This window comes from Rathayibacter sp. AY1C1 (assembly GCF_002932105.1).
Lineage (GTDB): Bacteria > Actinomycetota > Actinomycetes > Actinomycetales > Microbacteriaceae > Rathayibacter.
Genome location: NZ_PSWH01000014.1, coordinates 1 through 55836, shown reverse-complemented (window position 1 = coordinate 55836; position 55836 = coordinate 1). Strand labels below are relative to the sequence as shown.

The following is a 55836-nucleotide window of genomic DNA, read 5'->3' as shown; positions in this document are numbered from 1 at the left end:
GACATGTTGCCGTTGGTCCGCAGCACCTCGCGCGACGGGGCCAGCTGCTCGTCGCTGAGGGCGAGCGAGGCCTGCACCTTGTCGAGGATGCTGCGGCCGCCGGGGTGGATCGCCCAGCGCTGCACGTCGCTCCGCTCGACCTCGGCGCCGGCCAGCAGCGGGGCGACGGCCGCCTCGATGTTCGCTCCGATGATCGAGGGCACGTAGGTGCTCAGCCGCATCGAGAAGCCGTGGTCGCCGATCGTCCACGCCATCTCGGTCTCGCCCTCGTCGGTGAGCGTCGTGGCGAGCGCGTCGAGCTCGAGCACCGGGGTGCCGGGCGCGGCCTCGCGGGCGGTGACGACGGCCGCCGCACCGCCGTCGGCGAAGACGGAGGTCGCGACGATCTGCTCCGGGTCGTTGGAGCTGGTGAGGTGGATGGTGCACAGCTCGACCGCGACGACGAGGACGACCGCCTCCGGGTCGGCCTCGCAGAACTGGCGGGCGGCGCGCAGGCCGGGGAAGGCGCCGTAGCAGCCCATGAAGCCGAGGTGGAAGCGCTGCGTCGAGGGTGCGAGGCCGAGGCGGCGGACCAGCTGGTAGTCGGGCCCCGGGGCGTAGAAGCCGGTGCAGGAGACCGTCACCACGTGGGTGACGTCCTCGGGGGTCATCGACGCGGACGAGAGGGCGCGGCGGGCCGCCTCCGTGAAGAGCTCGGGAGCGCGCTCGGTGTAGACGGCGTTGCGCGCGGCCGTCCCCGGGTCGAGCACCAGGCCGCTCCCCGCGTCGTAGAAGACGCTCGCACCCTCCCGCTCGACCCGGTCGAGCTCGTCGACCACCGTGCTGCGGGTGTCGATCCCGGACGCGTCGAAGGCCGCGCCGATCAGGCGGGACCCGAGCCGGGTCATCGCGGGCTGGGACGCGAAGAGGTCGCGCACCTCGGACTGGCGCAGGACCGTGGTCGGCACCGCCGTCTCGATGCTGCGGATGTGCACACTCACCCGCAGGAACCTATCGCGGAATCCTGCGGGTGAGCGGTGCCCTGGAGCGTGATCAGAGGATCGGCTTCCCGCCGGTGACGGCGATCGTCGACCCGCTGATGTAGCTCGCCTCGTCGGAGGCGAGGAGGACGTAGGCGGGGGCCACCTCGGCCGGCTGCCCGGGGCGGCCCAGCGGGACCTGCTCGCCGAACTCGGCGACGGCCTCCTCCGGCATGGTCGAGGGGATCAGCGGCGTCCAGATCGGGCCGGGCGCGACCGAGTTGGCGCGGATGCCCTTCTCGCCGAGCGCCTGCGCGAACGAGGCGGTGAGGCTGAGGATCGCCGACTTCGTGGCGGCGTAGGGGAGCAGCTGGTACGACGGCTGGTCGGACTGCACCGAGCTCGTCGCGATGATCGATGCGCCCTCCTTCAGGTGGGGCAGCGCCGACTTCACGAGGTGGAAGTAGGCGCTGATGTTCGTCGCGATCGTGCGGTCCCACTCCTCGTCCGGGATGTCGGTGACGCTCTCGCGGCTCATCTGGAAGGCGGCGTTGCTGACGAGCACCTCGAGGTGGCCGAAGCGCTCGACGGTCTCGGTGACGACGGCGCGGCAGTGCGCCGGGTCCTGCAGGTCGCCGGGGAGGAGCAGCGCCTCGCGGCCGGCCTCCCGGACCCACTTGGCGGTGTCCTCGGCGTCGTCGTGCTCGTCGAGGTACGAGATCGCGACGTCGGCGCCCTCGCGCGCGAACGCGATCGCGACGGCCTTGCCGATGCCGCTGTCGCCGCCCGTGATGAGGGCGACCTTGCCGCTGAGGCGGCCGGTGCCGCGGTAGCTGGTCTCGCCGTGGTCGGCCTTCGGCGTCAGCTCGGCCTCGGTGCCGGGCGGTGTCTGCTCGGGGGATTCCGGAGTCATGACTCTCCCTCTCGTGTCGTCGGTCGGTGCCTCCATGCAAGCGGCTGGGAGGGAGGGGGCGCAGGGGGTTGACGACCGGACCGCTCCGTCCTGTCGTCAAGCCCGCGACACCGAGGGCTCCCTGGGTCTTGACTGAGCGTGTCGCCCTTCTTCGGGGCGCTCGGCCAGGAGGTTCGACATGAGCACGACAGACAGGGATCCGGCTGACGGCGGACTGCCGCGACGCGCAGAGGGCTCGGCGGCGGGCGGCACGGCGCGCATCGACTCGGCGGGGGACACGGGAGCGGCTGCGGCGACGGACCGCTCCGCGACTCCGGACCGCTCCGCCTCCTCGGACCGTTCCGCCTCGACGGACCGCTCCGCTTCGACGGACCGCTCCGCTTCGACGGACCGATCCGACTCGGCCCACTCGGCTCCCGAGCACCGCGCGCCCGTCGACCCCGACTCCGCCGAGGCGAAGCAGGCCCGTGCGGCCGCGCGCAAGGACATCCACCAGCGCGAGCGCGACCGCTTCGGCGGCTTCAAGATCGGCTGCGCCTTCTTCGGCTGGCTCGCCGCCACCGGACTCGCCGTCCTCCTGACCGCCCTCGTCACCGCGATCGGGGCCGCCGTCATCGGCACCCAGGACGTCACCGGCGACCTCGCGGCCGACCCCGCCGCGTTCGGCTGGGCGGGCGCGATCGCACTGCTGGTCATCCTCCTCGTCGCCTACTACTGCGGCGGCTACGTGGCCGGCCGCATGGCCCGCTTCAGCGGAGCGAAGCAGGGCGTCGGAGTGTGGGCCTGGGCGGTCGTCGTCGCGATCGTCGTGGGCATCGTCTCGGCGATCACCGGCGGCAGCCAGGCGCTCTCCGCGGTGAGCGGCTTCCCGACGATCCCCCTGGACGCCGGCGACGCCACGGCCGCGGCGGTCGTGACGGCGCTCGCCGCCCTGGTCGTCGCGCTGGTCGGCGCCGTGCTCGGCGGTCTCGCCGGCATGCGCTTCCACCGCCGCGTCGACCGCGAGGGCCTCTCCGGCCTCTCCGTCTGACGCTCCCGTCCCTCCTCCCTCCCCGGAAGCTGCCGCTCCGGTACGCCACGCACGCCGTGTCGCGCACCGGAGGGGCAGCTCACGGAGGGGAGGTAGGGTCCATCGCGTGACGGGGGAGCGAGGGACGCGGCTGGCGGACGAGCTGCGGGAGTGGGACGCGGGCGCGCTCGCGGACCTGCGGGACGAGTACCTGGCGTTCCTCGAGCAGCGCGGCGAGTCGGCGCTCGAGCGCGACGGCGGCCCCGAGCACGTCACGGCGAGCTGCTTCGTGCTCTCGCCGAATCTGGCGCAGGTGCTGCTCTGCTTCCACCGCAAGGGCCGGTTCTGGGTGCAGCTCGGCGGTCATGTCGAGCCCGGTGACGACTCCACGGCCGACGCGGCCCTCCGCGAGGCGCAGGAGGAGAGCGGAGCGGCACGACTGCAGCCGCTCGGCGTCCTGCCCCTCGACCTCGACCGGCACGCGCTCGGCGACGGCTTCGGCCGCTGCTCCCGCCACTGGGACGTGGGCTACGGTGCGATCGCCGATCCGGACGCTCCCGTGACCGTCAGCGACGAGAGCGACGACGTGGCCTGGTGGCCGGTCGACGCGCTGCCCGCCGAGGTGCCGCCGGGGTTCGCCGAGCGGCTGGCCGGGGCGCTCGCCGCGGCGCGTCTCCTCCGCGATGCGGGGTCGCTCGGCGGCTGATCGAGGCCCGCCTCCACCCACTCCGCGTCCCGGCAGCGCGCCTGCGACGAGTCCTCCCCGTGACTCCGGCGCCGTGCGGCACGATGGGGCGATGAGCAGCACCGCTGACCCCGTCGTCGTCCTCGCCGGTGCGAGCGGATTCCTCGGGACGGACCTCGCCCGCCGCTTCACCGCCGACGGCTGGACGGTGCGGAGGATCGGCCGCTCCGGGCCGGACGCGCGCTGGGGCGACACCGTCGGCATCACCCGCGTGCTCGACGGTGCGCGCCTCCTGGTGAACCTGGCCGGCAAGAGCGTCGACTGCCGGTACACCGCGGCGAACCGCGCCGAGATCCTCCGCTCGCGCGTGGCGACCACCGCGGAGCTGCACCGGGCGGTCGCGGCGGCCGCGACTCCTCCGCCGGTCTGGATGAACGCGAGCACGGCCACGATCTACCGGCACGAGGAGGAGCGGGCGAACACCGAGGACGAGGGCGTGCTCGGCGAGGGCTTCTCGGTCGACGTGGCGCGGGCGTGGGAGTCGGAGTTCTTCGCCGGGGAGACGCCCGGCGTGCGGCGCGTGGCGCTGCGGATGTCCATCGTGCTCGGAGACGGTCCGGCGACGGCGATCCTGCTGCGGCTGGCGCGGCTCGGCCTCGGCGGTCCGCAGTTCGACGGGCCGTGGCCCTCGACGCGCGCGCGACGCGAGGCCGGCGTGCACCACGAGCACCGGCGCACCCGCGGCCGTCAGCACTTCAGCTGGATCCACGTGGAGGACGTCCACCGGTCGATCCGCTTCCTCGAGGAGTCGACCCTCGGCGGGCCGGTGAATCTCGCGTCGCCGAATCCGAGCGACAACACCGAGCTCTCCCGGCTGCTCCGCGCCGCCGTGGGCCGCCGGATCGGCGTCCCGGCTCCGCGCTTCGTCCTCGAGCCCGCGACGCTCCTGCTCCGCACCGAATCCGAGCTCCTGCTCAAGTCCCGCTGGGTCGTGCCCGCCCGCCTCGAGGACGCCGGCTTCGCCTTCGCGCACCCCCACCTCGCCGAGGCCCTCCGCACCCTGGCCTGACCCGCCCCCCCGCGAGGCGACCGACCTCCGCCGCGAGCCCGTGTCGCGGAGGTCCGAGTCCGAGCGCGGGTCCACTCCACCCCCGGCCACCCTCGAGGCGTCGACCGGAACGCGTGCCGAGCGTGTCGTACGCGCCGATCGCTCCCCGAGACCCGGCCACTCTCCCAGCTGACTGCGCCACGCCGCGCGGGGAGCGGCGTGGCCGACATCACGCTGAGGTCGCGCTACTGCGCGACCTTCGCCGCGATGTCGCTCCGATACAGCCCGCCGTCGAGGTGGATCAGGTCGAGCGCACGGTACGCCCGCTCCCGCGCCTCGGCGAAGTCGGCGCCGCGCGCGACGACGTTGAGCACGCGGCCGCCGGTGGCGACGAAGCTCCCGTCGACCAGCTGGGTCGCCGCGTGGGCGATGGTGACGCCGGGGACGTCCGCCGCCGCGTCGAGTCCGGTGATGGTCCGTCCGGTGACGGCGTTCTCGGGGTAGCCCTCGCTCGCGAGGACGACGGTGACGGCGACCTCGTCCGTGAACGCGGGCCACGGGACGGAGGCGAGCGCGCCGGTGGCCGCCGCGTGCAGCAGCGCGGACAGCGGGGAGGCGAGGCGGGGGAGGACGACCTGGGTCTCGGGGTCTCCGAAGCGGGCGTTGAACTCGATCACGCGCAGGCCCGCGTCGGTCACGATGAGGCCGCAGTAGAGGAGTCCGACGAAGGGGGTGCGCTCGCGCTCGAGCTGGCGGATGGTCGGGATGGCGACCGTGTCGATCACCTCGTCGACGAAGGCGCGCTCGCTCTCCCAGCGGTCGGCGAGCCAGGGGAGCGGGGAGTAGGCGCCCATGCCGCCGGTGTTCGGCCCCTCGTCGCCGTCGCTCAGGCGCTTGAAGTCCTGCGCGGGGGAGAGGGGGACGACGTCGTGGCCGTCGGAGAGGAGGAAGAGGGAGACCTCCTGGCCGGCGAGGAACTCCTCGATGAGGACGTCGCCGGACTGCAGCCAGAACTCGGCGTGCGCGATCGCGGCGCTGCGCGACTCCGTCACCAGGACGCCCTTGCCCGCGGCGAGGCCGTCGGCCTTGACGACCGAGGGGAGTCCGTACTCGTCGATGGCGCGGGTGGCGTCGACCAGGGTGGAGACGCGGGTCGCGCGGCCGGTGGGCACGCGGGCCATGTCCATCACGCGCTTCGCGAAGGTCTTCGAGCCCTCGAGTGCGGCGGCGGCCCGGTCGGGGCCGAAGGTGGGGATGCGGCGCTTGCGGAGCGCGTCGGCGACTCCGGCGACCAGGGGCGCCTCGGGGCCGATGACGACGAGCTCGATGCCCTGCTCCACCGCGAAGTCGCTGACCAGCCGGGGGCTGTTCGTGTCGAAGTGGATGACCTCGACGTCGCGCGCGATGCCGGCGTTGCCGGGCGCCGCGATGATCTCGTGGTGCTCCTCCTCCGCGAGGAGAGCCGTGATGATGGCGTGCTCACGGGCACCCGAACCGAGGACGAGGATCTTCACCCTGACAGGATAGGGCGCCCCGCGCCGGGGCTGGTCCCTGTGACGTCCTCCTCCGCAGGGCGGCGCTGCGGACGCCGACACGCCGGGCGGAGCCCCGCGGAGGCCTCCGGGAGCGAGCGGCGGCGGCAGGATGGGTGGATGGCCAAGGGCAGGATCGACGAGGCGAGCGGGCAGTCCGCGGTGCGGGCGGCGCTCGCCGGAGGAGCGGACCGGAACACGACGGCGACGGCGGTGCGGTTCCTCCTGCAGATCATCGAGACGAACGTCCCCGGGCGCAGCGTCGAGGTGCGCGTTCCGCCGTTCGGCGCGGCCCAGTGCGTCGAGGGCCCGGGCCACACCCGCGGGACTCCGCCGAACGTGATCGAGATGGACGCGGCGACCTGGCTGCCGCTCGCGACCGGCTCGCTGCCGTGGAGCGAGGGTCTCGCGAGCGGGCGGATTCACGCCTCCGGAGTGCGCGCGGACCTCACGCCGTTCCTTCCCATCCTGCGCGTCGGCTGAGCGTCGGCGAGTTAACTTCTCGTAAACGCGGCGGCGAGCCGTCTCCAGAACGTTTGACCTGGGCTCCGCCGTCGGGTTGTCTGGGAATAACCCCCTCACGCGGCACGAATCCTCTCCGGATCCACCGCTCGATGCTTGGAGTCCCCTTCACGATGCGCAGTACTTCCCCGGGCCGACGCGGCCTCACCCGACTCCTCTCCGCGACCGCCGTCGGCGCCGTCGCCGGAGCGGCCCTCCTCGGCGCCACGCCCGCCGCGGCGGCCGAGGGCGATGTCGCCATCGACATCCTCTCGATCAACGACTTCCACGGGCGGCTCGCCGCCGACCGCGCCGTCGCCGGAGCCGCCGTGCTCGCCGGTGCCGTCGACTCCTACCGCGCCGCCAACCCGAACACGCTGTTCGTCTCGGCCGGCGACAACATCGGCGCCTCGACCTTCGTGTCGAAGGTGCAGGGCGACATCCCCACGCTCGACTCGCTGAACGCGATGGGCCTCGACGTCAGCACCCTGGGCAACCACGAGTTCGACCAGGGCCGCGCCGACGTCGACGGCCGCGTCGTGGACGCCTCGGCGTTCCCCTACGTGAACGCGAACCTCTACGACACCGCGACCGGCGAGCGCGCCTACTCCCCGTACGTGATCACCGAGCAGGACGGCGTCTCCGTCGCCTTCATCGGCGCGATCACCGAGGACCTCGGCAAGCTCGTCAGCCCCGCCACGATCTCGACGCTCTCCATCGAGCCGATCGCCGAGAACGTCAACGAGGTCGCCGCGCAGCTCCAGGACGGCGACGCCGCCAACGACGAGGCAGACGTGGTCGTCCTGCTCCTGCACGAGGGAGCCGACGCCGACGCGGCCGAGCTGAACACTCCGGAGGCGGACCCCAAGTTCGGCGCGATCGTCAACGCGGTCGCCCCGAACGTCGACGCGATCGTCTCGGGCCACAGCCACCAGGAGTACGACGCGGGCATCGACGCGGGCCGGGCCTTCCCGACCGTCGTGTCGCAGACCGGCAGCTACGCCGAGAACATCGGCCGCATGTCCCTGACCGTCGACCCGGCGACCAAGCAGCTCACCTCGCTCACCAGCGAGGTCGTGCCGCTGACGAAGGTCGTCGACGACCCGACCTCCGACGACCCGGCCAAGACGATCGTCGTCGGTGCCTTCGAGCCCGACCCCGAGGTCGAGACCATCGTCGCCGACGCCCAGGCCGTCGCCGTCCGCGAGGGCAGCGTGAAGGTCGGCACCATCACCGAGGACATCTCGCGCGCCTACCGCCCGGACGGCACCACGACCAACCGCGGCTCGGAGTCGACCCTCGGCAACCTCGTCTCGGACGCCCAGCTCTGGGCCACCCGTGAGCTCGGCACGCAGATCGCCTTCTCGAACGCGGGCGGCCTGCGCGACGACCTGTCCTACACCGCGACTCCGGACCAGCCCGGCGACGCGGACGGCGTGGTCACCTACGCCGAGGCCTCCGACGCCCAGCCCTTCGCGAACACCCTGGTGACCCTGCAGCTGACCGGCGAGCAGATCTCCGACCTGCTCGAGGAGCAGTGGGTGGGCAGCTCCAGCCACCCGCAGCTGAACCTCTCCACCTCGAAGGACCTCACCTACGTCTTCGACGCGACGGCGCCCGAGGGCTCGCGCATCTCGCAGGTGTTCTTCCAGAACGAGCCGATCGACCCGGCCGCGACCTTCACCGTCGTGACCAGCAGCTTCCTCGCGAGCGGCGGCGACGGCTTCAGCACCTTCACCGAGGGCACCGGCACGGCCGACTCCGGCCGCATCGACCTGGACGCCTTCGTCGGCTACATCCAGGACCTCGGCACCGTCAGCCCCGACCCCGTGCAGCGCACGATCGGCCTGACCGACAACGTCCCGGACTCGGGCGAGTACGCGGTCGGCGACACCATGACCGTCGACCTCTCCTCGCTCCTGTTCAGCACCGGAGCCGCGGCTGACACCACCGTGACCGCGAGCGTCGACGGCACCGTCGTCGGCACCGCGACGATCGACCCGACCCGGGCCGTCACCGACGACTCGACCGGTCGCGCCTCGTTCTCGGTCCCGATCGACGAGAGCCTGGCGGGCGGCGCGCACACCGCGACGTTCGTGCTCGACACCACCGGCACCGAGATCAGCGTCGGCTTCGCCGTCGCGGCCGGCGCCGAAGCGGGCACCCCGACTCCCGGACCGACCACGGAGCCGACGCCCGCGCCGACCACGCCGCCCACCACGGGCCCCGCGCCGACGCCGACCACTGCTCCGGTCGCCGGCTCGCACCACCTCGCCGAGACCGGAGTGGACGCGACCCCCGCGTTCGCCGCCGGGATCGCCGCTCTGCTGCTCGGTCTGGGCATGACGGTCGCGCGCCTGCGCCGCCGCACCGCCGCGAAGTAGTCGCACCACGCGCACGACGGGCCCTCGACTCCGGTCGGGGGCCCGTCGTCGTGTGCGGGGCGAGCCGATGGTCGACCCCCGGGAGCCGCGGCGGGGAGGCGCTCCCCGAGGAGCGGCACCAGCCCCCGGAGACGCGAGAACGCCGCCTCCCGATCGGGAGACGGCGTCGGAACGCGATGAGGTGCTGTCGCGGAGCGGCGGGGCTCAGTGCTGCGCGGGGACCTGACGGTAGCCGTCGCGGCTGGCGACGAGCACCGTCGACACCGTGCCCCATGCGGCGAGGCCACTGAGGACGACGAGGATTGCGATGCTCATGAGTGTTCTGCCTTTCGTTGCGGCGGCTTCTGATCCATCCGCCGGGATGCTGTGTACAACGTCCAGTGTCCGGCCCCGTGTTCCGTAGGACAATCGAACTGTTCTTGACCTGACGTGTAGTTTCTCTACATGGACGTGCGACGGCTGGAACTGCTCCGCGAGCTCTCGATGCGCCGCTCGATCACGGCCGTGGCGGAGGCGACGCACCGCACGCCCTCCGCGGTCTCGCAGCAGCTTAAGGTGCTCGAGCGCGAGGCCGGCGTGCCGCTGATCGAGCGCTCCGGCCGCGGTGTGGTGCTCACGGCGGCGGGACGCGAGCTCGCCCGGAGCGCCACCGAGATCGCGATCGCGCTCGAGCGGGCCGACGCCGTCTGGCAGACGTTCAAGAACAACCCGATCGGCGAGGTCACCATCGCGACCTTCCCCACTGCGGGCCAGATGCTCCTCCCGAACGCGCTGGTCGCGCTCCGCAGCGTCGAGGGACTCGTCGTGCAGTGCGAGGACGCGGACCCCGGCACCGACGAGTTCGCCGACCTGACCGCCGACTTCGACATCGTGCTCGCCCACTCGCCCACCGGCAGAAGCGCCTGGGCCGGCCGCGGCCTCGCGATGGCGGAGCTGATGATCGAGCCCCTCGACATCGGCCTGCCGGCCGGGCACCGCCTCGCGGACCGGGCGACGGTCTCGGCGGCGGATCTGGTCGGCGAGACCTGGATCGGCGTCCCGGACGGGTTCCCGTTCGAGCGCGTGATGCAGGACATCGAGACCGCGTCCGGCGAGGCGGTGCGGGTGGAGCAGCGCTTCGCGTCGACCCGCGTGACGGAGGCGTTCGTCGCGGCGGGCCTGGGCATCGCGGTGCTCCCGCGCTACACGGCGGGCGGCGCGGGAGTGGTGGTGAAGCCGCTCCGCGGGGTGAACTCCGTGCGGCACATCGTCGCGCTGATGCGGCCCGACCGGGCGGAGCGGCTCTCGGTCCGCACCGTCGTCCGCGAGCTGCGCGCGCAGGCGGGCCGGCTGGTGCACGCGCTCTGAGCGATCACGGTGCAGTGCCCTCGCCCGCACGGGGGAGAATGGAGGCATGAGCGATCCCGCCCGCCCCGAGGTCACCCGCGAAGAGGTCGACGTCCGCCGCTCCCCGCGCGTCTGGCGCATCCTGACCCTCGGCGTCGGGCTCGGAGCGATCGCGGCCTTCGTGCTGACCTTCGCGCTGCCCGAGACGCAGGGCTTCTCCCGCGGGCAGGTCTTCGGCTTCAGCCTGCTGCTCTTCGTGACGCTGTTCGGCGCTCTCGCGGGGCTCGTCGTGGTGCTGCTCGACCGGGTCGTCGGCCGGAAGGTCGTCCGGACCACCGCCGAGCGGATCGTCGAGCGCGAGGACGCGGCCGAGGAGCCCGTGGCCGAGGAGGCCCTGCCCGACGTGCGCACGACGTCCGACGAGGACGACCCGCGGACGGGGTCCGACCGGGTCTAGCCGGCGGAGGCGGGCCGCATTGCGGCCGCGGCACTCCGCCCTGCGCTGAGTGTCCCGCCCGCGGCTCGCGCTCGCGGACGGGACCGCGGCGTCAGCGTCCCCGGCGCGACGAGGAGCGGCGGCTGCTGCTCGGGGTGGACGTCGGGCGCTTGGCGGCGGCGCGCTTGGCCTTCTGCGACTTCGAGATCTTCTTGGCCACGAAGGTGAGCAGGAACGGCAGGATTCGGTAGATCACGGGGGACTCCTCGGGTGCATGCGCGCGGGGCCGCGCACCCTCCGATCATGGAGCGGCGCACGGATCCGCGGCACCCGTTGCGCCGCGCCCGGCGCTGTGCAGAGCTCAGCTCAGCTGAGTGCGCTCCACCCAGTCGAGGTACTCCGGGGTGACGGTGCCCGTGACGTACTCGCCGGTGAAGCAGCTGGTCTCGAGGTCGGTGACGTCCGAGCCCTCGAGGATCGCCGCCTTCATGTCGGCGACCTCCTGGTAGATCAGCTGGTCGGCGCCGATCGCCTCCGAGATCTCGGGGATGCGGCGGTTGTGGGCCACGAGCTCCTGGCGCGAGGGCATGTTGATCCCGTACACGTGCGGGTAGCGCACGGGAGGCGCGGCGGATGCGAAGGTGACCGTGTTCGCGCCGGCCGCGCGGGCCATGTCGACGATCTCCTTGGAGGTGGTGCCGCGGACGATCGAGTCGTCGACGATCAGGACGTTCTTGCCCTTGAACTCGCTCGACATCGCGTTGAGCTTCTGCCGCACCGACTTCTTGCGGACCGCCTGCCCGGGCATGATGAACGTCCGGCCGACGTAGCGGTTCTTGTAGAAGCCCTCGCGGTACTCGATCCCGAGCTTCTGCGCGACCTGCATCGCGGCGGGGCGGGAGGAGTCGGGGATCGGCATGACGACGTCGATCGCTCCGCCCGGGGTGTACTGCGCGATGGTGTCGGCGAGGCGGTCGCCCAGGCGCAGGCGCGCCTCGTAGACCGAGATGCCCGACATCACGGAGTCGGGGCGGGCGAGGTAGACGTACTCGAACGAGCACGGGATGAGTCGCGGATCCTTCGCGCACTGGCGGCTGGCCATCCGGCCGTCGGGGGTGATGAAGACCGCCTCGCCGGGAGCGACGTCGCGGACGATCTCGAAGCCCTGCGCCTCGAGCACGAGCGACTCGGAGGCGACGACCCAGTCGTCCGGCGCCCCGGTGTTGCTGCGGCGGCCGACGATGAGCGGGCGGATCCCGAAGGGGTCGCGGAACGCCAGCAGCCCGACGCCGGCGATCAGCGCGATGGTGGCGTAGGAGCCCTCGACGCGCTCGTGCACGCGGGCGACGGCGTCGAACACCTCGTCGGCGTCGAGGTCGCGGCCCGACATCGAGGCCTGCAGCTCGTTCGCCAGCACGTTGACCAGCAGCTCCGTGTCGGAGGTGGTGTTGAGGTGGCGGCGGTCGATGCGGAAGAGCTCCTCGGTGAGCTCGCGCGTGTTCGTGAGGTTGCCGTTGTGGACGAGGATGATGCCGTACGGCGCGTTCACGTAGAACGGCTGGGCCTCCTCCTCGCGCTCGGCGTTGCCCTTCGTCGCGTAGCGCACGTGGCCGAGGCCCATGGATCCGAGCAGCGAGCGCATGTCGCGGGTGCGGAACGCCTCGCGGACCTGTCCCGCGGCCTTCTTGATGTGCAGGGTGCTGCCGTCGGCGGTCGCGATGCCGGTCGAGTCCTGGCCGCGGTGCTGCAGGAGGGAGAGGCTGTCGTAGATGGACTGGTTGACCGGTCCGGAGGACACGATCCCAACGATTCCGCACATGCCGGAGGGGCTCCCAAGGGGATAGCAGGGGGGGTTTGACGGTCCATCCTGGCACGCGGGGGACTCATCCCCTAATGGTTCGCCGTGGGCGGATCCGTGGTCGTGGGGGTACTCAGGGCGGCGTCGACCGGCGGATCGGCCGGGCGGTCGGTCGGGGAGCCGCGCGGCCGCTCAGCTGCTCGGAGCCGTCCAGGCGCCGGCGAGGCTGCGGTCCAGGACGCGGCGCCAGCCCTGCGGAGCCGCGGACTCGCGGCTGGTCGTGCCCGCCATCCAGAGCAGGGCCATCAGGTCGTCGTGGGTGAAGTCGGGGGAGAGGGATCCGTCGCGGTGGGCGGCCTCGACGAGATCCCGGCCGAGCTCGATCGAGCGGTCGCAGGCGTCGATGCGGGCGACTGCGTCGGGGGCCTGCGGAACTGGGTCCTCAACCTCCACTCCGCGCTCGAGCCCCGGGGCGTCTACGCCGCCCACGTGGCGATCACCGCGCTCATCGACGGCGGCCACCCGGACGCGGCGGCCGAGGTCATCGCCCGGTCCTACCTCGACCTCCACCGCGGCCGCGACCGCGCCGAGCTGCACTACGTGGCCTGGGACGCGTGACCGCGGGCGCGGAGCGGGAGCCGCCGGTGCGGCGGACCCGGATCCGCGCCGCGGCGGGAGAGGGCAGTCGGTAGGGTCGTCGCGTGAGTGATGAGACGAGCAGCTACGCCCGCGCAGGAGTCGACACGGCGGCGGGGGACCTCGCCGTCGAGCTGATGAAGTCGGCGGTGTCGGCGACGCACGACAGCCGGGTCCTCGGCGGGGTCGGCGGCTTCGCGGGCCTGTACGACGTCTCCTTCCTCCGCGACTTCCGCGCCCCCCTCCTCGCGACCTCGACCGACGGCGTCGGCACCAAGGTCGCGCTCGCCCAGGCGATCGACAAGCACGACACCATCGGGCAGGACCTCGTCGGCATGGTCGTCGACGACATCGTCGTGGTCGGCGCCCGCCCCTTCTTCATGACCGACTACATCGCGTGCGGCAAGGTCGTCCCGGCCCGCATCGCCGACATCGTCGCCGGCATCGCGCGCGCCTGCTCCGAGACGGGCACCGCGCTCGTCGGCGGCGAGACGGCCGAGCACCCGGGCCTGCTCGGACCCGACGACTACGACGTGGCGGGCGCGGCGGTCGGCGCGATCGAGGCCGACCAGGTGCGCGGCGCCGACCGCGTGCGCGACGGCGACGTCGTGGTGGCGATGGCCTCCTCCGGACTGCACTCGAACGGCTACTCGCTCGTGCGCCACATCCTCGCCGAGCGCGGCATCGGCTTCACCGACCGCTCCGAGGAGCTGGGCGGCGTGGTCGGCGAGGTGCTGCTGGAGCCGACCCGCCTCTACACCCGGCCCCTCCTCGACCTGCTCGACGACGCCGAGCTCGGCCCGGCCGTCCACTCCATCAGCCACGTCACCGGCGGCGGGATCGCGGCGAACCTCGCCCGGGTGCTGCCGCGCGGCTCCTGGGTCGAGGTCGAGCGGGCGAGCTGGAGCCCGTCCGACGTGTTCCGCGCGCTCGCCGGGATGTCCGGCGCGACGCTCGAGAGCACCGAGGGCACCTGGAACCTCGGCATCGGCATGTTCGCCGTCGTCGCGGCGGAGGCGGCCGACGGCGTGATCGCGCGCCTCGAGCGCTCGGGCGTCCCGTCGTGGGTCGCGGGCCGCGTCTCGACGGCCGCGCGCGGTTTCGAGGGCTTCGAGCAGGGCGCGAAGGGCGTCGACGGCGGAGCGGTCCGCCTGGTCGGGTCCTACGCGGGCTGACCTCCGGAGGCGCCGCGGATCAGCGCGGTGCGGCGTGCGCGCGCTCCCAGGAGTGCTCGTGCCGGGTCAGCAGCCACGAGCCCGCAGCGCAGAGCGCGCAGGCGGCCGCGGTGGCGAGCAGGGCGGTCGCCCAGGTCGGGGCGTCGCGGCTGACGAGCAGGTTCGCACAGGCGACCAGCACGCCGAGGCCGGCGCCCGCGCTGGTGCCGAGCACGAACGGGCCGTCGCGGCGGCTCGCGACGCGCACCGCGACCATGCCGGCGACCGCTCCCGCGCCTCCGACGACTCCGATGCCCGCGCCGGAGGCCGCTCCCATGAGCAGGCCGAAGCTCACCAGCCCGGGCGGGCCGTCGGCGGCGAGGACGCCGGGCAGGTAGAGGACCAGGGCGACGGCGGCGCCGACCGCGCCGCCCACCAGGATCGCGCCGACCAGCAGGGCGGCGGTGACGTAGCCGACCCGCGCGACAGGCCGCGCGGATCCTCCGGGTTCGAACATTCGCGGCTCCATCGACGCGGCCCGCGGGGCAGCGGGCGGTCCTCGGACAGTACGCCCGAACGCCCCTCGGCGGAACCGCCGTCGGGGATCGGCGGGACTAGCGCCGGAGGGTCTCGCTCGGGAGCTCGCCGAACCGCGTCGCGTAGTGCTGGGCGAAGCGGCCGCCGCTGATGAACCCCCAGCGTGCGGCGACGTCGCCGACCACCAGCGAGCCGATCGATCCGGCCGAGAGCTCCTCGTGCGCGCGCTCGAGGCGGACGTCGCGCAGGTAGTGCCGCGGGGTCTCGCCGAAGGCGCGCTGGAACGCCAGCTGCACGCCGCGGACCGTGAGCCCGGCCGCGTCGGCGATGTCGGCCACTCCGAGGGGCAGGTCGGCGTTGGCCTGCACGAACTCCACGGCCCGTCGGAGGCGCCGAGCGCTGACCGAGGGCGGCACGGCCGGCAGCGGGGCGATGCGGTGGGCGAAGGTCTGCAGGGCGGCGAGCGCGGCGATGCGGGCGACGCCGTCGCGCTGCAGCGCGGTCGGCGTGTGCGCGGAGGCGAGGGTGTCGCGCAGGAGCCGGATCGCCGCCCACCAGGCGGTCGTGTCGCGCGCCACGGGGGCGAACCGCAGCGGGCCGGGCTCGGTGCCGTGCAGCTCGGCGGCGATCGCCTCGAGGTGGGCGGCCTCGAAGTGCACGAGCGCGTCGCGGTACTCGAGGGCCTCGAAGCCGAAGGGCCGGCCGCTCGGGAACATGGCCGGGCGCCCGACGACGAGGCGGTGCTCGTCGCGCCCCAGGTCGAGGGAGGCGCGCCCCGCGGTCAGCCAGAGGGCGACGTAGACGTCGCTCGGGGCCACCGTGCCGCGCACCCGGCCCAGGAAGGAGGCGGAGTGGAGGCTCACGGGCCCGGGCCCGGTCGTCGTGTAGCGGAACGCGAACGGCACGACCGAGCGCTCGGCCCGGAAGCCGGAGCCGTTGTACGAGCCGGCGTAGAAGTCGCGCGCCTCGTCGAGGTCGTTCCCGCGACGCTCCGACTGCCACACGGGCAGCCGTGCGGGCGGGGAAGTGCTCATCCGGTCAGTGTCCCAGGGGGCACCGACATTCTGAACTCAGTGGCGGAAAGCGGGAGAACGTGCTCAGCCGAGCGACCCGCGCTCCAGGTCGGGTCCCTCACCCGCCGGATCGCCGTCCGCACGCGAAACGGGGCCGCCCCGAGGGAGCGGCCCCGATTCACGGGAGGAGTCACGCACGCTTCTGGTGCGGCTCCTCGACGAGGTCCGTGTCGTCGCCGTCGTCCTCGGCGTCGATCCACTTCGAGTAGTCCGGCTCGTCCGGGTGGCTGAGCTCGCGCTCGAGCGCGCTGTAATCGACCGCCGGGCTGAACGACTTCAGCTCACGGGCGATCTTGGTGTTCTTCGCCTTCTGACGGCCGCGCCCCATGGGTGACCCCCTCACGATGACAGGCCAGACGGGCAGTGAGCCGGCTGGGGAAAAGAGCAGACAGGGAAAGTTGAAATCTACGCGGTAGTTTAGCAGACGGGGGACACGCCACCCCGGGCCTCGATCTGCCGGACGGCCGCCCATCCTCGACCGCGTCAGGAGCACCGTGGACAGCGTCGCCCCACCGCGTCCCGTCGTGGTGATCGGCGCGGGCCAGGCGGGTCTGTCCGTGGCCTACTACCTGCGCCGTCTCGGCCTCGTCCCCGGGCGCGACCTGATCGTCGTCGACCGCGGTCCGGAGCCCGGCGGGGCCTGGCAGTTCCGCTGGGAGGCCCTGCGGCTCGGCTCCGCGCACCGCGTGCACGATCTCCCGGGCATGGAGCGGATGGGGCTCTCGTTCCGCACGGCCGATCACCGGCGACCGGCACGGGACGTGGTCCGCGAGTACTACGGGCGCTACGAGGAGGAGCTCGGTCTCGAGATCCGCCGTCCGGAGTCGGTGCGGCGCGTCACGAGTGCGACGCCGCACGACACGGGGTCGCCGCTCGTCGTCGAGTCCGACCGCGCGGTCGAGCGCGCGAGCCTGCTCGTCAACGCGACCGGCACCTGGGGATCGCCCTTCGTACCGCACTACCCCGGGCGCGACCGCTTCCGCGGCGTGCAGATCGACCCGACCGAGTACGTCCGCGCCGAGGACTTCGCCGGGAAGCAGGTGCTCGTGGTCGGCGGCGGCACCTCGGCGATCGGCTTCCTGCTGGAGCTCGAGCGGGTGGCGCGCTCACTGACGTGGGCGACGCGGCGACCGGTGGTCTACCACGACGGCGAGCAGCTGGCGATGGAGTCGGCGGTGGAGGCGGTGGCCGAGCAGGACCGCGCCGCCCGCGCCGGGCTGCCCCTCCCGAGCATCGTCGGCGGCACGGGCGTGCAGCGCACCCGCCGGGTGGTCGCCGGGATCGAGCGCGGGCTCCTGCACGAGCGGGGGATGTTCTCGTCGATCGAGGAGGAGGGCGTGCGCTGGCCGGACGGCTCCTTCACGCGCGCCGACGCGATCATCTGGGCGACGGGCTTCCGGCCGGAGCTGCGCCACCTCGCTCCGCTCGGGCTGCGCGAGCGCGAGGGCGGCATCGCGGTCGCCGACGGAGCCTCGCTGACGGATCAGCGCGTCTTCTTCGCCGGCTACGGCCCGACGGCCTCGACCATCGGGGCGAACCGCTCGGGCCGGCGCATCGCGCGCGCGGTCGTGGCGCGCCTGCCCTGAGCGCGCCTGCCCTGAGCCGGCCTGATCTGAGCCGGTCCGCCCTGAGCGGCGCGGCGCCTCAGATCCTGCCGTCCCAGTCCACCGGCACCACGGAGCCGCGGTAGCGGATCCCGTCCACGCGGATCGGCCCGGCGAGCGCGGGTGAGAGCGGCGCGACGACCAGGGTGTCGCCTCCGGGAGCGAGCCCCAGCGCCGCCGACAGCACGGCGACGGAGGCGGCCGCCGACCAGGCCTGCGGTCGGCAGGCCGCCGGGTACGGCACCGGCGCGTGCACCTCGGCGGCGGGGTCGCCCGAGTGCAGCTCGGGCATCCGGTAGCCGAAGCCCTCGGCCGCGGCGATCAGTCCGCGCGAGAGGGTCGTCGCCGCCGCCCCGAAGCCCTCCCGGGCGAGCCCGGTGACGGCGATCGCGGTGTCGTGGGCCCAGACGGAGCCGCCGTGGTACGACAGCGGCCAGTAGCCGCCCGAGCCGGTGTCCAGGGTGCGCAGGCCGAAGCCCGAGTCGAGCCCGGGGGAGACCAGCAGCTCGGCGACCCGGGCGGCGTGCTCGGGGGAGAGGATGCCGGTGCCGAGGAGGTGGCCGAGGTTGCTGGTGATCGTGTCGACCGGGCGCCCGGCCGCGTCGAGCGCGATCGCCGGGTAGCCGCCGTCGGCGTCGTCGATCCAGAACGCCTCCGCGAAGCGCGCCTTCAGCGTCGACGCCGCCTCGCGCCACTCCGAGCCGTCACGGCCGAGGTGCTCGAGCAGCGCCGCTCCGCCTGCCATGGCCTCGTGGGCGTAGGCCTGCACCTCGCAGAGCGCGATCGGACCCTCGGCGAGCGTGCCGTCGCGCCACTGGATCGAGTCGCCCGAGTCCTTCCAGCCCTGGTTGGCGAGCCCGTGCCCCGTGGTGTCGACGTACTCGAGGAACCCGTCGCCGTCGGAGTCGCCGTCGTCGCGGAGCCAGCGCAGCGCCGCCTCCAGAGCGGGCAGCAGCTCCTCGACCTCGTCGTCCGGGAGCCCCCAGCGCCAGGCGTCGTGGAGGAGGCAGACCCAGAGCGCGGTGGCGTCGACCGTGCCGAAGTAGAGCGGGGGCAGCGAGACGCCCTCGCCGGGGATCTCGAGGGTCGTGGCGCGCAGCTCGTGCATGATCCTGCCCGGCTGCTCGGCGGTGTCCGCGACGTGGCGGGTGCCCTGCAGGCCGGCCAGGACGCGGAGGGTGGAGGCGGCGATCCCGGTCCCGAGGGGGAGGAGCATCCGCGCCGCCCAGATCGAGTCGCGCCCGAAGAGGGTGAAGAACCACGGCGCTCCCGCGGCGAGGAAGGGCTCGCCGGGGCGCTCCACGGTGACCATGCGCAGGGCGTCGAGGTCGTCGAGCGCGGCGCGGCACCAGGAGGCGAGGCGGGAGTCGCCGGTCTCGAGCGCGGTCCCCGCCCATTCGGCCGGTCCGGACGCGGCGGCGACCACGGCGGAGGCGTCCTCCGCGGCGACGCTCCACACGACCTCGACGCTCCCGCGGGCCGGGACCACGACGCTCCAGGTGAGCACCGTGCCCGAGATCGAGGCGCCGGGCGCGCGCAGCTCGGCGCGGACCGGGCCGTGGGTCCAGTCGAGGCCGCCGTCCACCAGAGCGGTCGCGAAGGAGGGCTCGTCGCGGAGCCCCGCCTTCACCACGTGCACGAGCGAGAAGTCGGGGTCGAGGGTCAGCTCGACGGTGGTCGCGACCTCGTCGGGCAGCGCCGACTCGAGGCGGATGCTCTCGCGGACGCCGCCGGCGGAGACCTCCCGCGAGCGGACCACGCGGATCCGCGGGTCCGCGGCGGCGTCGTCGAGATGGCGGGCGAGCGCGGTGAAGCGGGCGGAGGAGGCGCCGTCGCGGCCGGTCGCGATCGCCTCGAGCGCCGCGCCGCCCACCCGGAGGGAGGCGCCCGCGAGCACGCGCACGTCGCCGAGGTAGAGCCCGTGCACGGGGCGGGAGCCGACCTCGCCCGCCTCGTCCGACCACAGCTGCACGGGTGCGCGGAGCAGGACGAGGGAGTCGTGGAGGAGGGGCTGGCGGGGCGGGGTCTGTCGGTCGTCGCGCTCGGTCGTCACGGTCGACTCCTCACTGGATCGTCGGTGCTGGGGGCGTGCCGCCGATCGTCCTCCGCCGGCCCCGGAGGTGCCGGAGCGTGGCGGACGGTTGACAGCGGCGTCGTCGGAGGTAACCTTACCGAAGGATTTGATCGATCAAACCGGTGGATCCCGCCGGATTGGAACGATCAAGAGCACGTCGAGGAGGACGCATGGCACTGCCGACCGTCGAGGACGTCGCCCGTGCCGCCGGCGTCTCGCGCCAGACCGTGTCGAACGTGCTCAACAGCCCGCACATCGTCCGCGACAGCACCCGCGAGCGCGTCGAGAAGGCGATCGGCGACCTCAACTACCGGCCGCACGCCTCGGCCCGCCGCCTCCGCACCCGCAAGTCCGGCACCATCGGCGTCCGGATGGACCGCGTGCTCGACGGCATCTCCGGCAGCCTGCTCGACCGCTTCCTCCACGCCGTCACCGAGCAGGCCGACGCGCGCGGCATGCGCATCCTCCTCTACACGGCGAAGAGCCCGGAGGAGGAGATCGAGCGGATCGGGCGCCTCCGCGACGGCGCCGACGTCGACGCCTTCGTGCTCACCTCCACCTTCTACGGCGACCCCCGGACCGCCTGGCTGATCGAGCAGGCCGTGCCCTTCGTCACCTTCGGCCGTCCCTGGGGCGTCGACGACCGCAACGACCCGCAGCACCTCTGGGTCGACGTCGACGGCGCCGCCGGGCTCGCCCAGGCCACGGCGCACCTCGCCGACAGCGGCTGCTCCCGCATCGGCTTCCTCGGCTGGCCGAGCGGATCCGCGACCGGCGACGACCGCCGCAGCGGCTGGGAGCGGGTGCACCGCGAGCGGTTCCGCGACGCGCCACTGCTCGCCGCCTCCTCCGAGGACGACGTCCAGCAGGCCCGGATCGCGGCCATCGAGTTCCTCCGCTCGACCCCGGAGCTCGACGGGCTGGTCTGCGTCTCCGACTCGCTCGCGCTCGGCGCCTCGATGGCAGCCGTGGCCGTCGGCCGGCCCTCCCTCCCGATCGTCGGCTTCGACAACACCCCCGTCGCCGCGGCCGTCGGCCTGCCGAGCATCGAGCAGGACCTCGACGCGGTGGCCGCGGGCGCGCTCGAGCTCCTGCTGGGCGAGCGCGGCGACGACGTCGTCCACCGCTCGCTCGCGCCGGGCGAGGCCCACCGCCTGATCGAGCCCCACCTCGTGCTCCGAACACCCCTCCACCACCCCGCCGACTGAGGCGCCGTCACTCCGACCGGCGCCCCTCCCCACGAAAGGCCAGACCATGACCCCCACCCACCGCGCGGCACGCTGGGGTGCCGCGATCCTCGCCGGAGGCCTGCTGCTCCCGCTCGCCGCCTGCTCGAGCGGCTCCGACTCCGGTGACGCGGGCGGCGACTCCGCCCTCACCGTGATGATCGGCTCGTCCGGCGACGCCGAGACGACCGCCGTCACCGACGCCGTGAACGCCTGGGGCGAGCAGAACAGCACGACGGTCGACGTGGTCGCCGCCAGCGACCTGACGCAGCAGCTCGGCCAGGGCTTCTCCGGCGGCAACCCGCCCGACCTCTTCTACATGAGCTGGGACCAGTTCCAGACCTACGCGAGCAACCGCTACCTGGAGCCGTACGCCCAGGACGCCGGGGACGCCGACGCCTTCTACCCGGCGCTGCGCGACGCGTTCAGCTACGACGACCGGTTCTACTGCGAGCCCAAGGACTTCTCCACGCTCGGCCTCGTGATCAACACGGACCTCTGGGCGGCGGCCGGCCTCACCGACGCGGACGTTCCCACCGACTGGGCCTCGCTCGAGTCGGCGGCGACGAAGCTGACCGCGAACGGAGTGACCGGGCTCTCCTTCGGCGCCGAGTACGCGCGCATCGGCACCTTCATGAACCAGGCCGGCGGATCGCTCCTCTCGGAGGACGGCACCACCGTCACCGCGGACACCCCCGAGAACGTCGCGGGCCTGACCGAGGTGAAGACGCTGCTCACCGACGGCGTGCTGAAGTTCCCGGCCGCGCTCGACTCCGGCTGGTCCGGCGAGGCGTTCGGCAAGGGCGCGGCGGCGATGGTCATCGAGGGCCCGTGGATCAACGGAGCGCTCGCGGCCGACTACCCCGACGTGAACTACCGCGTCGCCGAGCTCCCCGCCGGCCCCGGCGGGAAGTCGACCTTCACCTTCAGCAACTGCTGGGGCATCCCCGTCGGCAGCGCCACGGCCGAGAAGACGGAGTCGCTCGTGTCGGCCCTGACCTCGGACGAGCAGCAGCTCGCCTTCTCGGACGCCTTCGGAGTCATCCCCTCCACCGAGACCGGAGCCGCCGAGTACGCGACGAAGTACCCCGAGAACGCCGCCTTCGTCTCCGGCAACGACTACGCGGTGAGCCCCGTGGCCTTCGCCGGCGCGGCGACCGTCATCACCGACTTCAACTCGGCGCTCGAGGGCCTCGCGACCGGCGACCCGGAGTCGATCCTCGGCGACCTGCAGACCAACCTGCAGGACGCGCTCGACACCGCGAACGCGAAGTAGCCCGGCCGGGAGGCGGCGGACCCGACCGCCGCCTCCCCGTGCCCGACCGGCACGCCCCACCCCGCGCACGTGAGTCGAAGGAGACGCATCGATGAGCACCACCGCCGCCCCCCGGAGCCGCCGCTCCGGCATCCGCGGGCACGAGGCCCGCTACGGCTGGCTCTTCACCCTCCCGGCGATCGTCGTGATCGGCGTGTTCCTCGTCGTCCCGATCGGCCTCGCCCTCTGGGTCAGCGTCAGCAACTGGAACGGGCTCGGCTCGCCCCTCGGGCCGACCGCGCAGTTCGTCGGAGCCGACAACTACCGCGCGGTGCTCACCGACTCCGGCCTGGCGCAGAAGGACTTCGGCACCGCGATCCGCAACAACGTCTACTACGTGCTGCTCGTGGTGCCGCTGCAGACCGCGCTGGCGCTCTTCCTCGCCGTGCAGGTGAACCGGCGGATCCTGCGGGGCCGGGGCTTCTTCCGCACCGCCTTCTACTTCCCCTCCGTCACCTCCTCGATCGCGATCACCGTGATCTTCCTGTTCCTCTTCTCCGCCTCGGGCGTCGTCAACGCGGTGCTCGGCTGGTTCGGCGCCGACGGGCCGACCTGGATGGCCGACCCGACCGGTGTCCTGCACTCGCTCCTGGGCGCCGTCGGCGTCGACGGCTCCGGGCCGCTGGCCGCGGGCGCCCCGCTCGGCCTCACCTGGTGGGACTGGCTGTCCGGCCCGTCCGTCGCGATGTGCGTGCTGATCACGATGGCGATCTTCACCACCTCGGGCACGTTCATGCTGCTGTTCCTCGCGGCGCTGCAGAACATCGGCGCCGAGATCGACGAGGCGGCGCTCATGGACGGCGCCGGCCCGCTCCGGAAGTTCTTCTCGGTCACTCTGCCGATGCTCAAGCCCACGCTCTTCACCGTGCTGACCCTCGGACTGATCGGCACCTGGCAGGTGTTCGACCAGATCTACCTCACCGGAGGAGGGGCGCCGGGCAAGACGCTGCTCACCCCGGCGTACCTCGCCTACGAGTCCTCGTTCACGGATCTCCGCTGGGGTCAGGGCGCCGCGATCGCCTTCATCCTCTTCTTCATCATCGTCGTGCTGACGCTCCTGCAGCGGGCGCTCCTCCGCGAGAAGGGGGAGCCGCGCCGGCGCCCCCGCCGCGCCGCCCGCGCCGACGCCGCGACGACCCTCACCACGGGAGGCATCCGATGAGCACGCTGACCGAGCCCGGCACCCGCGCCCCCGAGAGCCCCGAGCCCGCCGCACCGGTGCCGCACCGCCGCATCCGCCTCGGCGCCCGCGGCCGCGCGTCGCTGATCGGCGGCTACCTGCTGCTGATCGCGCTGGCGCTGGTGTACATCTACCCTTTCCTGATCTCGGTCGCGTCGTCGTTCAAGTCGGACGCCGACGCCACCGCGAACCCGCTGTCGCTGCTGCCCGCGACCTGGTCGTTCGCCTCCTACGAGCGGCTGTTCACCGACGTCCCGCTGCCGCTGTGGACGCTCAACTCGGTGATCGTCACCGTGTTCGTCACCGTCGGCCGGGTCTTCTTCGACTCGCTGGCCGGCTACGCGCTGTCGCGGCTGCGCTTCCGCGGACGGGGCCTGCTGTTCGCGCTGTTCATCGGAGTGATGAGCGTGCCCGCGGTGGTGCTGCTGATCCCGCGGTTCCTGATCCTCAAACAGCTCGGCCTCTACGACAGCTACGCGGGGATGATCGTCCCGCTGATCGTGGACGCGGCGGGGATCTTCATCATGAAGCAGTTCTTCGACTCGATCCCGCTCTCCATCGAGGAGGCCGCGCGGATCGACGGGGCCGGAGTGTTCCGGACCTTCCGCTCGATCGTGGTGCCGATGGCGCGTCCGGCGATCGTGACGCTGTTCATCCTGTCGTTCCAGGGCTCGTGGAACGAGTTCTCGCACTTCGTGGTGTCTCGGCAGTCGCCGGAGCTCAACACGCTGACGACCGGAGTCGCGTCGCTCGTGTCGGGGCAGCTGGGCACCGGCAACCAGTACCCGCTGCAGCTCGCGGCCGCGGTGCTGATGTCGATCCCGGTGGCCGTCCTGTTCTTCGTCTTCCAGCGGCGGATCATGAACACGACCGAGGGCGCGGAGAAGGGCTGACGCGGGGGCTCCGGCTCCTGCTGAGCGAGCATCACGCGTGGGTGACCGGTTCCTGCTGATCGAGCAGCGCACAGGGCGCGTATCGAGATCCGTGTCCGTGCGACGGGTCTCGATACGCCCCTGCGGGGCTGCTCGACCAGCATGCGGGAGTGCCGCCGCTACTCCGCGAGGAACTCCAGGACGACGCGGTTCCACTCCTCCGGGTGGCTCACGGTCACTCCGTGCGGGGCGCCGTGGACGACGTGCAGCTCGGAGCCGGGGATCGCCGCGTGGGTGCGGGCGCCGGAGCCCTCGAACGGAACCGTGCCGTCGCCGTCGCCGTGGATGACGAGCGCGGGCACCGACACGTTGGGCAGGTCCTCGCGGAAGTCGGTGGTCGCGAACGCCGTCATGCAGGCGAGGGCGGCGTGCTTGGCCGACTGCTTCGCCAGAGCGATCGCCTCCTGGCGCTGCTCCTCCGTCACCTTCAGCACGCCGTCGACCGAGAAGAAGTCGGTGGTGAACCGGTCGTAGAAGTCGTCTTCGCTCTTCGTGAGGCCCGCGGTCATCTGCGCGGCCTGCGCCTTCTCGAGCGGGCCGTCCGGGTTGTCGTCCGTCTTCATCAGGTACGGCGGGACGGCCGAGGCGAAGACGACGCTGTGCAGGCGATCGGCGCCGTACTTCGTGAAGTAGCGGGCGACCTCGCCGCCGCCCATCGAGAAGCCGACCAGGGTGACGTCCTGCAGGTCGAGCTCGGTGAGGAGGGTGTGCAGGTCCTCGGTGAGCGTGTCGTAGCTGTAGCCGGTGAGCGGCTTGTCGCTGCGCCCGAAGCCGCGGCGGTCGTAGGTGACGACGCGGTAGCCGGCCTCGGCGAACGCGGGGACCTGCTCCTTCCACGACTCGCCCGAGAGGGGCCAGCCGTGGATGAGGACCACGGGGCGGCCCGATCCGCCGGTGTCGTCGACGTGCAGGTCCGTGTCCTTGAAGAGTCCGTGGTGGGCGGTGATCTCGGCCATGGCGAGTGCTCCTTCCGGCGCCGACGATCGGCGTCACTCGATGTTCGAGGACGTCCCTGCGAGCGGATGGCCGGGGCGGGGAGGGTTGACAGCTCCCGTCACTCCGCGACGACGGCCGCGGCGAGGCCCCGCAGCGCGGTGTGCAGCCCGGGGCTCATGGGCAGCCCGGCGTCGAGCACGGCGTTCGCGGCGGCGACCAGCACCGGTGCCGCGGGGGAGGAGACCACGGTGAGGCCGGCGGGCGGATCCGCGTCGCCCGAGGGCCGCACGACCAGGACGAGCCGGGAGCTGGGAGCGCTCGTGCTGATCGTCGCTCCCGATCGGGCGGGCAGCACCGCGAGGGTGCCGCGGCCGACGAACTCGCGCTCCTCCCGGCTGGCGACGGTGAACGCGCCCTCGAGCGGGAGCAGGAGCACCACCGACCCCGGGTCGGCGCGGGGGCTCGGGCGGAAGTCGATCGTGCCGGCCGTGTGCCAGATCCGGCGAAGGAGCACGCCCTCGGCGGCCGCTTCCTGCCCAGTGACGGCGAGGGCGGGGTCGGGCCCGGCCTCGGCGTGGCGGGCCCGCAGCCAGTGCCGGGCGGAGTCGCCGCGGAGGGGCATCGGGTGGATCAGCGGATCGGACACGGCGGCTCCCGAGGAACGCGGACCTGAATCGGCCGAGACAGTGAGGAACCATCATCCTAGGAGCGGCGGGAGGCGTCGTCCCCGGAGTGGCGCGTCCTCACATGCGGATGCCGCCCCGGCCGCGCTGAGCGCGACGCCGGAGCGGCATCCGAAGAGTGGTGCGGACTACTGGAATCCGCCGCCGCGGTCCTCCGGGTCCTCGATCGGGTCGGAGTCGGGAGCGTCGATCGAGTAGGTCACGTGGACCGCCTCGCCGACCTCCTTGGCGGAGACGGCGTTGTAGACGAGGTGCGTCTCCTGGCCGTCGACGGCGGCGTAGACGTCGACCTCCTTCTCGTAGCCCCCCTCGGTGCTGACGCGGTTCTCGGTCTGGCCGTCGAACGGCCCACCCTGGAAGAAGGCGAGGTAGCTCTCGCCCTCGGCGAGTGCGCGGATGTCGTTGCTCATGCCCCCAGGTCTACCACTCGGCGCCTCCCCGCCGCTCGGCCTTGCGCTCGGCGGGCGGAGGAGGGCCGGGGCGGCGGCGGCCTTGCCTCGAGGCGGCGGCACTGCTCGACGGGATCTCTCCGCACGCGCCGTCAGGGCACGAGCCGCTGCGTGATCGAGGCCGTCGGCCCGCTCAGCGCGATCTCGGCGAGCGCGCCGTTGACCAGGGGCATCTGCGGCGGCTGGTGCCCGGTGTCGACGTCGAGGATCACCGGCACGCCGAGATCGCCGAGAGCGCGCCGCACCGCGTCCTCCTGGCTCAGCTCCGGCAGGGACGCGCCCGCGGTCCGGCCGATCAGGACGCCGGTCGCCTGCTCGAACCAGCCCGCGAGGCGGAGGGAGGTGAGCATCCGGAGCACCGAGACGGAGTCGGACCCGGCCGCCTCCAGATAGACGACGGTGCCCTCCGGCGCGTGCCGGCGAGCGAAGCCCGGAATGTCGCCGTAGGGCGTGCCCGCGAGCAGGGACACCGTCTCGAGGCATCCGCCGATCAAGCGGCCGGACATCGCCGCGTCCGCTGCCCCGTCGAGCGAGCGCCAGCGGGTCGGCTCCTCGTAGGCCCGATCGCGGTCGAGCGGCTCGTCCGCCCACGCACCCCACGGACGGCTCCGGCGTCGCGGCGCGGCGTGCTGCGTGAACGCGGCCCCGGGCTCGAGGCCGGCGACCTCCGTCCAGCGGTGGAACCCGACCGGCAGCTCCCACGGCTCGTCCATCAGATTGGCGCCGTGGATCGTCGCGAGCCCGGTCGTCGTCGTCAGGGGCAGGAGCAGCGTCGAGACGTCCGACCAGCCGACGAACCAGGGCCGGGCCTCCGCGAGGGCGTGCCAGTCGAGCCTCTCCAGCAGCTCGACGGCGAGCTCGCCGCCCCATGGAGGAAGGACCGCGTCCCCGCTCCGGAAGGCGTCGTGCAGGTCGGCGGCCCGATCCGCGGCGGACGCCGGAACGAGTCCGCCGAGGAGGGCGTGCGGCCGGACCCGGACGTCGTATCCCGCCGAGCCGAGTCGGCGCGCGGCGTCCTGCAGCCGGTCGTGCAGGTACGCGGGGACTCCCATCGAGGGCGCGGGCACCTCCACCCGGCCTCCGACGCGGAGGGGTGCGGGGTACGTGATGCTCGCCATCCGACGACGCTAATGCCCCTCGCGGCGACCGGCTTCGGATGCCCGGTCCGGCGAGTACCTCCGCGCCCTTCCTGCCCCGACTCGCGGGCGGCCGCTGAGCGCGATCGCGAGAGGGGTCGGCGCGAGTGCCGCGCCGCCCACCAACCCACTCGTGCGCAGCGCCGCCCGCCGGGAAGAAAGATGGGGCCAGGAGGCGCACCGGAACGTGACGTCCCGGTCTCGCGCAGGCGTCTCGGCTCCGCTGCTGCCTGCGGCGATCAGCGCCACGCGGCGCCTTCAGCTCGTGAGGCGGCCGATCTCATCGTCGGAGAGGAGGCGGTCGGAGAAGAGCACGATGCGAGCCGCGGGGTCGGGGCTGTGCGCGTCGGGGCCCTCCCACCTCCGGTCGAGACCGAGTCGAGCGACCGTGCGGTGCGATCGCTCGTTGTGTTCCGCGACGACCGCGGTCACGGGGAGCTCGGGTCGGAGCCGCCGCGCCCGCGCGATGCCTGCGGAGGCGACCTCCTGGGCGTACCCCCTGCCCCAGTGGTCCGGATGGACGGTGAACGCGACGTTCCAGGCCGTGTCGGCGAGGAGGGTGCAGCCGCCGATCCCGATCGCACCGTCCGCGCCGCCCTCGGGACTCCGCAGCCGGACGACCCAGCTGCTGAGGTCGTCCCGTTCCCACTGCGCCGTCCGGTGGGCGAGCACCGCCCGGGTCTGCTCGACGGAGCCGTGTCGGAGGAGGGGGTCGCCCGCCGCGATCCGCTCGTCGGAGTACAGCCGCCACAGCTCGTCCAGATCGCTCTCGGCGGGACGGAACAGCCGGAGCCGCTCGGTCGTCTCGTCGGGGCGATCACCGGCGCCGATGCTGCTGCCGCTCGTTCGAGGCGGGACTCGGGGCCATCGGGGCGGTCGCCGAGGAGTGAGGCGAGCGCGGTGACCGCGCCTGGACGTCCACCCGCTCAGCCCGTGATCAGGCCGGTGAGGCGGTCGGCGGCGGCTCCGACGGTCGAGACCGCATTGACCGTGACGAGGCAGGCGATTCCCCAGAACCAGGTGCGACCGGGTGCCCCGGCGCTGCGCCGCTCGAAGGCGAGCCACCAGGCGCCGATCACCGAGACGCACGCCGCGACCACCGAGCCGAGCGCCATGCGGACGTACTCCTCGGGACCGGGGGAGGACCAGGCCGTGGTCGCGAGGACGATGAGCAGCGGGACCACGATCATGCCCAGCGCGCCGAGCAGCACCGCGTGGAGGTGACTGCGGGGAGGGGCCCCGGCCGTCGTCGTCGCGGTCCGCGTCCGTGTCGTGTCCATGCCGCGTCCCCCGTCGCCGCGGTCCGGTCCGCGCTGCCCCGACGCTATCCGCTCGCCGTCCCGCCGTCACCCAGCACCTCGAAGTGGGCCGCGTGCCCGGGTGGGGTCAGCACCGCGCCGCCCCGGCCGAACGCCGAGAACGTAGGATGTCCGGGATGACGATCGGACGCCGCCTCTTCCTCTCGGGAGCCGCCACGGGAGTCGGGCTCCTGGCCCTCGCGGGCTGCACGCCGTCGCGTCCGACGCCGACCCGCTCGGTCACGAAGGCCCCCGTGCCCACGCCGAGCACCACCGCCGTCCCCGCGCCGGCCGCCTTCGTGCGCTCCGCCTGGGCCGAGGATCCGTACGCGCTCGGCTCCGTCTCGTACCTGCCCGTCGGCGCGACACCGCAGCACCGCACCGACCTGGGCACCGCGGTCCTCGACCGCGTCTTCCTCGCGGGCGAGGCCACCGACACGGAGGCACCCGGCACGCTCCAGGGCGCCTGGAGCTCCGGGGTCCGCGCGGCCGCCGAGATCAGCGCCGTCGCCGACGAGGGCGAGCGGATCGCGATCGTCGGGGCCGGTCTCGCCGGAGCGGTCGCCGCGCGGCGCCTGTCCGACGCGGGCTTCGACGTCACCGTGGTCGAGGCGCGCGAGCGCACCGGCGGCCGCATCGCCACCGCGACTCCGGACGGCTGGCCGATCGGCGTCGAGACCGGAGCCTGGGCGCTCACCGGCGCGGGAGCCGCCCTGCGCGAGAGCATCGCGGACGCGGGCGTCGTCACGACCGCGGTCGACCTCGCCGACGTCCGCTCGAGCGACGCCGACGGCGCGGCCCTCGACACCGGCACCACGGGCGCTGACGCCCTGACCCGTGCTCTCGAGTGGGGAGCGGAGCAGCCGGAGGACCTGGCGCTCGCCGAGTCGTTCGCCGGCTCCGGAGCGCCCGACCCCGCCGAGGCCGAGCCGGGCTCCGGCGACGGCGACGCCGCCCGCGTGGCGGCGCACCTCGCCGGGACGACCGCACTGCGCACCGGCGCCGCTCCCGAGGAGCTCTCCTCCTGGTTCGGACTGGGCGACGCCTCCGCCGCCACGACCGCGGAGGAGCTGAGCGACGACTCCGGCGACGCGCTGCTGACCGACGGGCTCGCGCCCCTGGTCGACACCTTGCTCGCTGACGTCGAGGTCTCGCTGCGCGCCGTGGTGAGCGGCATCGGCTACACGGAGACCGGCGTCAGCATCCGCCTGGGCACCGGCGAGTCGTTCACAGCCGACCGGGTGCTGGTCACCGTGCCGATCGGGGTGCTCCAGACGGACGCTATCGCCTTCGACCCGCCGCTCCCGTTCGCGCAGCGCGCGGCCGTCGCGGCCCTCGGCTCCGGTGTCGTCGAGACGCTGTGGCTGCGCTTCGACGAGGCGTTCTGGGAGGCCGACGCCCCCGCGCGCTGGTCGCTCGTCGGCTCCGAGGCGGGCATCACCGAGTGGCTCAATCTTCAGCCGTCGACCGGCGAGGCGGTGCTCGTCGGGCTGGTCGGAGCGGATCAGGCCCTCTCGCTGCAGGACCTCAGCGACGACGAGCTGGTCACCCTCGCGCAGACGGCGCTCGAGCCGTTCGCCGTCGTCCCCGGCTGACGAGCTCGCGGAGCCGCGCCAGCGGCCCCCGCCACTCCGACGCGTGCGCCGCCCCGAGCGGCCGCACCCGGCTGAGCGCGAGGACGAACGCCGCGATGCCGGAGATCAGGCTCAGCACGATCACGTCGTAGAGCACGAACATCACGGGGCCGTCGACCTGGCCGGGGTCGAGGAAGAAGTACGGGTACCAGCCGATGAGGGCCCCGCGGACCAGGGTGATGACGCCCCAGACGATCGGGAAGCCGAGCGCGGTCAGCGCCCCGCGCCAGGCGACCGGGCGGCGGCCGGGTCCGAGGATCCAGTCGAGGATCGCGAGCGTCGGGATCACGAAGTGCAGGAGCGCGCTCGACCAGGGCACGTCGACCCGCACGCCGCGGTTGTTGGCCTCGACCGCGATCAGCCCGAAGACGATCCCCGACACGACCATGTAGGTGAGCACGAGCGCCCGCACCGTGCTGAGCCAGCGCGGCTCCCGCTCGCGCGCGAGGGCGACCAGGCCGGACAGGCCCAGCACCACGACCCCGGCCATGTTCGACTGCGTCGTGAAGTAGGCGAAGAAGTTGTCGATCTGGAACGCGCGGAAGCCCAGGGTGTAGAAGAAGTCGCCGACGAGTCCGACCGCGCCCAGCCCGGCGAGGGCCAGGCGGAGGATCGCGAACGCCTTCCGCACACCCGCTCCGATCCGTCGCCGCTGGGCCCGGAGGGCCGGACTTCCGGACGATTCTACGGTCGCCGCGCTCGGAGCTCCCCGAGCGCGCGGCTCCGCCGGACGGGGGAGGCGGGCCCCGCGGAGGCGATCTAGCGTGAGGGATGGCGCGCGCACAGCACGGGAAGGGTTCGGGTCGGATGTCGTCGGAGGAGGCGTCCCGGCGCTGGAACGCGGTCACGGGTCCGCTGTTCCTCGCGGCGGGAGCGGTCTTCGCGGTCCTCGGGAATCCGGTCTGGCCGGTGTTCCTGGTCCTGGGGATCACGTTCCTCGGGCTGACCGCCGGCCCCGGGAGGCCGACGAGCCGGAGCGGAGCGCAGGAGCCGGACCGCGATCGGTGACGCGCGCTTCGCGACGCGGACACTCGCCGGTCGCGTCGCCGGGATAGCGTGCGTGTCATGCCCTTCACGCCGAGCCACGCCGTCGTCGCGCTCGCGTTCTCGAACGGCCGGATCCCCGCCGCGGCCGTGGCCATCGGCGCGATGGTCCCGGACATCGGCATGTACCTCCCGATCGCCGTCGCCCGCGAGTCCACCCACTCCCTCCTCGGCGTCGTCACCGTCGACCTGCTGCTCGGGATGCTCGGCCTCGCGCTGTGGAGCGCGGTCGTCGCTCCGGCCTGGCGCGACCTCGCGCCCGCGCTGGTCCGCTCGCGCCTGCGTCCCCGGCGCTCGCCGCCCCGCGGGGCCGCCGCATGGATCCGCGTGCTCGTCTTCGCGGCCGCCGGCATCGCGATCGGAGCCGCCAGCCACGTGATGTGGGACGGCTTCACCCACCGGGGCGGCCTCTTCGTCTCGGCGATCCCGCTGCTGCAGAAGGAGCTCGGGCCCTTCCCCGGCTTCCGGTGGGCGCAGTACGCGAGCGGTGTGCTCGGGCTGCTCGGGCTCGGGATCGGCGCGGTGGTCTGGTACGTCGGTCGCCGTCCCCGGAAGCTCCGCTCCGACGGCCGGCAGCCGGTGCGCATCGCGGCCGCGGCCGTGGTGCTCGCGGCCGCGGTGGTTCCCGCCGGGATCGTGCTGGCGGGGGCGGGCATCGATCCGCTCGACGCCGCCTACCGGGCGCACGTGGTGCGGGCGGCGATCCTGCTCGTGGGAGGCGGTGCGGCGGCCGCGGTCGCCGTCGCGGCGGTCTGGTGGCTCACCGGCCGAGGGGTGCGCGGGGCCGTCGTCTGAGACGACGGAGGGCGAGCCTGTCGTCTGAAGGGAGCACGGGCATCCGTCGCGAGGAGGATGCGCCGGTGCATAGCCCACCGATAGCGTCGGACACGGCCCGTTGGGGCGGGCCGCCTTCGGGGGAAGGCACTAAGGGGAAATCGGGGGCTCGCGGCACACGCCGCGGGCCCTCTACCCGTTTCCGGGCCGCCGCCGGCCGGGAGCTCCCGCCGCCTCAGCGCCGCTTCGAGCGCGGCCGGTTCTGCGCGGCCGGGCGCTGCGGGATGCGCGGAGCGCCCTCGCCGGCGGCTCCCTGGGGGAGCGAGGACGCGGGCGGGATCGGGCGGCGGGTCACCGGGCGCACCGGCTCGCCGCGGCGCGTCTGGCCGGGGATCGGCCGGGAGCGGCGCCCGTAGATGAGCTCGGACGAGTCGAGCAGCCACGGCACCAGCGCCACCGTCACTCCGTGCACCAGCAGGAGCTTCTGGCGGATCCGCCGCGACTTGTGGTTGTGGAGGAACGCCTCCCACCAGTGCCCGACGATGTACTGCGGCATGTAGACCGTCGTGATCTCGGAGCCGTGCTCGAGGCGGTGGGCCTTGATGTACTTGATCAGCGGGTACGAGATGTCGCGATAGGGAGAGGCCACGCAGCGCAGCGGCACCTCGATGTCCATCTGCGCCCAGTCGGCCTTCAGCTGCGCGGTCTGCGCGTCGTCGATGGAGGAATGCACCGCCTCCAGCGTCTCGTGCCGCGCCGCGATGGCGTAGTCGAGCGCCTTCAGCGTGGGCTTGTTCATCCGGCCCACCAGCACGATCGCGTGGTCGCCGTTGGCGCCGAAGGTCGTGGTCGGGTCGACCTCGATCTCCTTCTCGACGTCGCGGTAATAGCGGTAGACGCCGGCCATCAGGACGCCGAGGATCGGCATCACCAGGTAGACGAGCCAGGCGCCGTGGGTGAACTTCGTGATCGTGACGACGACGAGCACCGCGAACGTCAGCGTCGCGCCGAACAGGTTGATGGCCAGGCTCGTGTAGACGGTGCGCGAGCCCTCGCCGTTGCGGATCATCCGCACCCAGTGCTTGACCATGCCCGACTGCCCGAGCGTGAACGAGACGAAGACGCCGATGATGTACAGCTGCACGAGGCTCGTGAGCGAGGCCTGGTAGACGAGCAGGATGATCGCGGCGACGAGCGCCAGGATGATCACTCCGTTGGAGTAGATGAGGCGGTCGCCGCGGGTGTTCAGCGACTTGGGCGCGTAGCCGTCGCGGGCCAGCACGGAGCCCAGCAGCGGGAAGCCGTTGAACGCGGTGTTCGCCGCGAGGAGCAGGACGGCGGCCGTCGCGGCCTGGATGATGAAGAACAGGATCGTGTTGTTGCCGAACGTGGCGGCGGCGACCTGCGCGATCACGGAGCGCTGCGGGGTGGAGGCGCAGTCGGCGAAGCCCACCAGGTGGCAGGCGTTCTCGGCGTAGTGGACGTTCGAGAGCAGGGCGAGGGCGGTCAGGCCGACGAAGAGCACGATCGCGATCGTGCCCATCGCGACGAGGGTGCGCTGGGCGTTCTTGACCTTCGGGGCGCGGAACGCGGGCACGCCGTTCGAGATGGCCTCGACACCCGTGAGCGCCGCGCAGCCGCTCGCGAAGGAGCGCAGCAGCAGGAGCACGACGGCCGCCTGCGTGAGCTGCTCGCCCTGCACGGTGAAGCCCGCCGACTCCGCGACCGGGGTGTCGCCGAAGGCGGTGCGGACCAGGCCGACGACGACCATGACGAAGACGCTCGCGACGAAGAGGTACGTCGGGACGGCGAAGGCGCGGCTCGACTCCGAGACGCCGCGGAGGTTCACGGCCGCCAGCAGCACCACGAAGAGGATGGCCAGCTCGACCCGCAGCGGCGCCAGCTCGGGTACTGCGGAGATGATGTTGTCGACTCCGGAGGCGACCGACACGGCCACGGTGAGCACGTAGTCCACGAGGAGGGCGGCGGCGACCGTGAGGCCCGCGGTCTCGCCCAGGTTGGTGCGGGCGACCTCGTAGTCGCCGCCGCCGGACGGGTAGGCCCGGATCAGCTGGCGGTAGCTCAGCACCACCACGACGAGGAGGACGACCACGCACGCGGCCACCCAGGGGGCGAAGGTGAGGAAGGAGAGTCCGCCGAGCAGCAGGATCATCAGCAGCTCCTGCGGCGCGTAGGCCACGGAGGAGAGCGGGTCGCTGGCGAAGATGGGGAGCGCGAGCCGCTTCTGCAGCAGCTGTCCCTCGAGCTTGTCGCTGGGGAGCGGCTCGCCGATGAAGAAGTGCTTGGCGGTGCGCAGCTCGGTCGCGTCGGCCGATGATCCGTCCGCGGCGGACGGGGGGCCCTCGTGTGTCACGAGCGATGACACTACTCCGTACGAGGGGGCAGTCAAGACGGCCGGGAGCGGGCCGAGCGGAGGCTGATCCCGCGCTGTGACCGGGAGTTTCCCGGTGCGGCGGGGAGCGGCGGCCGGCGTGCTCGCGGCCGACGCCCCGAGCGGGGGGTCAGCGGCCGTCGCGGGTCGCGGCTCCGATCAGGCCGGTGAGGCTGTCGCGGAGCGCGATGAGCTCCTCGAGGGGGACGTCGAGCCGCTCCACGATCTGAGGAGGAACCTGCAGGGCCTGCTCGCGGAGGGCCGCTCCGGAGGGGGTCAGGGCGACGTCGAGGCGGCGCTCGTCGTCGCTGCTCCGGGCCCGCGTGACGTGGCCGCTCGCCTCCAGGCGCTTCACGAGCGGGCTGAGCGTGGCCGGCTCGAGGCGGAGGGCGGAGCCGAGGTCGGCGAGCGAGCGGGGGCTCCGCTCCCAGAGCGCGAGCATCACGAGGTACTGCGGGTGCGTGAGTCCGAGCGGCTCGAGCACGGGGCGGTACAGCCCGATGACGGTGCGTGCCGCGACGGCGAGGGAGAAGCAGACCTGGTTCTGGAGGGCGAGCGGGTCGGATTCCACGACGTCATCCTCTCATCGTGCCCTGATGGTTAGTACACTAAGGATATGACGCGGAAGAAGACCGGCTCCCTCTACCAGCGCTTCAACGCGCGGCTGTTCCCCTGGATCGGCCCGCCGCCGCTCGGCCCGTACGACCAGCCCGAGCAGGAGGCGCCCGCGGGGCAGGCGTGCCCGCTCTGCGGCCGGCCGATGTCCGAGCACGTCATCGACCGCTCCGGTCCGCGCACCCAGCTGTACTGCCCGAGCGACCCCTCCTGAGTCGCACGCCCCCGTTCGGGGGTCAGGGGCTTCGGGCGGCGGGGGCGGATGATGAGCGCATGTCCCGTCTGAGCCCCACCGCCGCCCGCGTCGTCCAGTACAGCCGTTTCGGCGACGCGGACGTCCTCGAGATCGCCGAGGTCGAGCGGCCGAAGCCCGGGGCGGGCGAGGTGCTGGTCGAGGTGCTCTCCGCCGGGGTGAACCACATGGAGGCGTTCATCCGGCAGGGCCAGTTCGACTCCGACCACTCCGCGGCCTTCCCGATGCGCCAGGGCACCGACTTCTCGGGCGTCGTCGTCGCCCTCGGCGAGGGCGTCACCGACATCAAGCTCCGCAGCGACGTGGTCGGCCACGCGCTCGTCGGCTCCCACGCGACCCACGTCGTGGTGCCGCGCCGCAACCTCGTCGCCAAGCCCGCCTCCGTGAGCTGGGAGGTCGGCGGCGCGCTGTTCCTCGCCGGAGTGACCGCGTGGCGCGCGCTGGAGGCCACGCATGTGGGACCCGACGACACCGTCCTCGTCTCCGCGGCGGCGGGAGGAGTCGGCAGTCTCGAGATCCAGCTGGCGAAGCTCCGCGGCGCGACGGTGATCGGCACCTGCGGCGAGCGCAACTTCGACTACCTCCGCCAGATCGGCGTGAAGCCGGTGGTCTACGGCGACGGGATCGCCGACCGCATCCGGGCCGCGGCGCCCGGCGGGGTCACGGTGTTCCTCGACAACTTCGGCGGGGAGAACGACGCCCTCGCCGACGAGCTCGGCATCGCGGCGGGCCGCTTCCACTCCAGCGACGACCGCAAGGAGATCGAGCTGCGCGCCGTCTGGCCCGACGCCGAGACCGCCCAGCGCGACACCGAGATCCTCGGCGAGCTGGTCGGCCTCGTCGGCGAGCAGAAGCTGCGGGTGCTCGTCTCGGGCTTCTACCCCTTCGACCAGGTGCAGGACGCCTTCGACGACCTCGAGAAGCGGCACTCGCGCGGCAAGATCGTCCTCGGCATGAACCCGGTGGACCCGGCGAAGGTCACCAAGGCGCGCGACATCCACGAGGCCGGCCGCTAGCCGCATCCTCCCGGCGGCTGTCCGGGCTGCTCTCCGGGCGGCCACAATGGGGCCGTGGCGCGCGGACGCCCGGGAGGAGTGACGCGATGGAGGAGCCCGTCGTCGCGATCGTCTGGATCGTCTCGTTCGTGGTGGTGACCGTCCTGGTCACCGGGCTGTCGGGGCGGGTGAACTGGTCCGCTCCCGTGGCGCTCGTCGCCGTCGGGGCTCTCGCCTCCTTCGTCCCCGGGATCCCGGAGGTGGTGGTCGAGCCGGACGTGGTGCTGTTCGGGATCCTGCCGCCGCTGCTCTACGCGGCGGCGATCCGCACCTCCGTCCTCGACGTCCGCGCTCGCGGCGACAGCATCCTCCTGCTGTCGGTCGGGCTCGTCGTCTTCACGGTCGCGGTGGTCGGCGCGGTGGCCTGGATGGTCGTCCCGGCGATCACGGTCGCCGCGGCCCTCGCGTTCGGCGCGATCGTGGCGCCCACGGACGCGGTGGCGGTCACGGCGATCGCGGGGCGGCTCCGCCTGCCGCGGCGCATGCTCACGGTGCTCGAGGGCGAGAGCCTCCTCAACGACGCGACCGCGCTGGTGGCGCTGAACGCCTCCCTCCTGGCGATTGTCAGCACGGTCACTCCCGGGCGCATCGCGCTCGACTTCGTGCTGGCCGTGGCGGTGGGCGGCGGGGTCGGGATCGGCATCGCCGTGCTGCTCGGGTTCGTGCGCAAGCAGGTGCAGTCGTCCGTCCTGGACACGAGCCTCTCGCTGGTGACGCCCTACGTCGCGTTCATCCCGGCGCAGCTGCTGCACGGCTCCGGGGTGCTGGCGGTCGTGGTCGCGGGGCTCTACCTGGGCTACCGGGCGCCGGTCATCCAGTCCGCGCAGGCGCGGATCGCGGAGTCGCTCAACTGGCGGACGATCCAGTTCCTGCTCGAGAACGCGGTGTTCCTCTTCATCGGGCTGAGCCTGTCGTCGGTGGTGGAGGCGACGGCTGACTCGGGCATCGGGGTCTGGCAGACGGTCGGCATCGGCGCGGCCGTGCTCGCGGCGCTGGTCGGGAGCCGCGTGGCCTGGATGTGCATGACGACGCTGCTGTTCCGGCACGGTCCGCGCCGGCTGCAGCAGCGCGGATGGACCTGGCCGACCGCGATCGGGGTGTCGTTCGCGGGCATCCGCGGCGTGGTCACCCTCGCCGCCGCGTTCCTCCTGCCCGCGGAGACGCCGCAGCGCGCGTTCCTGCAGTTCCTCGCCTTCATCGTGGTGGCGGGGACGCTCGTCGAGGGGCTCGCGCTCCCGCGGCTCGTCCGCGCCCTGAAGCTCCCGGCCCCGAACGAGATGCAGGAACACGTCGAGAAGCAGATGCTGCTCGCCGAGGCGCAGGCCGCCGGGCTCGCCCGGCTCGACGCGGAGCCGCAGGACGGAGTGGAGGACCGCGTGCTCGATCGGCTGCGGCGGAACGCGACGTTCCTCGCCGACGCCCTGGAGAACCCTCCGGAGGGCGAGGGCGTGGAGCCGCTCCCGCAGGCCTACAACCGGCTCCGGCGCGTGATGATCGCGGCCGAGCGGGAGGCGGTGCTCCGCGCGCGCTCCGAGGGGCGGTACCAGGAGCCGGCGGTGGTGAGCGCTCTGGCGTTCCTCGACGTGGAGGAGGAGGCGCTGGCGGTCGGGCGGCAGTAGCGCCGGGAGGGCGGGGACCCCGGGCGGGATCCCCGCCCTCTTGGCGGTACGGTGTCCGGGCTCAGTCCAGGGTGGAGCGGACCGAGGCGCGGGCCTCGTCGAGCGCGGCGCGCAGGGCGTCGACGCTCGCGGTCGTCACGGATCCCGAGGAGGCGGCGGTGCGCAGCTCCGCGCGCAGCTCGTCGCGGAACTCGGTGAGCAGCACCTCGGCGTCGCGCAGGGCGATCCGCGAGGCGGTGCGCGCGTCGGGCGAGGCCGGCGCGGCCTGCTCCGGCGCGGGCTGCTCGGAGGGGGTGCCGGACGTGTCCTGCGGGCGCGGCTCCTCGGCGGAGTGCTCTGGTCGGCGTCCGGGCTCCCGCGAGTCGCGGGCAGCGCTGGCCAGGTCGGCGCGGAGGCTCTTCATCGCCTCCGCGACGCCGAGGCGGACCTCGTCGGCGAGCCGGCGGACGGAGTCGGTGAGCTCCTCCTCGATGTCGCCCAGGTCGGTCGCGCGGTTCGCGAGCTCGGCGCGGCCGGCGTCGGTGATGGAGTAGACGGTCTTGCGGCCGTCGGCCTCCTTCGTGACGAGTCCCTCCTCCTCGAGCTTCGCGAGGCGCGGGTAGACCGTGCCGGCGCTGGGCGCGTAGGTGCCGCCGAAGCGCTCGCTGAGCGCCTGGATCAGCTCGTAGCCGTGGCGCGGCGACTCGGCGAGGAGGTTGAGCAGGTAGAGGCGCAGGCGGCCGTGCGCGAAGACGGGGCTCACAGCGAGCTCCCGTCCATCGGGCGGCGATCGTCGGCGGGGCCGGTGCCGGGAGAGCCCCAGCCCTCGCCCACCGAGGCGGAGGACGCGGCGACGGACCGGCGGACGACGACCACGTCTCCCGAGACGGAGTTGGCGGCGACGTCGACCCACTTCGAGTCGAGCGAGCCCGTGGTCGAGGTGAAGCCCCGGCCGAAGGTGCCCTTGACGACGGAGCCGTCGAGCTGGAGCGTGCCCGAGACGGTGTTGATGCGGTAGCGGGCGCCGAGGCCCTCGTCGACGCGGATCGTGAGGTCGCCGCTGACGGTGTTGGCCTGGATCCGGTCGGGGGTGCCCTCGGCGTCGACGAACACGCTGCCCGAGACGCCGTCGACGGTGAAGCGGGTGAGCTCGCCGGTCGCGGTGACGTCGCCGGAGACGGTGCGCGCGGTGACGCGGCCGGTGTGGCTGCGGACCGAGAGCTCGCCGTGGACGGTGTTCACCTCGATGTCGCCGTGCAGGCCGTCGACGACGATGTCGCCGCCGACTGTCGAGACGCGGGCGTCGCTGTGGAGGCCCGAGACCAGGCCGTCGGCCGAGACGGTGTCGAACTTGAGGTCGACGCCGCGGGGGACGAGGAGGCTGATGTCGGCGCGGTCGCCGCGGCGGCCGAGGCCCTTCACGACGTCGACGATGGTGTCCCAGCGGAGCTGGACGTGGTCGATCTCGAGGCGGTCGCCGTCCATCGAGACCTTGAGCGGGCGGCCGTCGACGCTGTGGACCTCCACGCGAGCGGTCGGCTCGTCGTGGGCGATGACGTCGATCTGGCCGCCGACGAGGGCGACCTTGACCGAGCGGACGACGTCGAGGTCGATGACCTTCGTCTCGCCGGCCTGTACGAGCCATTTCTCGAGGGACATGAGCTCCTCCTCCTGCACCGGAGTGCCTTTCTGAAACGCGATACATCGCGAGTGGACGAGAGTCACGATATATCTCGATCGCTGCGCTCGGCAACGGGGCTCGGCCGGTTCCCAGCGTCGAGGGGCCGGGACCGGGGCGGGGCCGAGGCGGGATGAGGCCGGGGGCCGGAGCCGAGGCCGCCGTCGAGGGGGTGAGGCCGCGGCGGGCGCCGTGGTAGACCGGGCGCATGGACCCGATCGCGGCACTCGAGGAGATCGCAGCACTGCTCGAGCGGGAGCGGGCCTCCCGCTACCGGGCGAAGGCGTTCCGCCGGGCGGCCGCGGTGCTGGAGGGGATGGCGTCCGCCGAGCGGGACGACCTCGCCCTCGTGCGGCGGGCCTCCGGGATCGGCGACACGACCTTCACGGTGATCGAGCAGGCGCGGTCGGGCCGGGTGCCCGACTACCTCGCGGAGCTGCGCGGCTCGGCTCCTCCGCCCGCGAGCGCGATGCGGGGACGGCTGCGCGGCGACCTCCACAGCCACAGCGAGTGGTCCGACGGGGCGACGCCCGTCCTCGCGATGGTGGACGCGGCCCGCGCGCTCGGCCACGAGTACCTGGCGCTCACCGACCACTCGCCGCGGCTCCGTGTCGCCCACGGTCTCAGCGCGGAGCGGCTGGAGGAGCAGCTCGCCCATCTCGCGGGCCTCGACACCGGGCCCCTGCGCCTGCTCAGCGGGATCGAGGTGGACGTCCTCGAGGACGGCGCGCTCGACCAGACGGACGAGCTGCTGGACCGCCTCGACGTGGTCGTCGCGAGCGCCCACTCGAAGCTGCGGCTGCCCTCCCGCGAGATGACCGCCCGGCTGGTCGCGGCGGCCTCGGATCCGCGGACCGACGTCCTCGGCCACGTCACAGGGCGGCTGGTGTCGGGCGAGGGCGGCACCCGCCCGCCGTCGACCTTCGACGCCCGGGCCGTGTTCCGGGCGTGCGCCGACCACTCCACCGCGGTCGAGATCAACGCCCGCCCCGAGCGCGAGGACCCGCCGGACGAGCTGATCGCGCTCGCGCTCGAGGAGGGCTGCCTGTTCTCGATCGACAGCGACGCGCATGCTCCGGGTCAGCTGGGCCTGCTCGACTACGGGGCGGAGCGGGCGGAGCGGCTCGGCGTCCCGGAGGAGCGGATCGTGACCACCTGGCCGGTCGAGCGGCTCCTGGAGTGGACCCGCGGCTGAGGATCCTCGCGCGTTGCGCAAACGAACTGCGGCCATCACCCCCTTGACAGGAGGCCGTACCGCGGGAGGAGATCCGACGCAAGTGGCGAAATCCCAGCCGCCCACGCGGCATGCTCGGTACCGGTCCGCTCCTCCTGGGCCGCTCCAGCGGTCGGGAGTCGCGCTCCGTCGCACTCTCCGCTCCGACAGACCAGGTGAACCATGGCCACGCAGACCGCTCTCGACGCCGTGCGCGCCGCTCCCACTCTGCTCGAGGCCGTCCGGATGGCCGACGAGCTGACGGTCGCCGCGGTGAGCGACGGCGGCGGCCGCGCGGTGCGCCTGCTCACCCGCGCAGCCCTGGACCCCTCCGACCAGCTCACTGCGATCGCGGCCGTGCACTCGCTCGCGCAGGTCTTCGACGAGGAGGCCGACCTCGCGCTGCTGATGCTGCTCGAGGACGAGCGCCCGTACCTCCGCGAGCACGCCGCCTGGGCCTTCGGCGGGCGCCTGCCCCGCCCCGCCGCGCTCGGACCGCTGCTGCGCCTGGTTCGCGACGGCGGCTTCTCCGGCATGCTCGCGCAGCGCACCGTCCTGCTCTGGGCCTCCTCGACCCCCGACCTCGTCGCCGTCGCGCTCGAGGGCGCGCTGCTCGGCGAGCGCGAAGCGGCGGCCCGGGCACGGCTCGTCGAGACCCTGGGCCTCGTGCCCGGCACGATCGCCGAGCGCACCCTCCTGCACGTGGCCGCCGATCGCGCGGAGGGGCTGGAGGCGCGGGCCGCCGCGACGGACGCGCTCGGCGAGCGCGGCTCCGACGACGCCGACCTCCTGCTCACCGGCCTGGCCGAGGAGGCGGCGCCGATCGGGCCCCTCGCCCGGCTCGCCCTCGGCGACCTCGCCCCCGCACCGGCCGTGGAGGCCGGGCCGACGGTCGCGCAGCTCTTCGTCCATGCCGACATCGACGGCACCCTGACGCGGGTGGGCGCCGGCGACAACGGCGGCATCGCGACCCTGCTGGTGCGCCTGGGCGACTCGCTCGTCGAGCAGGAGGGCATCGACCGGGTGCTCACGCTCTCGCGCGGGACTCCGGCCGAGGCCGAGCGCGCGCTCGGCGAGCTGCCCGACTCCGGCCACGGCTTCGCTCCGGTCCCGTTCGTGGGGCCGCCCGTGGCCATGCCCCAGGCGTGGAGCCGCCGCATCGCCGCCGAGCGCGGCATCCGCCGGATCCTGCGCGCGGCCGGCGGGGTCGACGTGCTGCACCTGCGGATGGCGGACGTCGGATCCCTCGCGGCGGCCGCGGTCGCCCGGGATCTCGAGATCCCCGTCGTGTTCACCCTCGCTCCGGACCCGCACGCCCTGATCGCGGGCCTGGACGCGTCCGGCGCCCTCACCCGCGCGGACTTCGGTGAGCGCGACGCGGCCGAGCACTTCTGGTTCCGCGTGCGCCTGGTGCAGCGCCTGGCCGCCGACGCCGCGCACACCGTCCTCTTCCCGCGGGAGGAGCTGGCCGCGACCATCCGCGAGCTGATCGGCGTCGACATCACCGCGCACCCGGAGCGGCACACGATCGTCCCGGAGGGGATCGACGTCGGCCTGGTCGAGCGCGGCGAGTCGGCCGCACGGGCCTCCGCCGCCGGTGAGCCGGTCGCGCTGGACGAGGGCGGCGACCTGGCCTCGCTCGACCTCCTGCTGGAGGAGCTGCCCGAGCACCGCCGCGGCCTCCCGCTGCTGCTCAGCGTGGGCCGCCTGCACCGGGTGAAGGGGATGGCGGCGCTCGCCGAGGCCTGGGCGTCCGACCCCTCGCTCCGGGAGCGCGCCAACCTGCTCCTGGTCGGCGGCGACCTCGCCGACCCCAGCCCCGACGAGCGCGAGCAGCTCGACCGCATCCGCGCCGTCGCGTCCGACGGGCTGCTCCTGGCCGGCCACCGCCCGAACGGGACCGTGGCCCGCTGGCTCGGCGCGATCCGGCACGGCCGACCGGGGCTCTCTGCTCCGGGAGGCGCGTACGTCTGCGCGAGCGTCAAGGAGGAGTTCGGCATCGCCCTCCTCGAGGCGCTCTCCGCAGGACTGGTCGTCGTCGCTCCGGCGACAGGCGGGCCCGCGACCTACGTCGAGGAGGGTGAGACCGGCTTCCTGGTCGACACCGCCGACCCCGCGGCGCTCGCCGCCGGTGCCGCCGCCGCACTGGATCTCGCAGGCGGGCCTCTCGGCGAGCACGCCGCGGCCCGCGGGCGCGCGATGGTCGCCGAGCGCTACACGGTGCAGGCCATGGCTCATGCCCTCTCGGGCGTCTACGCGCACGCGACCGCGGACCAGGAGCGTCCTCTCCGCTCGCCGCTCGTGCTGGGGGCCTCGTGACCCTGCTGATCATCAGCCCCGACTACGCGTCGCACCTGCTGCCGCTGGCGACCCTCGGCACGGCGTGGCAGGAGGCGGGCGAGCGCGTCGTCGTGGCCACCGGCGACGCGACGCGCTCCATCGTGGACGGCTTCGGATTCGAGCACATCGCGCTCCGGCTGGGGCGCGGCTCCAACCCGGGCACGATCCGCGCGGAGGAGCAGGCGCCCGACGAGGGCGCGTCCCTCCGCGGCTTCTTCGACGCCACCCGGCGCGGGATGGTCCCGACCCTCGCCTACCAGGCGCGGGAACGGCTCACCGACCTGCTCTGGGATCCGTCCGGCGTCGCCGCGCGCCTGCGCGTGATCCTCGACGAGGTGCAGCCCGACGCGATCGTGGTCGACCACCTCGCCTTCACCGCGCGCGTGGCGCTGAAGGCACTCCGCGTGCCCTACGGCGACGTCGTGCTCGGCCACCCCAGCGCGCTCACGGTGCCCGGCGAGGTCTACGGCTTCCCCCCGGTCTGGCCGGACGCCTTCGCTCCGGAGCTGGACGACCTCGATGCGCTCCGCGCCCTCTGCGAGCGTGTGCGCGACTCCTTCACCGCGGAGTGGAACGCCGCCCTCACCACCCTCGACCCCGGGGCGGCGCCCAGCGCCGACGCCTTCGCCGAGAGCGGCGACGTCCTGCTGCTCAACTACCCAGGCGAGCTCCACGACTCGGCCCGCACCGCTCAGCTGCCGCCGCACGCGTTCCTCGGCTCCGCCGTCCGCGAGGAGCCCGATGACGGGGAGGTCGAGGAGTGGCTCGCCGCGTCCGAGGATCCGGTCGTCTACGTGAGCTTCGGCAGCTTCCTCTCGGTGCGCGACGACGTGCTCGCCCGGGTCGTCGAGGCCCTGGCCGGTATCGAGGTCGGGGGCAGGCCCGTCCGCGTGGCTCTCGCCTCCGGCGCGACCGAGCGCTCGGCCCTGGGCGAGGTCCCCGAGGGCTGGCTGGTCCGCGGCTTCCTGCCGCAGGTCGCGCTCCTGCGCCGGGCCGCGCTCGCGGTCAGCCACGGCGGCAACAACAGCGTCACGGAGGCGATGACCGCGGGCGTGCCGCTCGTCGTCCTGCCGTTCTCGACGGACCAGTTCGCGGGGGCGGCCGCGCTCGAGGACGCCGGGTTCGCCGCCGTGCTCGACCCCAATGCGGCCTCCGGGGGAGAGCTCGCGGAGGCTGCGCGGCGGATGCTCGCACTCGACGCTCCCGCCCGGGAACGGCTGACGGCGCTCGCCGAGGCCCTCGCCCGCGAGACGGGGCCGCAGCGGGCCCTCTCCGCCCTGAGCGGAGCGACCGTCCAGCGCTAGCCTGGGCCGATGGTCGAGCCGACACCCCGGGACGCGCCCCTGCGCGCCGAGCGGGACGCCGCGCGGGCGGACCCGATGCTGCGCGCTCTCGGACCGTTCGGGCGCTTCGAGGGGATCGTCCCTCCGCTGTTCGAGGCGGTTGTGCGGATCCTGCACCCCTCCGACGACCCGCCCCGGCGGTGGCGCGAGGTCGCCGAGCGGGAGGGGACGCTCCTGCATCCGCTCGCGCAGTGGGACTCGCTCACCGGCGAGCATCCCGACGAGTACGCGGAGCCCCGCCTCGGAGTGCTCCCGCTCGACGAGCTCGCGGCCGTCGCCGCCGTGCTCGCGGAGCACACGAGCGCTCCCGAGGACTGCCTGGCCGTGTTCTGGGAGGGGTTCGGCGTGCTGAGCGGCGGGTCGCGAGTCCTGATCTCCCACTCGGACGCCTCGGACGAGCTGCCCGAGTGGATGAGCGACACCCGGCCGACCGGCTGGGAGCACCCCGAGACCGCCGCCGCGGCGACGGTGGAGCTGCCGGGGCGGGAGGGGGCTCTGCTCTCGCTCGACGTCAGGGTGCTCGAGGACACCGCGTGGGCGCGCTCGGCGGGCTTCGCCGACGCCTCCGGGCTCGTCGTGCAGACTCCGCTCGCGCTCTGGCCGGAGGACCGGGCCTGGTACCTCGCGAGCGAGGTCGACTTCGACTCGACGCTGATCGGCGGCTCGCGCGCCCTCGTCGACGACCTGCTGCGGCTCTCCGCCGCGGGGCGGATCGAGGCGCTCCTCCTGCCGGATCAGGTGGACCTCACGAGCACCGGTGACCGGCTCAACCCGAGGCGGCGGTGACGGAGTGAGCGACGAGGACGACGAGCGCTGGCTCGTGGTGAAGGGCCGCCGATGGCGGCGCACCGACCCCTCTCTGCCGGAGGACGTGGTCGCCGGCCTCACCTCGCACCTCGGGCGCGGGCGCTCGGGAGTGCGCTCCGCCAGGATGCACGAGGACGCGGAGGCGGAGGCGCTGGCGCGCAGGAGGGTCGGGCTCGCCAAGCACGGGTTGGGCGAGCGCGGACCGGCATGGTGGGACGAGCCCGAGGCCGATCGGCTCGAGCGCGCCCGCGAGGCGCTGCGGGCGCTCGAGGAGCTCGACGCTCCGGAGGACTGACTCGGCTTCTGCATCCCCCGAGCGTGCTCGTCGGGCGAGGCGGGCGGGGAACGCCCGAGCGGATCCGGGGAGAGCGCGCGGAACCGCGGCCTGTGGAGGAGGACCGCCCCCGCCGAGGCCGCCCGCCGAGCCCGCCCGCCGAGGCCGCGAGCCGAGCCCGCCCGCCCCTAGCGGAACCTCACCACGAAGCCGTCCTCCGGCCCGGTCGGGAAGCTCTGCAGGCTCACGCGCAGATCCTGCCCGTCCTCGACGTCGTACGGGTGCCCCGCGGCCAGGAGCTCCAGCGCCGCGGACAGCAGGTCGACGGTCGCCGGCTCGCCCGGGCACCGGTGGTCGCCTCCGTAGTGCCCGCCGCCCTGGGCGATGAAGCCGTTGCGGTCGACCGGCGACCGAAACCGCTCCGGATCGAAGCGGCCCGGCGCCTCCCAGTGCGAGCCGTGGTCCGTCGCGTAGAGGTCGAGCAGCATCCACTGCCCCGCGGGAAGCGTCTCGCCGCGGAAGTCCAGCTCCCGTCGGGCCCTTCCTCCGACCATCGGGAAGAACGGGTAGAAGCGCCGCACCTCGTTCGCGAACGCGACGCGCTCCTCCTGGTCGGCGAGCCGCTCCCGCCACTCCGGATGCCGGTGCAGCGCGAGCGCCGCCAGCACCACGAAGCGCCCCACCGCGACCGTGGGCCGCAGCAGGTTGATCAGCTCCACCGCGGCGACCTCGACGGGGAGGAGGCCGCCGTCCTCCTTCTCGTGCGCGATCCGGTGCAGGGGAGTCGGGGAGGGTCCGGCCGTCCGGTTCGCCTCGATCAGGCCGCGCGCCCACCGCTCGGTCGAGCGGCGGCGGAGTCGCGCGGCCCAGTTGGGCGGGCCGAAGCGCCCGGCGTTGTCGATCATCGCCCGGAGCTCGTCCGTGCGCCGCAGCACCTCCTCCTCGTCGGCCTCGATGCCGGCCCACGACAGGACCGCGCGGCCCAGGACCTCCGCGGCGACGTCCTGGAGGCGGACCCGCTCGCCCGTCAGCCGGGCGGCGGACGCCTGCCACTCCCGCGCGAAGGCCGAGACCAGCCTCGACCGCTGCTCGGGCGTCTCCACCAGATCCAGGAACATGCGCTTCCGCCGCCGGTGCGGCTCGTCCTCGAGGGTCTGCACGCTGCCCTCGTCCTGCAGGAGGTGCAGCACCGAGCCGGGCAGCGCGCCCTCGCGGTCGAAGCGCCCGCCCTCGTAGAAGAAGCGCGCCGCCTCGATGCCGCGCGCCATGATCACCGGCCGTCCGAGGATCCGGGTGCGGAACGCGTCCGCGCCCACGTCGTCGAAACGCCGCGTCCCGAAGAGGTAGCCGTCGGCGAGGACGGCCGCGCTGCTGTCGACCGCGGGGAGGACGGGGATCGAGGCGGCGATCAGCCGGCCGATCCCTCGGTGTCGTCCCCCTCGGCCTGCGAGGGCTTGTCGACGCCCGCGTCGTCGACGTGGTCGTGGTTCTGCGGGTTCTCCTGCGGCTGCTCGGTCCGGTCGGTCATGGTGCTCCTCTCGCGTCGGCGCGGTGCGCGCCTCGCGGCCACGGTAGGAAGAGCGCGGCGGACCCGGGTACCCCGTTGACTCGCGGGGGAGGGGCGGGCAGACTCCACCGCCCTCAGCGCCTCCGCAGGAGGACCGGCGCGGTCGCCCAGACCACGGCGAGCAGCAGCAGCACGCCTCCGCCCGCCCAGAGGCCTGCCGGCCCGCCCAGCACGACGTCGAACACGAAGCCCACGACTCCGACGAACAGCAGCGATCCCGCCGCGAGGCACACCGTGACCACCCGGTTGCCGAACCGCACCAGCTCGGCCTTCCTCCGCCGCTGGAACAGCAGCCGGTGGGCGATGACGGGCGCCAGCGCCAGGATCGTGACGCACGCGGCGAGCAGGACGAGCACGAGGTAGAGCGCCACGTCGGGCGGCGCGAGGTCGGCGAAGCGCTGCTGGAAGCACAGCGTCAGCAGGAAGCCGCCCAGGATCTGCGTGCCGGTCTGCACGACCCGCAGCTCCTGCAGGATCTCGTTCCAGTTGCGGTCGGATCGCTCCTCCACCGTCTCGTCGCGACCGGAGTCGGGGGCGGAGGGGTCGACGGGTCGGTCGCTCATGGGACGAGGGTAGAGCTCAGGCGAGCAGGGACTCCGCCAGCGAGATCGCCCCGCGCACCCCGGACTCGTCGCCGAGGGCCGGGCGCACGATGCGGATCCGCCCGCCGCCCGTCCCCGTCGCTCCGGGCGCGCCCATCAGCCGCTCGACCTCGGCCTCGACCGCGGGGACGAGCCCCGGCGTCTTCGACACGCCTCCGCCGACGACCGCGAGCCGCACGCCCGCGACGTAGGCGAGCGTCGTGACGAGCTGCGCGAGGTAGTAGGAGCTGAAGCGGAGGTTCGCGGCCGCCTCCTCGGGGCCGAGGCGGGAGCCGTCGACGCCCCAGCGCGCCGAGATCGCGGGACCGGCGACCAGGCCCTCGAGGCAGTCGCCGTGGAACGGGCAGGTGCCGGCGAAGCCGTCCTCGGGGTGGCGGCGGGGCAGCAGGTGCGCGACCTCGGGCCAGCCGCTGCCGGCGAGGAGCCGTCCGCCCGCGATCACGCCGCCGCCGACTCCGGTGCCGACGGTCAGGTAGACGAAGTCGTCGACTCCGGTTCCGGCGCCCCAGCGGGCCTCGCCCAGGGCGGCTCCGTTGACGTCGGTGACCAGCGCGAGCCGCGCGCCCGGTGCGGCCGCACCGATCGGGCCGAGGACGTCGGTGCCTTCCCAGCCGAGCTTCGGCGTGGAGGTGAGGTGTCCGTAGGTCGGCGAGCCGGGGTCGATGTCGAGCGGGCCGAAGGAGGCGACGCCGACCGCGGCGACGGTGCCGTCGACTCCGTGGCCGCTGACGAAGCCGGCCAGATCGGCGAGAGTCTCGGCGGGCCCGCGGGTCGGCAGGGTCGTCGTCGCGAGGATCCGCTCGGGATCAGCGGCGTCGGCGACCGCCGCGACGACCTTCGTGCCCCCGGTCTCGATGCCGACGAGGAGGGGACGGTCGGCGGTGGCGCTCATGGATCTCCAGGGCTCGTGCGGTGCGTCTCGGGTCTCAGCAGGCGGACAGCGAGCGCACCTGCGCCGACAGGGTCAGGGGGCTGCCGAGGAGCAGCACCTGATCGAGGTCGTGGCCCTGCATCTTCACACGGGTGCTGCGCGGCAGGCAGGTCGGCTCGCTGAGGTAGAGCGGGGCGCCCTGCTTCGCGGCGACCGGGCCGACGGCCAGCGCGTCGGCGAAGCCGGTGGCGGTCGCGAGGTAGACGGTGTCGCCCAGCTCGGACGGCGGGAAGACGTCGTTGAGGTGTCGGCTGGTGTCGTGGCGGTCCGTCCCGGCGATGCGCGACACGGTGTCGGCGATCTTCGCGGCGCGCAGGTCGGCCTCCACGGCGGTCGAGATCGACGGCGCGCCGCCGAGCAGCTGCACGGAGGAGGGGTCGAGCCCGGCGAGGGTGTCGCGGGTCGGCTGGTCGAGGCGCGAGCGGGCGCCGTCGACGAGGAGGACGGGCTCGGCGCGGCGGCCGGCGATCGGCGCGACCGAGAGGGCGTCCGGGAAGTTGGTGCCGGTCGCGACGAAGACGTTCTCGTAGCTGCCGTCGGGGAAGGCGTCCTCGACGATCCGGCGCGAGGTGTCGTAGCGGTCGACGCCCTCGATGCGCTCGGTCGGGATCCCGAGGGCCTTCACCTGCTGGAGCACCGACTCGCTCACGGAGAGGGCGCTGCCGACCACGACGATCCGCTGCGGGGCGAGGCGGCGCAGCTCGGCCGCCACCACGGCGGGCAGGACGCTCGGGTCGGTGAGCAGGAGGGCGCCGCCCTGCTTCGCGGCGGCGGGGCCGGCGCTCAGCGCGTCCGGCCAGTTCGCTCCGCTGGCGAGGTAGACGACGGGGGCGCCGTCGGCGAATCCGGAGGCGGTCACCGCGACGGCGGTCGCGTACCGGTCGGTCCCGGCGAGGCGGGCGACGTCGGAGGAGTAGGCGGACGGGAAGAAGTCGATGCCGCTGCGGCCGCCCGGCGGCACGGAGACGACCGCGCGCTCGTCGAGGCGGGCCAGGCGCGAGAAGTACTGGTCGTCGTAGGCGGGGTACCCCGGCTCCACGAGGCGCAGGAGGTAGTCGCCGGCGGGCAGGGCGAGGTCGCCCGTGTCCCACGCGCGGGCGGCGCCGGGGGCTCCGGTGACGGGGACGGTGTCGAGCAGCGAGTACGTCCCTCCGTCGACCCACCAGGCCTGCACGTCGAAGGAGGGGGAGGAGACGCCCGGGACCGCGTCGGCGGTGACCGATCCGGACAGCTCGGCGCTGCGCAGGAGGGAGATGGCGACGGACTCGTCGGTCCCCCGGGTCGTCCTCGCGGCCTCGGCGACCGGGGTGTCGCCGAACCAGGTCGGGTACCAGTCGTCGCTGCCGATCAGGTTCGCGCGGACGGTGAGGGGCTCGCCGCCGGGAACGGGGAGGGAGAAGTCCGCGCCCGTGTTCGCCTGGGCGACCACGTCCCCTTCGGCGTCCTCGACCTGGACGTAGAAGTACGGGTTCTCGGGGGCGGGGTGCTCCTCATCGGCGTCGCGGAGCGCGATGGTGCCGGAGAGGACGACCTCGGCGGCCGCCTCCTGCGCGGCGCTCGCGCCCGGGAGATCGGGGGCGGCGACGGCCGGACCGGCGGCGAGGCCGGCCAGCAGGAGAGCGGAGACGCCGATCGCGGCGAGGGGGCGTGCGGGCACGGCGGGCCTTTCGGCAGGATCCGCGGGAGGCCGCGGCGGACACGGTGTCTGAATGCTAGCCGCCGCCCGCCTCCGGGCGAGGGCGGGTGTCGGCGGGATGGGCCCCCGTCCGGGGGACGATGGTGGTGGATTCCCGGGGCCGCCGGAGGAGTCCGCGCGAGCAGGCTCCCCCGGCGGCCCGGGTCGGATCCCCTACTTGACGACCGCTGCGGTGGCGGCGGAGGTGCGCGTCGCCGTCGTGTAGTCGGCCTTCTTGCCGGTGACGGTCACCGTGATCTTCTTCCCCACCGTGGCGCTGGTCGGCTTGTAGGTGGCGGAGGTCGCCCCGGAGATCGCGGTGCCGTTCGCCTTCCACTGGTAGGTGAGGGCCACCGGCGAGGGACCCCAGGTGCCCGGCTTGGCGGTCAGGGTGGAGCCGACCTTCGCGGTGCCGGTGATCGTCGGGGTCGCGGCGGAGAGGGTTCCCGCCACCACGGCGCTCGTCTTCGCGGAGGTCTTCGTCACGGCGGTGAATCCGGACTTCGACCCCGTGACCGTCACGGTGATCGTCTTCCCGAGAGTGGCGCCGGTCGGCGTGTACGTCGCGGACGTCGCCCCGCTCAGAGCGGTGCCGTTCGCCTTCCACTGGTAGGCGAGGGCGACGGGGGAGGGGCCCCAGGTGCCGGGCTTCGCGGTGAGGGTCGAGCCGACCTTCGCGGTGCCGCTGATGGTCGGCGTAGCAGCGGTGATCGCGCCGCCGGTCACGGCAGCGGTCCCGGAGGAGACCCGCGTGGTCGAGACGTAGCCCGACTTCGAGCCCGTGACGGCGACGGTGATCACCCTGCCCGCGTCGCCCGCGACCGGACGGTACGTGGTGCCGGTCGCCCCGCTGATCGCGGTGCCGTTCGCGCGCCACTGGTACGCGAGGGCCACGGGGGAGGGGCCCCAGGTGCCGGCGCTCGCCGTGAGCGTCGAGCCGACCGCGGCGGTGCCGGTGACGGTCGGGGTCGCGGCGGTGAGGGCGGTGCCGCCGATGCGCACGACGGTCGATGCCGCCCCGCTGTCGCCTCCGGCGTTGATCGCGCTGACGCTCATCGTGTAGGTGGCGCCCGCCGCCAGGTGCGTGAACGTGAAGGAGCGGGCGGTGGCGGCGACCGTCGTCGACCACGGACCGGCGCCCGCGTTGTCGACGCCGTTGCGCGAGACGCGGTAGCCGGTGATCGCCGGGTTGCCGGCCGACTCCGGAGGCGCCCAGGAGATCGTCGCGGATCGCACGCTGTCGTTCGTGGTGCCGGCGACGCGCGTGGGAACGGAGGGGGCGACGTAGGGGTCGGCGGTTTGGACGAAGGTCGTCGGGGAACTGGTGCCGAGCGCGTTGATGGCCTGGACGGTGAAGGTGTAGGACGTGTTGGGCCGGAGGTTCGTGAAGGTCTGCGAGCGGCGGTCGGCCGAGACGACGGTCGACCAGGGGCCGCTGCCGGCCGCGTCGGTGCCGTTGCGGCTGACTCTGTAGCCCGTGATGGGGCTGCCGCCGTCGTAGTACGTGGGATTCCAGGTGAGGGTGATGGAGGTGCCCGACGGGTAGGCGCGAAGCCCGCCCGGCGCATCCGGGGCCGACGGCTCGGCTCCGAACGAGGTGCAGGAGACAGGGGAGTCGGAATAGGAGCGGTATTCCGAATCGTAGGATCGCTCGTCCTGCGAAGACGCCCAGATGCAGAACTCGTACCTGTGGACAGGCAGGTAGGGGAAGTCGATGGACGCGTCCGAGACGGGGATGCTGCCGTCGAAGTAGCCGTGGTCGGACGGGTCGTCGGACGACGAGAGATCGTCGATCGTGTAGTGGTACTCGTCGAAGTTGCAGGCTTGGCCGTTCGCGGCCGGTCGCGCCCAGCGGGCGGATGCGAGATAGACGGACGGGTCCGCCGCGACGCTCACGTTGCCGGGTGCGGGAACGTTCCAGAAGTGGCGGAACGATGCCTCGATGGGCGCGCTCTGACTGGAAGATGCGGCGAGCGGTTCGCCGTCCGCGCCGCCCGTGAAGGGTGCACGGAAGTCGGACACGCTGGACACCTGGAAGTAGTAGTCGTCGTACGAACGGGGGAGATCGAGCGTCGCGTTCGTGGTCCGTCCCGTCTCGATGAGACTCAGCGAGTAAGTGCTGTAGTAGCCCTCGCCGTAGTAGTCCGTATCTCTGGCATACACGTGGATCCGATATCCGGCCGTCGCCGACGCGGACGGCGTCCAGGAGACGGTGACCGCATCGGTGCAGTCGTTGTCGGTCACGGTCACGTTCGTCGGCGCCGCCGGCGATCCTGCGGCCTGGGCCGGGGTCGCGACGAAGAGGGAGAGGAGCAGGGCGAGGAAAAGGGAGACGCTGAGGGTCTTCGTTCGCATGGAGGAGGGCATCCGGATTCGTCGGAGCGAGAAGGCCGACGACTGTCGGGCCGGAGGGATCGTCCCATGCCGCTTATCGCTGCACTAAGTCCCCCATTCAGGGCAGAATTCGGCGAATTTCACAGATGTCATCAGCGCGATGACAAGAGTGAGGGATAAGGCCTTCTCACTGAGAGGCGTTCAGTCGTCCCTCCGAAAACCCGTGCCTCAGGGTGAGAAAGAGGAGCCGCGGCGGCAGCACAGCGCCCCGCGCGAGAACCGCGGCGTTTTCCCGCGCTGCACCCACCGTTCACGCGCGTTCCGTGCGCTCCACGGCGAGAACCGCACGATCGGCGCGTGCAAGACTGGGCGCGAGCGTGCTCCATCCCGTTGCGTCATGCGCGGGGCACGGAGCCACTGGACCCGGTCCGCTCATCCGCATCCTTTCGCAGGAGGACTCGAATGACCGATACCGCCGTGCTCGCCGAGGCACCCGCCCGAACCCCCGTCGCGAAGACGATCCTGATGTGCCGTCCCGAGCACTTCACCGTCGTCTACCGCATCAATCCGTGGATGGATCCGCAGGTCCCCACCGACACCGCCCTCGCCGTCCGGCAGTGGCAGACCCTCTACGACACCTACGCCGATCTCGGCTTCACCATCGAGCTGATCGAGCCCGAGGCCGGACTGCCGGACATGGTCTACGCGGCCAACGGCGGATTCGTGATCGACGGCATCGCCTACGGCGCCTCCTTCACCTACCCCGAGCGCCAGCCCGAGGGCCCGGCGTACATGGACTGGTTCCGCTCGGCCGGCTTCGACGTCCGCGTCCCCGAGGAGGTCAACGAGGGCGAGGGCGACTTCCTCCTCGTCGGCGAGCGGATCCTCGCCGGCACGGGCTTCCGCTCCGCCTCCGACTCGCACGCCGAGGTCGCCCGCGTCTTCGGCCGCGAGGTCGTCACGCTCGAGCTCGTGAACCCGTCGTTCTACCACCTCGACACCGCGATCGCCGTGCTCGACGACACGAACATCGCCTACCTTCCGAGCGCGTTCAGCGAGGAGGGCAACCGCACCCTCCGCGAGCTCTACCCCGACGCGATCCTCGTCTCGGAGGAGGACGCGTCCGTGCTCGGGCTGAACTCCTTCTCCGACGGCCTCAATGTCGTCATCGCGTCCCGTGCGACGGGCTTCGAGCGCCAGCTGCGCGAGCGCGGCTACAACCCGATCGGCGTCGACCTGTCCGAGCTGCTGCTCGGCGGCGGCGGCGTGAAGTGCTGCACGCTCGAGCTGCGCCGCTGACCCACTCCCCGTGGTCGGCGACCAGCAGCGCCGACCCACCCTCCACTGTCCACGATCCGTCGCACTCGACGCCGAGTGCGACGACTCCTGGAGAGTCGATCGTCCCCTCAGGAGGAACGACATGAGCATCACCGACACCGACACCGCCCGCTCCGCCGCCCTCATCGCCGCGGAGGAGGAGCACGCCGCCCACAACTACCACCCGCTGCCCGTCGTCGCGGCCACCGGCGAGGGCGCCTGGATCACCGACGTCGAGGGCGTCCGCTACCTCGACTGCCTCGCCGCCTACTCCGCCGTGAACTTCGGCCACTCGCACCCGGTGCTGCTGGAGGCGGCCCGCGAGCAGCTCGGCCGCGTCACCCTCACCAGCCGCGCGTTCCACAACGACCGCCTCGGCCCGTTCGTCACGGCGCTCGCCGCGCTCGCCGGCAAGGACATGATCCTGCCGATGAACTCGGGCGCGGAGGCGGTCGAGTCGGGCATCAAGGTCGCCCGCGCCTGGGGCTACCGGGTCAAGGGCGTCGCTCCGGGCCGGGCGAACATCATAGTCGCGGCGGGCAACTTCCACGGTCGCACGACCACGATCATCTCGTTCAGCGACGACGCGCAGGCGCGCGACGGCTTCGCTCCGTTCACGCCCGGATTCCGCACGGTCCCGTTCGGGGACGCGGAGGCCCTCGAGGCCGCGATCGACGACGACACCGTGGCGGTGCTGATCGAGCCGATCCAGGGCGAGGCGGGCATCGTCGTGCCGCCGGCCGACTACCTCCCGGCCGTCCGCGAGATCACCGCGCGCCGCAACGTCCTCTTCATCGCCGACGAGATCCAGTCCGGCCTCGGCCGCACCGGCGCCACCTTCGCCTGCGACCTGGTCGGAGTCGTCCCCGACGTCTACCTGCTCGGCAAGGCGCTCGGCGGCGGCATCGTCCCCGTCTCGGCCGTGGTCGCGGACGCCGACGTGCTCGGCGTCCTGCAGCCGGGCCAGCACGGCTCCACCTTCGGCGGCAACCCGCTCGCCGCAGCCGTCGGCCTCGCGGTCGTCGAGATGCTCGCGACCGGCGAGTACCAGGCCCTCGCCCGCGAGCGCGGCGCGCAGTTGCACGCCCGCCTCGAGGCGCTGATCGGCCGCGGAGTGGTCGCCGTCCGCGGCGCCGGACTCTGGGCCGGCATCGACATCGACCCGCGGCTCGCCTCGGGCCGCGCCGTCTGCGAGGCCCTGATGGCCCGCGGGGTGCTGGCCAAGGACACGCACGGCTCGACGATCCGCCTGGCGCCGCCGCTCGTGGTCACCGCTGCCGAGATCGACTTCGCCGTCGACGAGCTGGAGGCCGTGCTCGAGTCGCTGCGCTGAGGCGCACCGTCCTCCCTCCCTCCGCGAGATGCCGTTCCGGTCCGCGACACGCCGTGTCCGGCGTGCCCGAACGGCATCCCGCGGGAGGGGGAGGGACGTGTTGAGACGGGACGTCTCGATGTCGCGGCAGGCCGTCGCCGCTCTGCGATACTCGCGCGATGAGCACACCTCTCCCGCCGGAGAACACCCCGCCCTCGTCCCCCGACCAACCCGCCGCAGGCCCCGCCTACGGC

At 73.4% G+C, this 55836-nt stretch carries 52 protein-coding genes (1 of these 52 only partly in view); 27 read left to right on the top strand and 25 right to left on the bottom strand.

The features are described 5' to 3' along the window. Together C5C71_RS08690 and C5C71_RS08685 are read right to left on the bottom strand one after the other, a co-directional pair. Window positions 1–980: the 5' portion of a type III polyketide synthase gene (locus C5C71_RS08690; RefSeq protein WP_104288444.1), read on the bottom strand. It extends 136 nt beyond the left edge of the window; 980 of the gene's 1116 nt are visible here — the first part of the coding sequence; it begins with the start codon at window positions 978–980; its stop codon lies off the left edge, out of view. A gap of 52 nt (window positions 981–1032) precedes the next feature. Continuing rightward, a complete protein-coding gene (locus C5C71_RS08685) occupies window positions 1033–1872 on the bottom strand; it encodes an SDR family oxidoreductase (protein WP_104239006.1) in 840 nt (279 codons plus the stop codon). Between the two features lie 178 nt (window positions 1873–2050). Between C5C71_RS08685 and C5C71_RS08680 the strand changes: the two genes are divergently transcribed. The 3 genes from C5C71_RS08680 (at window position 2051) to C5C71_RS08670 (ending at window position 4635) form a co-directional block, all read left to right on the top strand. Further along, on the top strand, window positions 2051–2902 hold the full coding sequence (locus C5C71_RS08680; protein ID WP_181065678.1) for a hypothetical protein: 852 nt from the start codon (window positions 2051–2053) through the stop codon (window positions 2900–2902). 106 nt (window positions 2903–3008) lie between these two features. Next, window positions 3009–3587, top strand: a complete 579-nt coding sequence (locus C5C71_RS08675; protein ID WP_258059461.1) for an NUDIX hydrolase — start codon at window positions 3009–3011, stop codon at window positions 3585–3587. Between the two features lie 91 nt (window positions 3588–3678). Continuing rightward, window positions 3679–4635 carry an epimerase gene (locus tag C5C71_RS08670; RefSeq protein ID WP_104337539.1) on the top strand — a complete coding sequence of 319 codons (957 nt, stop codon included), beginning with the start codon at window positions 3679–3681 and terminating at the stop codon, window positions 4633–4635. 224 nt (window positions 4636–4859) lie between these two features. Here the strand turns inward: C5C71_RS08670 and purD are convergent, their stop codons facing one another. Then, a complete protein-coding gene (purD, locus tag C5C71_RS08665; protein ID WP_104223771.1) occupies window positions 4860–6128 on the bottom strand; it encodes a phosphoribosylamine--glycine ligase in 1269 nt (422 codons plus the stop codon). Window positions 6129–6266: 138 nt separating this feature from the next. Between purD and C5C71_RS08660 the strand changes: the two genes are divergently transcribed. The 4 genes from C5C71_RS08660 to C5C71_RS08645 all read left to right on the top strand — a co-directional run bounded on the left by C5C71_RS08660 (window position 6267) and on the right by C5C71_RS08645 (window position 10814). Next, window positions 6267–6629 (top strand): sterol carrier family protein, encoded by a 363-nt coding sequence (locus C5C71_RS08660; protein WP_104223770.1) that lies wholly within the window; start codon window positions 6267–6269, stop codon window positions 6627–6629. A 152-nt stretch (window positions 6630–6781) separates the two neighbouring features. Then, window positions 6782–9031, top strand: a complete 2250-nt coding sequence (locus C5C71_RS08655) for a bifunctional UDP-sugar hydrolase/5'-nucleotidase (protein ID WP_181065677.1) — start codon at window positions 6782–6784, stop codon at window positions 9029–9031. Between the two features lie 444 nt (window positions 9032–9475). Continuing rightward, complete coding sequence (locus C5C71_RS08650; protein ID WP_104223768.1) at window positions 9476–10378, top strand: LysR family transcriptional regulator; 903 nt, start codon at window positions 9476–9478, stop codon at window positions 10376–10378. 46 nt (window positions 10379–10424) lie between these two features. Continuing rightward, the gene (locus C5C71_RS08645) at window positions 10425–10814 is read left to right on the top strand and encodes a hypothetical protein (protein WP_104233832.1); all 390 of its coding nucleotides are present in this window, start codon (window positions 10425–10427) and stop codon (window positions 10812–10814) included. Between the two features lie 91 nt (window positions 10815–10905). On the opposite strand, the gene C5C71_RS17580 is transcribed toward C5C71_RS08645, so the two are convergent. Next, window positions 10906–11049 carry a hypothetical protein gene (locus C5C71_RS17580; protein ID WP_159940146.1) on the bottom strand — a complete coding sequence of 48 codons (144 nt, stop codon included), beginning with the start codon at window positions 11047–11049 and terminating at the stop codon, window positions 10906–10908. 105 nt (window positions 11050–11154) lie between these two features. Beyond that, the gene (purF, locus tag C5C71_RS08640) at window positions 11155–12612 is read right to left on the bottom strand and encodes an amidophosphoribosyltransferase (protein WP_104223766.1); all 1458 of its coding nucleotides are present in this window, start codon (window positions 12610–12612) and stop codon (window positions 11155–11157) included. Window positions 12613–12906: 294 nt separating this feature from the next. Between purF and C5C71_RS08635 the strand changes: the two genes are divergently transcribed. Next, on the top strand, window positions 12907–13209 hold the full coding sequence (locus tag C5C71_RS08635) for a hypothetical protein (RefSeq protein ID WP_146084447.1): 303 nt from the start codon (window positions 12907–12909) through the stop codon (window positions 13207–13209). 83 nt (window positions 13210–13292) lie between these two features. Further along, window positions 13293–14402: a phosphoribosylformylglycinamidine cyclo-ligase gene (gene purM / locus C5C71_RS08630; RefSeq protein WP_104223764.1), complete on the top strand. Its 1110-nt coding sequence runs from the start codon at window positions 13293–13295 to the stop codon at window positions 14400–14402. A gap of 19 nt (window positions 14403–14421) precedes the next feature. Here purM and C5C71_RS08625 read toward each other — a convergent pair whose 3' ends face one another. From C5C71_RS08625 to C5C71_RS08615, 3 genes are all read right to left on the bottom strand, one after another. Then, window positions 14422–14898 carry a hypothetical protein gene (locus C5C71_RS08625; RefSeq protein WP_104256048.1) on the bottom strand — a complete coding sequence of 159 codons (477 nt, stop codon included), beginning with the start codon at window positions 14896–14898 and terminating at the stop codon, window positions 14422–14424. 97 nt (window positions 14899–14995) lie between these two features. Further along, on the bottom strand, window positions 14996–15952 hold the full coding sequence (locus tag C5C71_RS08620) for a helix-turn-helix transcriptional regulator (protein WP_104337536.1): 957 nt from the start codon (window positions 15950–15952) through the stop codon (window positions 14996–14998). A gap of 169 nt (window positions 15953–16121) precedes the next feature. Continuing rightward, window positions 16122–16319, bottom strand: coding sequence for a DUF3073 domain-containing protein (locus tag C5C71_RS08615; protein ID WP_097167615.1), 198 nt, complete (start codon window positions 16317–16319; stop codon window positions 16122–16124). Between the two features lie 166 nt (window positions 16320–16485). On the opposite strand from C5C71_RS08615, the gene C5C71_RS08610 reads away from it, so the two are divergent. Continuing rightward, on the top strand, window positions 16486–17577 hold the full coding sequence (locus tag C5C71_RS08610; protein ID WP_104337535.1) for an FAD-dependent oxidoreductase: 1092 nt from the start codon (window positions 16486–16488) through the stop codon (window positions 17575–17577). A gap of 58 nt (window positions 17578–17635) precedes the next feature. Here C5C71_RS08610 and C5C71_RS08605 read toward each other — a convergent pair whose 3' ends face one another. Continuing rightward, window positions 17636–19648: a glycogen debranching N-terminal domain-containing protein gene (locus C5C71_RS08605; protein ID WP_104337534.1), complete on the bottom strand. Its 2013-nt coding sequence runs from the start codon at window positions 19646–19648 to the stop codon at window positions 17636–17638. Window positions 19649–19839: 191 nt separating this feature from the next. On the opposite strand from C5C71_RS08605, the gene C5C71_RS08600 reads away from it, so the two are divergent. The 4 genes from C5C71_RS08600 (at window position 19840) to C5C71_RS08585 (ending at window position 24283) form a co-directional block, all read left to right on the top strand. Then, on the top strand, window positions 19840–20877 hold the full coding sequence (locus C5C71_RS08600) for a LacI family DNA-binding transcriptional regulator (protein WP_104247390.1): 1038 nt from the start codon (window positions 19840–19842) through the stop codon (window positions 20875–20877). Window positions 20878–20923: 46 nt separating this feature from the next. Then, on the top strand, window positions 20924–22171 hold the full coding sequence (locus tag C5C71_RS08595) for an extracellular solute-binding protein (protein ID WP_104250796.1): 1248 nt from the start codon (window positions 20924–20926) through the stop codon (window positions 22169–22171). Between the two features lie 91 nt (window positions 22172–22262). Then, on the top strand, window positions 22263–23372 hold the full coding sequence (locus tag C5C71_RS08590; protein ID WP_104238714.1) for a carbohydrate ABC transporter permease: 1110 nt from the start codon (window positions 22263–22265) through the stop codon (window positions 23370–23372). After that, window positions 23369–24283, top strand: a complete 915-nt coding sequence (locus tag C5C71_RS08585; protein ID WP_104238713.1) for a carbohydrate ABC transporter permease — start codon at window positions 23369–23371, stop codon at window positions 24281–24283. Before C5C71_RS08590 ends, C5C71_RS08585 begins: the two co-directional genes overlap by 4 nt. 158 nt (window positions 24284–24441) lie before the next feature. Here the strand turns inward: C5C71_RS08585 and C5C71_RS08580 are convergent, their stop codons facing one another. The 6 genes from C5C71_RS08580 to C5C71_RS17920 all read right to left on the bottom strand — a co-directional run bounded on the left by C5C71_RS08580 (window position 24442) and on the right by C5C71_RS17920 (window position 28806). Further along, entirely contained in the window at window positions 24442–25278 is an 837-nt protein-coding gene (locus tag C5C71_RS08580; RefSeq protein ID WP_104319461.1) for an alpha/beta fold hydrolase, read from the bottom strand. Window positions 25279–25376: 98 nt separating this feature from the next. Then, window positions 25377–25904: a hypothetical protein gene (locus C5C71_RS08575; protein ID WP_104223759.1), complete on the bottom strand. Its 528-nt coding sequence runs from the start codon at window positions 25902–25904 to the stop codon at window positions 25377–25379. A gap of 165 nt (window positions 25905–26069) precedes the next feature. Beyond that, the gene (locus C5C71_RS08570) at window positions 26070–26351 is read right to left on the bottom strand and encodes an oligoribonuclease (protein WP_104319462.1); all 282 of its coding nucleotides are present in this window, start codon (window positions 26349–26351) and stop codon (window positions 26070–26072) included. A 131-nt stretch (window positions 26352–26482) separates the two neighbouring features. Further along, a complete protein-coding gene (locus tag C5C71_RS08565) occupies window positions 26483–27508 on the bottom strand; it encodes a S66 peptidase family protein (RefSeq protein WP_104319463.1) in 1026 nt (341 codons plus the stop codon). A gap of 276 nt (window positions 27509–27784) precedes the next feature. After that, window positions 27785–28312, bottom strand: coding sequence for a GNAT family N-acetyltransferase (locus tag C5C71_RS08560; RefSeq protein ID WP_258068693.1), 528 nt, complete (start codon window positions 28310–28312; stop codon window positions 27785–27787). Window positions 28313–28452: 140 nt separating this feature from the next. Further along, window positions 28453–28806, bottom strand: coding sequence for a hypothetical protein (locus tag C5C71_RS17920; RefSeq protein ID WP_258068690.1), 354 nt, complete (start codon window positions 28804–28806; stop codon window positions 28453–28455). 155 nt (window positions 28807–28961) lie between these two features. On the opposite strand from C5C71_RS17920, the gene C5C71_RS08555 reads away from it, so the two are divergent. Continuing rightward, the gene (locus tag C5C71_RS08555; protein ID WP_181065675.1) at window positions 28962–30419 is read left to right on the top strand and encodes an NAD(P)/FAD-dependent oxidoreductase; all 1458 of its coding nucleotides are present in this window, start codon (window positions 28962–28964) and stop codon (window positions 30417–30419) included. Here C5C71_RS08555 and C5C71_RS08550 read toward each other — a convergent pair. Then, window positions 30370–31089 (bottom strand): Pr6Pr family membrane protein, encoded by a 720-nt coding sequence (locus tag C5C71_RS08550; protein WP_104337531.1) that lies wholly within the window; start codon window positions 31087–31089, stop codon window positions 30370–30372. The two genes, C5C71_RS08555 and C5C71_RS08550, sit on opposite strands and share 50 nt — an antisense overlap. A gap of 176 nt (window positions 31090–31265) precedes the next feature. Between C5C71_RS08550 and C5C71_RS08545 the strand changes: the two genes are divergently transcribed. Together C5C71_RS08545 and C5C71_RS08540 are read left to right on the top strand one after the other, a co-directional pair. Continuing rightward, on the top strand, window positions 31266–31466 hold the full coding sequence (locus C5C71_RS08545) for a hypothetical protein (RefSeq protein ID WP_104226824.1): 201 nt from the start codon (window positions 31266–31268) through the stop codon (window positions 31464–31466). A gap of 57 nt (window positions 31467–31523) precedes the next feature. Continuing rightward, window positions 31524–32297 carry a DUF4184 family protein gene (locus tag C5C71_RS08540; protein WP_104337530.1) on the top strand — a complete coding sequence of 258 codons (774 nt, stop codon included), beginning with the start codon at window positions 31524–31526 and terminating at the stop codon, window positions 32295–32297. 214 nt (window positions 32298–32511) lie between these two features. Here C5C71_RS08540 and C5C71_RS08535 read toward each other — a convergent pair whose 3' ends face one another. After that, complete coding sequence (locus tag C5C71_RS08535; protein ID WP_374954289.1) at window positions 32512–34650, bottom strand: APC family permease; 2139 nt, start codon at window positions 34648–34650, stop codon at window positions 32512–32514. Window positions 34651–34798: 148 nt separating this feature from the next. Then, entirely contained in the window at window positions 34799–35239 is a 441-nt protein-coding gene (locus tag C5C71_RS08530) for a MarR family winged helix-turn-helix transcriptional regulator (RefSeq protein WP_104333881.1), read from the bottom strand. A 45-nt stretch (window positions 35240–35284) separates the two neighbouring features. Here C5C71_RS08530 and C5C71_RS08525 point away from each other — a divergent pair, with 45 nt between their 5' ends. The 3 genes from C5C71_RS08525 (at window position 35285) to C5C71_RS08515 (ending at window position 38210) form a co-directional block, all read left to right on the top strand. Then, entirely contained in the window at window positions 35285–35497 is a 213-nt protein-coding gene (locus C5C71_RS08525; protein WP_104223750.1) for a hypothetical protein, read from the top strand. 59 nt (window positions 35498–35556) lie between these two features. Continuing rightward, window positions 35557–36552 (top strand): NADP-dependent oxidoreductase, encoded by a 996-nt coding sequence (locus C5C71_RS08520; protein WP_104238704.1) that lies wholly within the window; start codon window positions 35557–35559, stop codon window positions 36550–36552. A gap of 86 nt (window positions 36553–36638) precedes the next feature. Beyond that, window positions 36639–38210 carry a sodium:proton antiporter gene (locus C5C71_RS08515; RefSeq protein WP_104223748.1) on the top strand — a complete coding sequence of 524 codons (1572 nt, stop codon included), beginning with the start codon at window positions 36639–36641 and terminating at the stop codon, window positions 38208–38210. Between the two features lie 61 nt (window positions 38211–38271). On the opposite strand, the gene C5C71_RS08510 is transcribed toward C5C71_RS08515, so the two are convergent. Further along, window positions 38272–38952 (bottom strand): PadR family transcriptional regulator, encoded by a 681-nt coding sequence (locus C5C71_RS08510; protein WP_104239545.1) that lies wholly within the window; start codon window positions 38950–38952, stop codon window positions 38272–38274. Next, the gene (locus C5C71_RS08505; protein WP_244230533.1) at window positions 38949–39848 is read right to left on the bottom strand and encodes a hypothetical protein; all 900 of its coding nucleotides are present in this window, start codon (window positions 39846–39848) and stop codon (window positions 38949–38951) included. The genes C5C71_RS08510 and C5C71_RS08505 overlap by 4 nt, the downstream gene beginning before the upstream one ends. Before the next feature lie 227 nt (window positions 39849–40075). Here C5C71_RS08505 and C5C71_RS08500 point away from each other — a divergent pair, with 227 nt between their 5' ends. The 5 genes from C5C71_RS08500 (at window position 40076) to C5C71_RS08480 (ending at window position 45865) form a co-directional block, all read left to right on the top strand. After that, entirely contained in the window at window positions 40076–41062 is a 987-nt protein-coding gene (locus C5C71_RS08500; protein ID WP_104337529.1) for a PHP domain-containing protein, read from the top strand. 201 nt (window positions 41063–41263) lie between these two features. Further along, entirely contained in the window at window positions 41264–43399 is a 2136-nt protein-coding gene (locus C5C71_RS08495) for a glycosyltransferase (RefSeq protein ID WP_104337528.1), read from the top strand. Then, window positions 43396–44724, top strand: a complete 1329-nt coding sequence (locus C5C71_RS08490) for a glycosyltransferase (protein WP_104337527.1) — start codon at window positions 43396–43398, stop codon at window positions 44722–44724. The genes C5C71_RS08495 and C5C71_RS08490 overlap by 4 nt, the downstream gene beginning before the upstream one ends. Before the next feature lie 9 nt (window positions 44725–44733). Then, window positions 44734–45549: a hypothetical protein gene (locus tag C5C71_RS08485; protein ID WP_104337526.1), complete on the top strand. Its 816-nt coding sequence runs from the start codon at window positions 44734–44736 to the stop codon at window positions 45547–45549. A 4-nt stretch (window positions 45550–45553) separates the two neighbouring features. Further along, window positions 45554–45865: a biopolymer transporter Tol gene (locus C5C71_RS08480; protein ID WP_104256066.1), complete on the top strand. Its 312-nt coding sequence runs from the start codon at window positions 45554–45556 to the stop codon at window positions 45863–45865. A 167-nt stretch (window positions 45866–46032) separates the two neighbouring features. Here the strand turns inward: C5C71_RS08480 and C5C71_RS08475 are convergent, their stop codons facing one another. The 5 genes from C5C71_RS08475 to C5C71_RS08455 form a co-directional block, all read right to left on the bottom strand. Continuing rightward, complete coding sequence (locus tag C5C71_RS08475) at window positions 46033–47160, bottom strand: cytochrome P450 (protein ID WP_104267860.1); 1128 nt, start codon at window positions 47158–47160, stop codon at window positions 46033–46035. Between the two features lie 325 nt (window positions 47161–47485). Beyond that, window positions 47486–47974, bottom strand: a complete 489-nt coding sequence (locus C5C71_RS08470; RefSeq protein ID WP_104223741.1) for a DUF6328 family protein — start codon at window positions 47972–47974, stop codon at window positions 47486–47488. 16 nt (window positions 47975–47990) lie between these two features. Then, entirely contained in the window at window positions 47991–48905 is a 915-nt protein-coding gene (locus tag C5C71_RS08465) for an ROK family protein (protein ID WP_104292541.1), read from the bottom strand. A 34-nt stretch (window positions 48906–48939) separates the two neighbouring features. After that, window positions 48940–50601, bottom strand: coding sequence for a cell wall-binding repeat-containing protein (locus C5C71_RS08460; protein WP_104269318.1), 1662 nt, complete (start codon window positions 50599–50601; stop codon window positions 48940–48942). Window positions 50602–50793: 192 nt separating this feature from the next. Continuing rightward, complete coding sequence (locus C5C71_RS08455) at window positions 50794–52974, bottom strand: fibronectin type III domain-containing protein (RefSeq protein WP_181065674.1); 2181 nt, start codon at window positions 52972–52974, stop codon at window positions 50794–50796. Window positions 52975–53415: 441 nt separating this feature from the next. On the opposite strand from C5C71_RS08455, the gene ddaH reads away from it, so the two are divergent. Further along, on the top strand, window positions 53416–54252 hold the full coding sequence (gene ddaH, locus C5C71_RS08450) for a dimethylargininase (protein WP_104337524.1): 837 nt from the start codon (window positions 53416–53418) through the stop codon (window positions 54250–54252). A gap of 121 nt (window positions 54253–54373) precedes the next feature. Next, complete coding sequence (gene rocD, locus C5C71_RS08445) at window positions 54374–55603, top strand: ornithine--oxo-acid transaminase (RefSeq protein ID WP_181065673.1); 1230 nt, start codon at window positions 54374–54376, stop codon at window positions 55601–55603. The last annotated feature ends 233 nt before the right edge of the window (window positions 55604–55836 follow it).

Excerpts from the sequence above, each read along its gene's own strand:
- C5C71_RS08685 (WP_104239006.1), bottom strand. The coding sequence starts at position 1,872 with ATGACTCCGGAATCCCCCGAGCAGACACCGCCCGGCACCGAGGCCGAG.
- C5C71_RS08680 (WP_181065678.1), top strand. The coding sequence starts at position 2,051 with ATGAGCACGACAGACAGGGATCCGGCTGACGGCGGACTGCCGCGACGC.
- C5C71_RS08670 (WP_104337539.1), top strand. The coding sequence starts at position 3,679 with ATGAGCAGCACCGCTGACCCCGTCGTCGTCCTCGCCGGTGCGAGCGGA.
- C5C71_RS08660 (WP_104223770.1), top strand. The coding sequence starts at position 6,267 with ATGGCCAAGGGCAGGATCGACGAGGCGAGCGGGCAGTCCGCGGTGCGG.
- C5C71_RS08655 (WP_181065677.1), top strand. The coding sequence starts at position 6,782 with ATGCGCAGTACTTCCCCGGGCCGACGCGGCCTCACCCGACTCCTCTCC.
- C5C71_RS08650 (WP_104223768.1), top strand. The coding sequence starts at position 9,476 with ATGGACGTGCGACGGCTGGAACTGCTCCGCGAGCTCTCGATGCGCCGC.
- C5C71_RS08645 (WP_104233832.1), top strand. The coding sequence starts at position 10,425 with ATGAGCGATCCCGCCCGCCCCGAGGTCACCCGCGAAGAGGTCGACGTC.
- purF (WP_104223766.1), bottom strand. The coding sequence starts at position 12,612 with ATGTGCGGAATCGTTGGGATCGTGTCCTCCGGACCGGTCAACCAGTCC.
- C5C71_RS08625 (WP_104256048.1), bottom strand. The coding sequence starts at position 14,898 with ATGTTCGAACCCGGAGGATCCGCGCGGCCTGTCGCGCGGGTCGGCTAC.
- C5C71_RS08620 (WP_104337536.1), bottom strand. The coding sequence starts at position 15,952 with ATGAGCACTTCCCCGCCCGCACGGCTGCCCGTGTGGCAGTCGGAGCGT.
- C5C71_RS08615 (WP_097167615.1), bottom strand. The coding sequence starts at position 16,319 with ATGGGGCGCGGCCGTCAGAAGGCGAAGAACACCAAGATCGCCCGTGAG.
- C5C71_RS08600 (WP_104247390.1), top strand. The coding sequence starts at position 19,840 with ATGGCACTGCCGACCGTCGAGGACGTCGCCCGTGCCGCCGGCGTCTCG.
- C5C71_RS08595 (WP_104250796.1), top strand. The coding sequence starts at position 20,924 with ATGACCCCCACCCACCGCGCGGCACGCTGGGGTGCCGCGATCCTCGCC.
- C5C71_RS08590 (WP_104238714.1), top strand. The coding sequence starts at position 22,263 with ATGAGCACCACCGCCGCCCCCCGGAGCCGCCGCTCCGGCATCCGCGGG.
- C5C71_RS08585 (WP_104238713.1), top strand. The coding sequence starts at position 23,369 with ATGAGCACGCTGACCGAGCCCGGCACCCGCGCCCCCGAGAGCCCCGAG.
- C5C71_RS08580 (WP_104319461.1), bottom strand. The coding sequence starts at position 25,278 with ATGGCCGAGATCACCGCCCACCACGGACTCTTCAAGGACACGGACCTG.
- C5C71_RS08570 (WP_104319462.1), bottom strand. The coding sequence starts at position 26,351 with ATGAGCAACGACATCCGCGCACTCGCCGAGGGCGAGAGCTACCTCGCC.
- C5C71_RS08565 (WP_104319463.1), bottom strand. The coding sequence starts at position 27,508 with ATGGCGAGCATCACGTACCCCGCACCCCTCCGCGTCGGAGGCCGGGTG.
- C5C71_RS17920 (WP_258068690.1), bottom strand. The coding sequence starts at position 28,806 with ATGGACACGACACGGACGCGGACCGCGACGACGACGGCCGGGGCCCCT.
- C5C71_RS08555 (WP_181065675.1), top strand. The coding sequence starts at position 28,962 with ATGACGATCGGACGCCGCCTCTTCCTCTCGGGAGCCGCCACGGGAGTC.
- C5C71_RS08545 (WP_104226824.1), top strand. The coding sequence starts at position 31,266 with ATGTCGTCGGAGGAGGCGTCCCGGCGCTGGAACGCGGTCACGGGTCCG.
- C5C71_RS08540 (WP_104337530.1), top strand. The coding sequence starts at position 31,524 with ATGCCCTTCACGCCGAGCCACGCCGTCGTCGCGCTCGCGTTCTCGAAC.
- C5C71_RS08525 (WP_104223750.1), top strand. The coding sequence starts at position 35,285 with ATGACGCGGAAGAAGACCGGCTCCCTCTACCAGCGCTTCAACGCGCGG.
- C5C71_RS08520 (WP_104238704.1), top strand. The coding sequence starts at position 35,557 with ATGTCCCGTCTGAGCCCCACCGCCGCCCGCGTCGTCCAGTACAGCCGT.
- C5C71_RS08515 (WP_104223748.1), top strand. The coding sequence starts at position 36,639 with ATGGAGGAGCCCGTCGTCGCGATCGTCTGGATCGTCTCGTTCGTGGTG.
- C5C71_RS08505 (WP_244230533.1), bottom strand. The coding sequence starts at position 39,848 with ATGTCCCTCGAGAAATGGCTCGTACAGGCCGGCGAGACGAAGGTCATC.
- C5C71_RS08500 (WP_104337529.1), top strand. The coding sequence starts at position 40,076 with ATGGACCCGATCGCGGCACTCGAGGAGATCGCAGCACTGCTCGAGCGG.
- C5C71_RS08495 (WP_104337528.1), top strand. The coding sequence starts at position 41,264 with ATGGCCACGCAGACCGCTCTCGACGCCGTGCGCGCCGCTCCCACTCTG.
- C5C71_RS08485 (WP_104337526.1), top strand. The coding sequence starts at position 44,734 with ATGGTCGAGCCGACACCCCGGGACGCGCCCCTGCGCGCCGAGCGGGAC.
- C5C71_RS08470 (WP_104223741.1), bottom strand. The coding sequence starts at position 47,974 with ATGAGCGACCGACCCGTCGACCCCTCCGCCCCCGACTCCGGTCGCGAC.
- C5C71_RS08465 (WP_104292541.1), bottom strand. The coding sequence starts at position 48,905 with ATGAGCGCCACCGCCGACCGTCCCCTCCTCGTCGGCATCGAGACCGGG.
- C5C71_RS08455 (WP_181065674.1), bottom strand. The coding sequence starts at position 52,974 with ATGCGAACGAAGACCCTCAGCGTCTCCCTTTTCCTCGCCCTGCTCCTC.
- ddaH (WP_104337524.1), top strand. The coding sequence starts at position 53,416 with ATGACCGATACCGCCGTGCTCGCCGAGGCACCCGCCCGAACCCCCGTC.
- rocD (WP_181065673.1), top strand. The coding sequence starts at position 54,374 with ATGAGCATCACCGACACCGACACCGCCCGCTCCGCCGCCCTCATCGCC.